This window comes from Burkholderia sp. YHN3-13 (genome assembly GCF_055810675.1).
In genome coordinates this window covers 1-56,391 of the sequence record NZ_JBVVNQ010000018.1, presented here as the reverse complement: position 1 = coordinate 56,391, position 56,391 = coordinate 1, and the positions used below count along the sequence as shown (strand labels likewise).

General features: G+C 67.6%; 53 protein-coding genes, 1 tRNA gene and 1 pseudogene (1 of these 55 only partly in view). 40 read left to right on the top strand and 15 right to left on the bottom strand.

Annotated features, from left to right (window positions below; translation table 11 throughout):
* Together AC0KUR_RS30100 and rpsU are read right to left on the bottom strand one after the other, a co-directional pair.
* Positions 1–945, bottom strand: the 5' portion of a protein-coding gene (locus AC0KUR_RS30100; protein ID WP_034188093.1) for a PepSY-associated TM helix domain-containing protein. The gene continues 291 nt to the left of window position 1, outside the view; the window shows 945 of its 1,236 coding nt (coding positions 1–945); it begins with the start codon at positions 943–945; its stop codon lies beyond the left edge, outside the window.
* 683 nt (positions 946–1,628) lie between these two features.
* A complete protein-coding gene (rpsU, locus tag AC0KUR_RS30095; RefSeq protein WP_006401410.1) occupies positions 1,629–1,841 on the bottom strand; it encodes a 30S ribosomal protein S21 in 213 nt (70 codons plus the stop codon).
* A 522-nt stretch (positions 1,842–2,363) separates the two neighbouring features.
* On the opposite strand from rpsU, the gene AC0KUR_RS30090 reads away from it, so the two are divergent.
* From AC0KUR_RS30090 to AC0KUR_RS30080, 3 genes are all read left to right on the top strand, one after another.
* Positions 2,364–3,188 carry a flagellin domain-containing protein gene (locus AC0KUR_RS30090; protein ID WP_034188094.1) on the top strand — a complete coding sequence of 275 codons (825 nt, stop codon included), beginning with the start codon at positions 2,364–2,366 and terminating at the stop codon, positions 3,186–3,188.
* A 188-nt stretch (positions 3,189–3,376) separates the two neighbouring features.
* Positions 3,377–4,786: a flagellar filament capping protein FliD gene (gene fliD, locus AC0KUR_RS30085; RefSeq protein WP_124671327.1), complete on the top strand. Its 1,410-nt coding sequence runs from the start codon at positions 3,377–3,379 to the stop codon at positions 4,784–4,786.
* A gap of 37 nt (positions 4,787–4,823) precedes the next feature.
* A complete protein-coding gene (locus AC0KUR_RS30080; RefSeq protein ID WP_059559395.1) occupies positions 4,824–5,120 on the top strand; it encodes a flagellar protein FliT in 297 nt (98 codons plus the stop codon).
* Positions 5,121–5,258: 138 nt separating this feature from the next.
* On the opposite strand, the gene AC0KUR_RS30075 is transcribed toward AC0KUR_RS30080, so the two are convergent.
* From AC0KUR_RS30075 to AC0KUR_RS30050, 6 genes are read right to left on the bottom strand one after another with little or no spacing between them, the layout of a single operon-like run.
* Positions 5,259–7,535: an O-linked N-acetylglucosamine transferase, SPINDLY family protein gene (locus AC0KUR_RS30075; RefSeq protein ID WP_473376788.1), complete on the bottom strand. Its 2,277-nt coding sequence runs from the start codon at positions 7,533–7,535 to the stop codon at positions 5,259–5,261.
* Positions 7,532–10,018, bottom strand: coding sequence for a tetratricopeptide repeat protein (locus AC0KUR_RS30070; RefSeq protein WP_473376787.1), 2,487 nt, complete (start codon positions 10,016–10,018; stop codon positions 7,532–7,534). Before AC0KUR_RS30070 ends, AC0KUR_RS30075 begins: the two co-directional genes overlap by 4 nt.
* Positions 10,015–12,519 carry a tetratricopeptide repeat protein gene (locus AC0KUR_RS30065; RefSeq protein WP_473376786.1) on the bottom strand — a complete coding sequence of 835 codons (2,505 nt, stop codon included), beginning with the start codon at positions 12,517–12,519 and terminating at the stop codon, positions 10,015–10,017. Before AC0KUR_RS30065 ends, AC0KUR_RS30070 begins: the two co-directional genes overlap by 4 nt.
* 12 nt (positions 12,520–12,531) lie before the next feature.
* The gene (locus AC0KUR_RS30060; RefSeq protein WP_034188099.1) at positions 12,532–13,737 is read right to left on the bottom strand and encodes a class I SAM-dependent methyltransferase; all 1,206 of its coding nucleotides are present in this window, start codon (positions 13,735–13,737) and stop codon (positions 12,532–12,534) included.
* Entirely contained in the window at positions 13,734–14,675 is a 942-nt protein-coding gene (locus AC0KUR_RS30055; protein WP_175028446.1) for a UDP-glucuronic acid decarboxylase family protein, read from the bottom strand. Before AC0KUR_RS30055 ends, AC0KUR_RS30060 begins: the two co-directional genes overlap by 4 nt.
* Complete coding sequence (locus AC0KUR_RS30050) at positions 14,672–16,471, bottom strand: O-linked N-acetylglucosamine transferase, SPINDLY family protein (protein ID WP_069705882.1); 1,800 nt, start codon at positions 16,469–16,471, stop codon at positions 14,672–14,674. Before AC0KUR_RS30050 ends, AC0KUR_RS30055 begins: the two co-directional genes overlap by 4 nt.
* 558 nt (positions 16,472–17,029) lie before the next feature.
* On the opposite strand from AC0KUR_RS30050, the gene AC0KUR_RS30045 reads away from it, so the two are divergent.
* The 6 genes from AC0KUR_RS30045 to AC0KUR_RS30020 are packed head-to-tail and all read left to right on the top strand — an operon-like array spanning position 17,030 to position 24,630.
* Positions 17,030–17,815 (top strand): class I SAM-dependent methyltransferase, encoded by a 786-nt coding sequence (locus AC0KUR_RS30045; RefSeq protein ID WP_473376785.1) that lies wholly within the window; start codon positions 17,030–17,032, stop codon positions 17,813–17,815.
* The gene (locus tag AC0KUR_RS30040) at positions 17,812–19,197 is read left to right on the top strand and encodes an NAD(P)/FAD-dependent oxidoreductase (protein ID WP_124670634.1); all 1,386 of its coding nucleotides are present in this window, start codon (positions 17,812–17,814) and stop codon (positions 19,195–19,197) included. Before AC0KUR_RS30045 ends, AC0KUR_RS30040 begins: the two co-directional genes overlap by 4 nt.
* Before the next feature lie 5 nt (positions 19,198–19,202).
* On the top strand, positions 19,203–19,910 hold the full coding sequence (locus AC0KUR_RS30035; RefSeq protein WP_049032510.1) for a WbqC family protein: 708 nt from the start codon (positions 19,203–19,205) through the stop codon (positions 19,908–19,910).
* 10 nt (positions 19,911–19,920) lie between these two features.
* Positions 19,921–20,571 carry a class I SAM-dependent methyltransferase gene (locus AC0KUR_RS30030; protein WP_049032513.1) on the top strand — a complete coding sequence of 217 codons (651 nt, stop codon included), beginning with the start codon at positions 19,921–19,923 and terminating at the stop codon, positions 20,569–20,571.
* Positions 20,572–20,629: 58 nt separating this feature from the next.
* Entirely contained in the window at positions 20,630–21,790 is a 1,161-nt protein-coding gene (gene rffA / locus AC0KUR_RS30025; protein WP_473376784.1) for a dTDP-4-amino-4,6-dideoxygalactose transaminase, read from the top strand.
* 44 nt (positions 21,791–21,834) lie between these two features.
* Entirely contained in the window at positions 21,835–24,630 is a 2,796-nt protein-coding gene (locus AC0KUR_RS30020) for a glycosyltransferase family protein (protein WP_473376783.1), read from the top strand.
* Positions 24,631–24,673: 43 nt separating this feature from the next.
* Here AC0KUR_RS30020 and AC0KUR_RS30015 read toward each other — a convergent pair.
* Positions 24,674–26,202, bottom strand: a pseudogene (locus tag AC0KUR_RS30015) (TIGR04222 domain-containing membrane protein).
* A gap of 563 nt (positions 26,203–26,765) precedes the next feature.
* On the opposite strand from AC0KUR_RS30015, the gene AC0KUR_RS30010 reads away from it, so the two are divergent.
* The 11 genes from AC0KUR_RS30010 (at position 26,766) to AC0KUR_RS29960 (ending at position 32,434) form a co-directional block, all read left to right on the top strand.
* Entirely contained in the window at positions 26,766–26,972 is a 207-nt protein-coding gene (locus tag AC0KUR_RS30010; protein ID WP_034188108.1) for a tail protein X, read from the top strand.
* Positions 26,973–26,988: 16 nt separating this feature from the next.
* On the top strand, positions 26,989–27,333 hold the full coding sequence (locus AC0KUR_RS30005) for a putative holin (protein ID WP_034188109.1): 345 nt from the start codon (positions 26,989–26,991) through the stop codon (positions 27,331–27,333).
* A 1-nt stretch (position 27,334) separates the two neighbouring features.
* Positions 27,335–27,601, top strand: a complete 267-nt coding sequence (locus AC0KUR_RS30000) for a phage holin family protein (protein ID WP_034188110.1) — start codon at positions 27,335–27,337, stop codon at positions 27,599–27,601.
* Between the two features lie 3 nt (positions 27,602–27,604).
* On the top strand, positions 27,605–28,447 hold the full coding sequence (locus AC0KUR_RS29995) for an N-acetylmuramidase domain-containing protein (protein ID WP_034188111.1): 843 nt from the start codon (positions 27,605–27,607) through the stop codon (positions 28,445–28,447).
* A complete protein-coding gene (lysB, locus tag AC0KUR_RS29990; protein WP_301742619.1) occupies positions 28,444–28,884 on the top strand; it encodes an Rz-like lysis system protein LysB in 441 nt (146 codons plus the stop codon). The genes AC0KUR_RS29995 and lysB overlap by 4 nt, the downstream gene beginning before the upstream one ends.
* On the top strand, positions 28,772–29,008 hold the full coding sequence (gene lysC, locus AC0KUR_RS29985) for an Rz1-like lysis system protein LysC (protein ID WP_226194209.1): 237 nt from the start codon (positions 28,772–28,774) through the stop codon (positions 29,006–29,008). Before lysB ends, lysC begins: the two co-directional genes overlap by 113 nt.
* On the top strand, positions 29,001–29,450 hold the full coding sequence (locus AC0KUR_RS29980) for a phage tail protein (RefSeq protein WP_034188242.1): 450 nt from the start codon (positions 29,001–29,003) through the stop codon (positions 29,448–29,450). Before lysC ends, AC0KUR_RS29980 begins: the two co-directional genes overlap by 8 nt.
* A 492-nt stretch (positions 29,451–29,942) precedes the next feature.
* Complete coding sequence (locus tag AC0KUR_RS29975; RefSeq protein WP_034188114.1) at positions 29,943–30,629, top strand: phage baseplate assembly protein V; 687 nt, start codon at positions 29,943–29,945, stop codon at positions 30,627–30,629.
* Positions 30,626–30,988 (top strand): GPW/gp25 family protein, encoded by a 363-nt coding sequence (locus AC0KUR_RS29970; RefSeq protein ID WP_034188115.1) that lies wholly within the window; start codon positions 30,626–30,628, stop codon positions 30,986–30,988. The genes AC0KUR_RS29975 and AC0KUR_RS29970 overlap by 4 nt, the downstream gene beginning before the upstream one ends.
* On the top strand, positions 30,985–31,899 hold the full coding sequence (locus AC0KUR_RS29965; RefSeq protein WP_034188116.1) for a baseplate J/gp47 family protein: 915 nt from the start codon (positions 30,985–30,987) through the stop codon (positions 31,897–31,899). The genes AC0KUR_RS29970 and AC0KUR_RS29965 overlap by 4 nt, the downstream gene beginning before the upstream one ends.
* Positions 31,892–32,434, top strand: a complete 543-nt coding sequence (locus AC0KUR_RS29960) for a phage tail protein I (RefSeq protein WP_034188117.1) — start codon at positions 31,892–31,894, stop codon at positions 32,432–32,434. The genes AC0KUR_RS29965 and AC0KUR_RS29960 overlap by 8 nt, the downstream gene beginning before the upstream one ends.
* Here the strand turns inward: AC0KUR_RS29960 and AC0KUR_RS29955 are convergent.
* Complete coding sequence (locus AC0KUR_RS29955) at positions 32,428–32,646, bottom strand: hypothetical protein (protein ID WP_473376782.1); 219 nt, start codon at positions 32,644–32,646, stop codon at positions 32,428–32,430. The two genes, AC0KUR_RS29960 and AC0KUR_RS29955, sit on opposite strands and share 7 nt — an antisense overlap.
* 103 nt (positions 32,647–32,749) lie before the next feature.
* Between AC0KUR_RS29955 and AC0KUR_RS29950 the strand changes: the two genes are divergently transcribed.
* From AC0KUR_RS29950 to AC0KUR_RS29910, 9 genes are all read left to right on the top strand, one after another.
* Positions 32,750–35,062 (top strand): phage tail protein, encoded by a 2,313-nt coding sequence (locus AC0KUR_RS29950; protein ID WP_473376781.1) that lies wholly within the window; start codon positions 32,750–32,752, stop codon positions 35,060–35,062.
* 16 nt (positions 35,063–35,078) lie between these two features.
* Positions 35,079–35,717, top strand: a complete 639-nt coding sequence (locus AC0KUR_RS29945; protein ID WP_034188119.1) for a tail fiber assembly protein — start codon at positions 35,079–35,081, stop codon at positions 35,715–35,717.
* A gap of 55 nt (positions 35,718–35,772) precedes the next feature.
* On the top strand, positions 35,773–36,945 hold the full coding sequence (locus AC0KUR_RS29940; protein ID WP_301742625.1) for a phage tail sheath protein: 1,173 nt from the start codon (positions 35,773–35,775) through the stop codon (positions 36,943–36,945).
* 28 nt (positions 36,946–36,973) lie between these two features.
* Positions 36,974–37,483 carry a phage major tail tube protein gene (locus AC0KUR_RS29935; RefSeq protein ID WP_034188121.1) on the top strand — a complete coding sequence of 170 codons (510 nt, stop codon included), beginning with the start codon at positions 36,974–36,976 and terminating at the stop codon, positions 37,481–37,483.
* A gap of 74 nt (positions 37,484–37,557) precedes the next feature.
* Complete coding sequence (locus AC0KUR_RS29930) at positions 37,558–37,938, top strand: phage tail assembly protein (RefSeq protein ID WP_473376780.1); 381 nt, start codon at positions 37,558–37,560, stop codon at positions 37,936–37,938.
* An 8-nt stretch (positions 37,939–37,946) separates the two neighbouring features.
* Positions 37,947–38,060, top strand: coding sequence for a GpE family phage tail protein (locus AC0KUR_RS29925; RefSeq protein ID WP_006484104.1), 114 nt, complete (start codon positions 37,947–37,949; stop codon positions 38,058–38,060).
* A 15-nt stretch (positions 38,061–38,075) separates the two neighbouring features.
* The gene (locus AC0KUR_RS29920; RefSeq protein WP_473376779.1) at positions 38,076–40,646 is read left to right on the top strand and encodes a phage tail tape measure protein; all 2,571 of its coding nucleotides are present in this window, start codon (positions 38,076–38,078) and stop codon (positions 40,644–40,646) included.
* A gap of 24 nt (positions 40,647–40,670) precedes the next feature.
* The gene (locus AC0KUR_RS29915; RefSeq protein WP_034188124.1) at positions 40,671–41,102 is read left to right on the top strand and encodes a phage tail protein; all 432 of its coding nucleotides are present in this window, start codon (positions 40,671–40,673) and stop codon (positions 41,100–41,102) included.
* The gene (locus AC0KUR_RS29910) at positions 41,099–42,169 is read left to right on the top strand and encodes a phage late control D family protein (protein ID WP_069705867.1); all 1,071 of its coding nucleotides are present in this window, start codon (positions 41,099–41,101) and stop codon (positions 42,167–42,169) included. The genes AC0KUR_RS29915 and AC0KUR_RS29910 overlap by 4 nt, the downstream gene beginning before the upstream one ends.
* 181 nt (positions 42,170–42,350) lie before the next feature.
* On the opposite strand, the gene AC0KUR_RS29905 is transcribed toward AC0KUR_RS29910, so the two are convergent.
* Entirely contained in the window at positions 42,351–42,647 is a 297-nt protein-coding gene (locus tag AC0KUR_RS29905) for a hypothetical protein (RefSeq protein WP_301742635.1), read from the bottom strand.
* Between the two features lie 309 nt (positions 42,648–42,956).
* Positions 42,957–43,448, bottom strand: coding sequence for a helix-turn-helix domain-containing protein (locus AC0KUR_RS29900; RefSeq protein ID WP_473376778.1), 492 nt, complete (start codon positions 43,446–43,448; stop codon positions 42,957–42,959).
* A 90-nt stretch (positions 43,449–43,538) separates the two neighbouring features.
* Here AC0KUR_RS29900 and AC0KUR_RS29895 point away from each other — a divergent pair, with 90 nt between their 5' ends.
* The 7 genes from AC0KUR_RS29895 to AC0KUR_RS29865 all read left to right on the top strand — a co-directional run bounded on the left by AC0KUR_RS29895 (position 43,539) and on the right by AC0KUR_RS29865 (position 49,163).
* Positions 43,539–43,754, top strand: a complete 216-nt coding sequence (locus tag AC0KUR_RS29895; protein ID WP_034188128.1) for a hypothetical protein — start codon at positions 43,539–43,541, stop codon at positions 43,752–43,754.
* Positions 43,755–43,921: 167 nt separating this feature from the next.
* The gene (locus AC0KUR_RS29890; protein ID WP_006485448.1) at positions 43,922–44,170 is read left to right on the top strand and encodes an Ogr/Delta-like zinc finger protein; all 249 of its coding nucleotides are present in this window, start codon (positions 43,922–43,924) and stop codon (positions 44,168–44,170) included.
* Positions 44,171–44,297: 127 nt separating this feature from the next.
* Complete coding sequence (locus AC0KUR_RS29885; RefSeq protein ID WP_473376777.1) at positions 44,298–44,555, top strand: hypothetical protein; 258 nt, start codon at positions 44,298–44,300, stop codon at positions 44,553–44,555.
* Positions 44,556–44,560: 5 nt separating this feature from the next.
* Positions 44,561–47,353 (top strand): toprim domain-containing protein, encoded by a 2,793-nt coding sequence (locus AC0KUR_RS29880; RefSeq protein ID WP_034188130.1) that lies wholly within the window; start codon positions 44,561–44,563, stop codon positions 47,351–47,353.
* Positions 47,350–47,721, top strand: coding sequence for a hypothetical protein (locus AC0KUR_RS29875; RefSeq protein ID WP_473376776.1), 372 nt, complete (start codon positions 47,350–47,352; stop codon positions 47,719–47,721). The genes AC0KUR_RS29880 and AC0KUR_RS29875 overlap by 4 nt, the downstream gene beginning before the upstream one ends.
* A gap of 9 nt (positions 47,722–47,730) precedes the next feature.
* Positions 47,731–48,180 (top strand): helix-turn-helix domain-containing protein, encoded by a 450-nt coding sequence (locus AC0KUR_RS29870; RefSeq protein WP_341773186.1) that lies wholly within the window; start codon positions 47,731–47,733, stop codon positions 48,178–48,180.
* Positions 48,093–49,163, top strand: a complete 1,071-nt coding sequence (locus AC0KUR_RS29865) for a tyrosine-type recombinase/integrase (protein ID WP_338152894.1) — start codon at positions 48,093–48,095, stop codon at positions 49,161–49,163. Before AC0KUR_RS29870 ends, AC0KUR_RS29865 begins: the two co-directional genes overlap by 88 nt.
* 15 nt (positions 49,164–49,178) lie before the next feature.
* Here the strand turns inward: AC0KUR_RS29865 and AC0KUR_RS29860 are convergent.
* Positions 49,179–49,274 (bottom strand) — tRNA-OTHER (locus AC0KUR_RS29860).
* A gap of 377 nt (positions 49,275–49,651) precedes the next feature.
* Here AC0KUR_RS29860 and AC0KUR_RS29855 point away from each other — a divergent pair.
* The 3 genes from AC0KUR_RS29855 (at position 49,652) to AC0KUR_RS29845 (ending at position 52,099) form a co-directional block, all read left to right on the top strand.
* On the top strand, positions 49,652–50,062 hold the full coding sequence (locus AC0KUR_RS29855) for a very short patch repair endonuclease (protein ID WP_473376775.1): 411 nt from the start codon (positions 49,652–49,654) through the stop codon (positions 50,060–50,062).
* Positions 50,063–50,198: 136 nt separating this feature from the next.
* Entirely contained in the window at positions 50,199–51,332 is a 1,134-nt protein-coding gene (locus tag AC0KUR_RS29850; protein ID WP_473376774.1) for a DNA cytosine methyltransferase, read from the top strand.
* The gene (locus AC0KUR_RS29845; protein WP_473376773.1) at positions 51,329–52,099 is read left to right on the top strand and encodes a hypothetical protein; all 771 of its coding nucleotides are present in this window, start codon (positions 51,329–51,331) and stop codon (positions 52,097–52,099) included. Before AC0KUR_RS29850 ends, AC0KUR_RS29845 begins: the two co-directional genes overlap by 4 nt.
* 512 nt (positions 52,100–52,611) lie before the next feature.
* Here the strand turns inward: AC0KUR_RS29845 and AC0KUR_RS29840 are convergent.
* Together AC0KUR_RS29840 and AC0KUR_RS29835 are read right to left on the bottom strand one after the other, a co-directional pair.
* The gene (locus AC0KUR_RS29840) at positions 52,612–53,676 is read right to left on the bottom strand and encodes a phage portal protein (protein ID WP_473376772.1); all 1,065 of its coding nucleotides are present in this window, start codon (positions 53,674–53,676) and stop codon (positions 52,612–52,614) included.
* On the bottom strand, positions 53,666–55,426 hold the full coding sequence (locus AC0KUR_RS29835; protein WP_473376771.1) for a terminase large subunit domain-containing protein: 1,761 nt from the start codon (positions 55,424–55,426) through the stop codon (positions 53,666–53,668). The genes AC0KUR_RS29840 and AC0KUR_RS29835 overlap by 11 nt, the downstream gene beginning before the upstream one ends.
* A gap of 144 nt (positions 55,427–55,570) precedes the next feature.
* On the opposite strand from AC0KUR_RS29835, the gene AC0KUR_RS29830 reads away from it, so the two are divergent.
* Positions 55,571–56,389 carry a GPO family capsid scaffolding protein gene (locus AC0KUR_RS29830; RefSeq protein WP_226158265.1) on the top strand — a complete coding sequence of 273 codons (819 nt, stop codon included), beginning with the start codon at positions 55,571–55,573 and terminating at the stop codon, positions 56,387–56,389.
* The last annotated feature ends 2 nt before the right edge of the window (positions 56,390–56,391 follow it).

Genomic DNA, 56,391 nt, shown 5'->3' with positions numbered 1-56,391 from the left:
GACGTCCCCGTGGTCGTTGCCGGGCGTGAAGAACCCGACCGCATAGACGTTCATCGCCGGCGCGAACAGCAGCGCACCGGGCGGCGCGGTGATTCCCGCGTCGCGCCCGGCCGGGCGCGCGATCTCGACGATTCGCTCGCGCGGCAGCACGGTACTGCCCGGTGGAGCCGGCGGGAAACGCTCGGGATTCGTGTATGGCGTCTGCGCGAGCGGCGACAGCCGCGACACCAGCGGGCGCACGACCGGAACCGCGAGGTTCATCGAGATCGATGTGACCGCAACGACCAGCAGCAGCCCCCATACCCATACGGCGCCGGAGCGGTGCAGGTCGAATACGAGCGGATAGCCGCCGCGCCGCACGCGGAACGCGAACGACTTGCGCCAGCTCTTCAGGTTCGGGAACGCGAGCACGAGCGCGATCAGGCTGTCGATTGCCCACACGATACCGACGACGCCCATCACCCAGAACCCGAAGTTGATCCCGCCGTACTCGGGGAGGAACAGCGAGTAGTGCAGCCGGTAGATGAACGGCATCAGGTCGAGCCGCGCGAGCGACGGCGCGCCCCATTCGCGGCGGCCCTGCACCGCGCCGGTCGCGGGATCGACGGCGATCTGGCTGAAATCGATCGCGTACGGCCGGCCGGTCGCCGGGTCGGTGCGCGGTATCACGCCCGCCTGCAGCGTGTGCCCCGGCTCGACCGCGAGCGGCAGATAGGTCACCTGCACGCGCGGGTCGGCAGCCTCGATGCGCGTCGCCAGTTCGAGCGGCGCAAGCGGCGCGGCGCCGCTGCGCGCGACGTAGAAGTCGGGGTTCAACGCCGCGTCGAGCTCGTGGTCCCATGCGATCAGCGCGCCGGTGAGCCCCGCGACGAACAGGAACAGCGCGATGGCGAGCCCGAACCAGCGATGCAGGCGGACGAGAAACGGTCGCAGGAACGCATTCATCGCGTGCGCGGCGACAGGAAAACGGGCCGGCACAGGCGGCGGCCCCGGGTCGACGGGAGGAAGGTCATCTGATGTCAAACGCCGCGCAAGCGCCGGCCGGCCGCGCCAGGCGAGGCCGGATGCCCTTGTGCGCGGCCTGGAAATATTGCGCGTTCGGCGGGTCTTGATACGATGCGCGACATTTTAGCGCGATGCGAATGATTCTTACTCTCATTTTTGCTCACCCGCCATGACCGTCGGCTTCGCGCGACCGCCCGTCCGTCCACGCCGCGAGGCCGCCGCCCCCGCCTGCTTCGCCGCCTCGCTCGCGCATGCCGACGATTCGCCGGCGCGACGCCGCTGCGCGCGACCGGCGGCCTCGATGCGCCGGGCTGGCTCGCCATCGATGCGGGCGCACTCCCCGACGCAGGTCGGCCGCCACGCCTTGACGCCGCGCGCGCCAATCGGCAGCGTGCAGAACCGCCGTTACCGGGAATATCAGTACGCGGATAACCTGAAGCCGGGCGACCCGCGCACGGCTGGCCTGACCGCAAAAATCGACTTCCGGACGCCGCACCGGCCGGCCGCCAACCGCGGCCGCCCCGCGGTGAGCCTCGGGATTTTCCCGGACCCCAAAAGCAAAACGGCGGAGCGGCCTCTTTCGAGGCACACTCCGCCGTTTCGCGGCGAACCGTCAGACGCTCTTAGTGGAGCTTCTTCGGCAGCATCTGGCTGCGCAGACGCTTGTGCAGGCGCTTGACGGCTGCTGCCTTCTTGCGCTTGCGGACTGCGGTCGGCTTTTCGTAAGACTGGCGCTCACGCAGTTCAGCGATCAGGCCATTTTTTTCGATAGCGCGACGAAAGCGGCGAATCGCCACTTCGAACGGCTCGTTTTCTTTCAGAAGAATCGTCGTCATGTCGTTCCTAAATTGCTTAAACGGTCAAAAACGTAGCGGCCAAGCGCCACGCACCGGCCATCCGAGCGTCCCCACGAACAGGCGAAACGAGCGGAAATACGGCCTCGGAGGCCGGAAAAGAGAGGCGGAAAGCACCGCGAGTACGCTTCACAGCCGCGTGCAGCGCCGCGTTTGACTGCCAGCAGACATGCCGAAAACGGCAGAGGCGTGACAGAAATCTCAATTCAGCCCGCCATCATAGCAGGGAATCACAGACAAAACCATCCTTTTGTCGATCGCGGGCAAACGTTCCACCCAACCGGGCGGTGTTCCGCGCCCTGGCCACCACGCTGTCCGCCATGCCGGGCGAGCCTTCCCGGCGAAATCCCCTCTTCCGTCCCGAATTTCCTCAAACATCCCTCTAAAGTTTTCGCCGGGTGCCGCCGTCAACCAGGAAAGGCGGGCAGCGCCAGACGCGAAAAAGCGCAACGCCGAAATCAGAACCTGTCTGTATCTCAGGCATTTTCCAAAACGAGGAAGCAAATGCTGAACATCAACACCAACATCCTTTCGCTGACGACGCAGACGAATCTGTCGGGCTCGCAAAACGCGCTGTCGCAAGCGATCAACCGCCTGTCGTCCGGCAAGCGCGTCAACACGGCAGCCGACGACGCGGCAGGTCTCGCGATCTCGACGTCGCAAACGGCAGCGATCAACGCGCTGACCCAAGGCGTGTCGAACGCGAACAACGGCATCTCGATGATCCAGACGGCAGCCGGCGCGCTGCAGTCGACCGTCGACAACCTGCAGCGTATCCGTACGCTGGCAGTCGAAGCAGGCGACGGCTCGCTGGATTCGAACGCACGTGCGAACCTGCAGGCTGAAGTCACGACGCGTCTCGGCGAAATCGACCGCGTGGCAACGCAAACGTCGTTCAACGGCCAGACCATCCTGAGCGCAGCGGGCAACGTCACGTTCCAGGTCGGCGCGGCAGCCAACCAGACCGTGGCCGTCAACTTCGGCGCGACGGTGTGGACGAGCACGGGCGGCGGCCTGAGCCTGAGCGGCCTGACGGTCAGCGACCAGACGAGCGCACAGTCGGCCATCACGTCGATCGACGCGGCACTGAAGAACGTGAACACGTTCCAGGCAACGCTGGGTGCGGCACAAAACACGTTCCAGGCCGCGATCACGACGACGCAAACCCAGGCAACGAACATGAGCGCGGCGCGTTCGCAGATCACCGACGCGGACTTCGCGACGGAAACGGCGAACCTGAGCAAGGCGCAAGTGCTGCAGCAAGCCGGCATCTCGGTGCTCGCGCAAGCGAACTCGCTGCCGCAGCAAGTCCTGAAGCTCCTGCAGTAATCGGGAACACCCCGCGCCGGGCGAGCCGCCCGCGCGCACGGCGTCGTCCGCGTTGCGGCGCGCGACGGCGCCGGTTCGATTCGTCGGACCCGACACTCCAGGGAGGCATGCCTCCCTGCTTGCATTGAAACCGAAGTACGGCGACCCGCCGAAACGCGCGTCATCGCGCAAACGACTGGAGCACCCGCATGGCCACGACGAGCACGACGGATATCGGCAGCATCCTGGCGCAGGCCGGACAATCGATCATCAGCGGCGCGACCAATTCGACGCTCGACGTCAATTCGCTCGTCACGTCGCTGGTGCAGGCCAAGACCATCGGCCAGCAGACCACCCTCACGAACAAGCAGACGGCCGACAACACCGAACTGTCGGCGGTCGGCAAACTGAAATCCGCGCTGTCGGCGCTGCAGACCGCGATCACGGGCCTGTCGAACGGCACGACGCTGAGCGGCCTCGCGGCAACCGCGAGCGGCAACGGCATCACCGCGTCGGTCAAGAGCGGCGGCGGCGCGGTGGCCGGCTCGTACGCGGTCAACGTCACGCAGCTCGCCACCGCGAACAAGCTGTCGTCGGCCGGCATCACGTCCACGGACACGATCTCCGCCGGTTCGCTGAGCATCACGCTCGGCACCGGCACGGCCTTCAACGTCAACGTCGCGGCCGGTGCATCGCTGTCGGACATCGCGAAGTCGATCAACACGACGGCCGGCAACCCGGGCGTCACCGCGTCGGTCATCACCGGCTCGGACGGCCAGCATCTCGTGATCCAGTCGAACAACACCGGCGCGGCCAACACTGTGTCGGTGAGCGGCACCGGCGTCAATTCGAAGCTGACCTCGGGCTACACGACCGTGACGGCGGCCGCCGACGCGAAACTGACCGTCGACGGCACGCCGGTGACGAGCGCGTCCAACAGCGTGTCGGGCGTGCTGACGGGCGTCACGCTGAACCTGACGACGCAGGCGCTGAACACGACCCAGACGGTCACGCTGTCGCCCGACACGACGGCCACGACGACCGCGATCAACGCGTTCGTCAGCGCGTACAACACCTACGTGACGACCGCGCAGTCGCTGTCGTCGTACGATCCGAACACGTCGACGGCCGGCCCGCTGCTCGGCGATTCGATGCTGAACACGATCTCGAACGGACTCGCGACCGCGATCAGCGGCGGCGTCACGACGGGCGGCTCGACCTATTCGCTGGCGGCCATCGGCATCAGCCTGCAGGCGGACGGCACGCTGCAGGTGGACTCGAGCGCGCTGAACACCGCGCTCACGTCGAACAACCCGGCGGTCGGCGCACTGTTCAACACGACGAACGGTGTCGGCCAGACGCTCAACAACCTGGTCAGCAACTACACGCAGACCAACGGCCTGATCGACCAGCGCACCACCGCGATCAACGCGGACCTGAAGAGCCTGTCGGACCAGGCGACGCAACTGCAGAACTACTCGGCCCAGCTGACCACGCAGTACAACGCGCAGTTCACCGCGCTGAACAACCTGATGGCGACGATGGCGAACAACACGAAGTACCTGACCCAGCTGTTCGGCGGCACCAACAGCGCGGGTGCGCTCGCCACCAACAAGTAACGCGCCCTTCGCACGACACCGGACGACGACCATGACCATGACGACCGATGCCCTGAACCATGCGCTGCACCTGACCCAGGCGATGCAGTCGGCGAGCGCGTTGCGCGACTGGGAGCGCGTCGCCGCGCTGGCCGACGCGCGCTCTCCGCTGCTGATGAGCCTGGCGCCGGAGCAGACGCCGGCCGCGCTCGACACGATCCGCCGGATCATGGACATCGACGCATCGATCACACAGGACGCGCAGGCCGATCGCGACCGGCTCGCGCAGCAGTTCACCGCATCGCGCGAGCGGATCCGCGCCGCGAGCGCCTACCAGACGACCGGCATGCTGTAAGCCTGCGAACAACAACGCGCGCCGCCATCGAGCGGGCGCCGACGTCGTATCGTCGAGCCGCATGCGTGCGGCTCTTTTTTCGCCGGTTGACGGGGGAGAAAGGAAGCGCCTCACGCGCCCCCGGGCATCGCGCCTGCGCTAGTGCGCGGCGCGCGCCGCCTGTTCGACCGCCGCCGCATGCATCTGCGCGAACGCCGCTTCGAGGTGCCGGGCAAAGCGCGGCGCATCGCACAGCGGCGAGCGCAGCAGCCGCTCGCGCAGCCCGGCCCGCACGGCGGCCAGGCGCGGCAGGTCGTTCGCGAACGCGGCCGCCTTCGCGACGTAAGCGTCGTCGCCGTCCGCGATCCATTCCGGCATGCCGAGCGTGTGCAGGATGCTTTCGCCGATATGCGACAGGAAACGGTCGCCGCGCCGCGTGACGAACGGCGCGCCCATCCACAGCCCCTCCATGCTCGTCGTGCCGCCCGGATACGGGAACGGATCGAGCACGATGTCGATGTCGTTGAACGTACCGATATGCGCGAGCCGCTTCGAGCCGCCGCGCAGCAGCAGCCGTTCGGCGGGAATGCCGTGCGCGGCGAAGCGCGCGGCGAGACTCGTGCGCAGCGCCGCCTCGTCGAGCTGCGCCGACTTCAGCAGTAGGCGCGAGCCCGGCACCGCATGCAGCACGCGCGACCACAGCGCGACGACCGGCTCGCCGATCTTGTTCGCGTTGTTCAGGCAACCGAACGTCACGCACCCGTTTCCCTCGGCCGGCAGCGGCCCGACGTCGAGCGGCAGCGCGGGCGGCGTGAAGCACAGATAGCTGTCCGGCAGCCGCCACGGCCGTTCGACGAAATGCGCCGCCTCGTTGGGTGGAAGCACGTGGCGATCGCCGATCACGTAGTCGATCGCGGCGACGCCCGTCGTCGCGAAATAGCCGAGCCAGGTCGCCTGCACCGGCGCCGGCTTCCACGCGAACAGCGGCAGCCGGTTCGACGCCGTGTGACCGCTCAGGTCGACCAGCACGTCGATGCGGTCGGCCGCGATCAGGTCGGCGGCCGCACGGTCGTCGAGCGGCGTGAGGTCGCGCCACAGCGCGAAGTGGCGCTTGAGCGCCGCGGTCGTGTCGTCCTCGACCGGTTGCGTCGCGTAGGCCACCAGTTCGACGCGCGACCGATCGAGCGCCGCGACGACGCTCAGCAGGAAGACCGCGACCGGATGCGATTTCAGGTCGCCGGATACGAAGCCGACCCGCAACGCGCGCCCGTTCGCCGGCCGCGGCGCGTGACGATGCGGCGATGCCAGCGCCGCCATCTGCGCGCCGAACGCGCAGGCGCGTTCGCGCAGTTGCGCCGCCGACAGCCGGTCGGTGCCGGCGCCGTGGAACATGCGGCCCGAGTGCGCGTTGCGAAACGCCGGATCGAGCTCGAGCGCGCGGTCGTAGCTCGCGAGCCCGGCATCGATATGCCACAGCGCACAGAGGATGTCGCCCATCACCGCGTGCATCTGCGCGGTCGGGTTCGGCAACGACAGCGCGACGCGGCAACTGTCGAGCGCCTCGCGCCGCTTGCCCTGCCGCACGAGCGTCTGTGCCAGATGGTGATGCAGTTCGGCGCGATCGGGCGCGACAGCCAGCGCGCGCCGCAGGCTCGCCACCGCACCGTCGAGATCGCCCGCATGATCGAGCGCGGCCGCGAGGCCGAACAACCGGTCGACGTCGCCCGACTCCGCCGCGCACGCGAGGCTCGCGATCGCGGCGTCGAGTTCGCCGCGCTCCAGCAGCAGCATGCCCAGCGCGTGATGCGCGGCGTGCAGGCCCGGCTGCAGCGCAATCGCACGGCGGTAGTGCGCGATCGCGTCGTCGTGCCGATGCTGCGCGCCGCACACGTTGCCCAGGTTGAAACACGCTTCCGCATAGGCGGGATCGAGCGCGAGCGCCTTCTCGTACGCGCGCGCCGCGGCATCCGCTTCGCCCTTGTCCCGCAGCGCGTTGCCGAGGTTGTTGTAGGCCGGCGCATAGTCGGGCCGCAGCGCGAGCGCCTGCGCGCAGCTCAGCATCGCGGCGTCGGCGTCGCCCGCCTCGTGCAGCGCGTTGCCGAGGTTGCTGTGCGCTTCCGCATAACCGGGCGCGAGCGCGATCGCGCGGCGATAGGCGCCGATCGCGTCGTCGAGCCGACCGTGCGCGCGCAGCATGTTGCCGAGGTTGTTCAGGTAGACGGGATCGGCACGCAGCGCGATCGCGCGCTCCATCAGCGCGAGGCCGGCCGGAAACTGGCCGAGCTGGCATGCGAGGAGCCCGAGGAAATGCGTCGCGTCCGGCTGGTCGGGCGCGTCGCGGCGAATCGCCTCGTACAGCACGCGCGCATCGTCGAGACGCCCGGCCTGATGGTGCGCGAGCGCCGCGTTCAACCGTTCCGCGACGAGGCCCGTCATGCGCGCGGCTCCGTCGTCTCGCCGGCCGCGTAGCGATCCCACATCCCGTGGAACGCGTCCTCGAGATTGCGCGCGAACCGCGCGGCATCGCACAGCGGCGACGCGAGCGTGCGTTCGCGCAACGTCGCGCGCAACGCAGCCAGCCCGTCGCGATCCTGCGCGAACGCGACGGCCTTGGCGAGATACGACGCTTCGCCGTCGGCGATCCAGTCGCCCATCCCGGCCGCATGCAGCAGACTCTCGCAGATGTGCGTGACGAAGCGCCCGCCCTTCATGCCGATCACCGGCACGCCCATCCACAGCGCTTCGGCCGTCGTCGTGCCGCCCGGATACGGGAACGGGCTCAGCGCGATGTCGATCCGGTTGTACGCGGCGAAGTATTCCGCGCGCGGCGACCCGCCTTCGAGGATCAGCCGGCTCGCGTCGATGCCGTGCCGCGCGAAGCGCGCGCGCGTCGCCGCATTCAGGTCGCCCGCGCCGAGTTCGTGCGCCTTCAGCAGCAGGCGTGCATCGGGAAGCGCCTGCAGCAGCCGCGACCACAGCGCGACGACGTCGTCGCTGATCTTGGTGAGCTTGCCGAAGCAGCCGAACGTCACGCCGCCGTTCGCGACCATCGGCAACGGGCCGACCGGCACGTCGTAGGCCGGCGGCGTGAAGCACAGGTAGCTGTCCGGCAGCCGCCACGGCGCCTCGACGAAGTGCTCGGCCTCGTCGGCCGGCAGCGTGTACGCATCGCCGACGAAATAGTCGACCGCGCGCACCCCCGTCGTCGCGAAGAAGCCGAGCCAGCTTGCCTGCACCGGCGCGGGCCGGTGCGCGAAGATCGGCAGCCCGCTCCAGTTCGTGTGCCCGGCGAGGTCGACGAGCACGTCGATGCCGTCGTCGCGAATCATCCGCGCTGCCTGGTCGCGGTTCATGCAGGTCAGTTTCTTCCAGCTCGCGAAGCCCGACTTCAGCCGCGCCGTCACGTCGTCCTCGACCACGAAGGTCACGTACGCATGCGGCTCGATGCGCGTGCGATCGAGATGCGCGAGCACGCTTTCGAGGAAGATGCCGACCGGATGCTGGCGCAGGTCGCCCGACACGAAGCCGACCCGCAGCGGGCGGCCGCGCGCGTCTCGCACGCGCCGGGCGCGATCGTGCTCGAACGGCTGCACGTCGCGCGCCAGGCGTTCGCCGTAGCGGTGCGCCTCGACCACCCAGTCCCGCGGCTCGAACGCCGCCGAGCTCGACATGTTGAACAGCAGGCGCGCATAGGCGCGATGCGGGTCGTGCTCGATCGCCTCGCGAAAGGCCGCGACGGCGCCCGCGAAGTCGCGCTTCGCCCAGCGGATGTCGCCGAGCGTCAGCTGGATTTTCACCGGATCGATGCCGAGCGCCTGTGCGATCCGGTATTCGTCCATCGCCTCGTCGAGCTTGTCGAGGCGGAACAGCGCGGCGGCGAGGTTGTGGTGCGCATCGGCGTCGTCCGGGTTCAGGTCGATCGCGTGGCGATGGCTCAACTCCGCGGCCGCCATCCGGTCGAGGTTGTGATACGCGAGGCCGAGAAAGTTGTACGCGTCCGCCAGCTCGGGATCGAGCTCGATCGCGCGCCGGCACAGGTGCACGGACGCCTCGTATTCGCCCTGCTGGCAACGCAGCTCGCCGAGCCGCGCCCAGGCCGGCGCGTAGCGCGGATCGATCTCGCGCGCGCGTTCGAACAACTGGGCGGCGCCGTCGAAATCGTTGATGCTGCGCAACGAGATGCCGAGCGCGCAATGGGCTTCGGCATCGTCCGGCTCGAGTCCCGCGCGTGCATGCGCGAGCGCGCCGTCGAAATCGCCGGTCGCCCGCAGCGCGGCACCCAACCCGCGTTGCGCGACGCGCAGCGCGGGATTCAGTTCGAGCGCGCGGCGGTAGTGCGCGATCGCTTCCGTGTGCTTGTCCTGCGCGCGCAGCACGTGGCCGAGGTTGCTGTGCGCTTCCGCATACGCGGTGTGGAACGCGATCGCCTTGCCGTAACTGGCCGCCGCCGCGTCGAGTTCACCAAGATCCTGCAAGACGTTGCCGAGGTTGTTGTACGCCTCCGCGTAACCGGGCCGCAGCTCGATCGCGCGCGAACAGCTCGCCATCGCCTCGGCCGGCACCCGCGCGTCGCGCAGCGCGTTGCCGAGGTTGTTGTGCGCTTCCGGAAACTCGGGGCGCAGCGCCACCGCGCGGCGGTAATGTGCGATCGCGTCGTCGAGCCGGCCGCATTCGCGCAGCATGTTGCCGAGGTTGTTGAAGTACGATGCGTCCGGTCGCGCCGCGAGCGAGCGCTCCATCAGCGCGAGGCCCGCATCGTACTGCTTCAGCTGGCAGGCAAGCAGGCCGAGGAAATGCATCGCGTCGGGCTGGCCCGGCTGCGCCGTGAGGATCGCGTCGTACAGCGTCTTCGCTTCCGCGAGACGGCCGGCCTGGTGATGCGCCAGCGCGCGTTGCAGGGTGTCGTTGATGTCGTTCATGCTGCGTGTGCCGTTTCCGTATAGCGTGCCCACATGCCGTGGAATGCGTCTTCGAGATGATGTGCGAAACGCGCCGCGTCGCACAGCGGCGACGCGAGCAGCGTGGCGCGCAAATCCGCGCGCAGCGCCGCCAGGCGCGCCCCGTCGGCGGCGGCCGCCACCGCCTTCGCGACATAGTCGTCTTCGTCGCCGGCGATCCAGTCGTTCATGCCGGCCGCGTGCAGCAGGCTCTCGCAGATGTGCGTGACGAAGCGCGTGCCCCGCATGCCGAGGACCGGCACGCCCATCCACAGCGCCTCGGCCGTCGTCGTGCCGCCCGGGTACGGGAACGGGCTCAGCGCGATGTCGATCCGGTTGTACGCGGCGAAATAGTCGGCACGCGGCGACGCGGGTTCGAACGCGAGCCGGCTCGCGTCGATCCCGTGCCGCGCGAACCGCGCGGCGGTCGCGTCGCGCACGGCCGCGTGCTCGAGTTCGCGCGCCTTCAGCAGCAGCCGGGCCGACGGCAGCGCGTGCAGCACGCGCGACCACACGCGCACGACGTCGTCGCCGAGCTTCACCAGCTTGCCGAAACAGCCGAACGTTACGCCGCCGTTCGCGGCCATCGGCAGCGGGCCGACCGGCACGTCGTCGGCCGGCGGCGTGAAGCACAGGTAGCTGTCCGGCAGCCGCCACGGCGCCTCGACGAAATGACGGGCTTCGCTTTCCGGCAACGTGTACGCGTCGCCGATGAAGTAGTCGATCGCATCGCACCCCGTCGACGCGAAGAAGCCGAGCCAGCTCGCTTGCACCGGCGCGGGCTTCCAGCCGAATACGGCCAGGCCGCTCGCCTGCGTGTGGCCCGCGAGGTCGACGAGCACGTCGATGCCGTCGTCGTGAATCGTGCGCGCGGCCGCCTGCGGATCGAGCGCGGCGATCGAGCGCCAGTCGGCCGCATGCGGCTTGAGCCGCGCGGTGACCGCGTCTTCCTCGTCCGACGTCGCATAGACGTGCGGTGCGACGCGCGTGCGATCGAGATGCGCGAACACGCTTTCGAGAAAGATCCCGACCGGATGCAGGCGCAGGTCGCCCGACACGAAGCCGACGCGCAGCGGGCGGTGCCGCGCGCGCGCCGCACGTTCGCTTACGTCGTGCGGATAACGCGTCGAACGGGCCGCCAGATGCCGGCCGTAGCGGCGCGCGTCGTTCAGGTAATCGGCGGGCGGCACGCTCGCCGACGCGGCCGACGCGAACAGCAGGCGGCTCAGTACGTCGGCCGCGCCGTCGTCCGCGTCGTCGCGCACCAGCGCCAGCGCGTCCCGGTACGCGGGCACGGCGGCGTCGACGTTACCCTGGCCGCGCAGGATGTCGCCCAGATTCACGTGCATCGCCGCGCTCGGGCGGCCAGCCGACAGCGCCTGCCGGCAATACGCGAGCGCGTCGTCGTGCCGCTCGCGCTTGAGCAGCACGACCGACAGGTTGTGGGCGGCGCCGGCATCGGCCGGGTTCAGCGCGAGCGCGGTGCGGTAGCTCGCGTCCGCCGCGTCGAGATCGTTCAGGCCGTGATACGCATTGCCGGCATGGTTGTGCGCATCGGCGAGACCGGGCGCCAGCCGGATCGCATGCCGCGCATGCCGCAACGCCTCCGCGTAACGCGCCTGGCGGCGCAACACGCCGCTCAGGTTCGCATGCGCGACCGCCATCGACGGATCGTGTTCCAGTGCGCGCCCATAGTGCGACGCGGCGCCGTCGAGGTCGCCCGCATCGCGCAGCACGCCGGCCAGGTTGTTGTGCAGGTCCGCATCGCCAGGTTCGGCCGCGACGGCGGCACGCAGCACCCGCGCGGCTTCGCCGAGTTCGCCGAGCGCCCACAGCGACAGGCCGAGGCCGTGACGCGCGGCCGGCAGCGCAGGGCTCAGTTCGAGTGCGCGGCGGTAGTGCGCGATCGCTTCCGTGTGCTTGTCCTGCGCGCGCAGCACGTTGCCGAGGTTGCTGTGCGCTTCCGCATACGCGGTGTGGAACGCGATCGCCTTGCCGTAACTGGCCGCCGCCGCGTCGAGTTCACCGAGATCCTGCAGCACGTTGCCGAGGTTGTTGTACGCCTCCGCGTAACCGGGCCGCAGCTCGATCGCGCGCGTACAGCTCGCCATCGCCTCGGCCGGCACCCGCGCGTCGCGCAGCGCGTTGCCGAGGTTGTTGTGCGCTTCCGGAAACTCGGGGCGCAGCGCCACCGCGCGGCGGTAATGCGCGATCGCGTCGTCGAGCCGGCCGCATTCGCGCAGCATGTTGCCGAGGTTGTTGAAGTACGACGCGTCCGGCCGCGCCGCGAGCGAGCGCTCCATCAGCGCGAGGCCCGCGTCGTACTGCTTCAGCTGGCAGGCGAGCAGGCCGAGGAAATGCATCGCGTCGGGCTGGCCCGGCTGCGCCGTGAGGATCGCGTCGTACAGCGTCTTCGCTTCCACGAGACGGCCGGCCTGGTGATGCGCGAGTGCCGCCTGCAGTTGCGGTCCGATCGACTCCATCGCGTGGGCCGCTCAATACGGATGCGGTTCGCGCCCGAAGTCGATCAGCCGGCCTTCGTGCTCGATCATCACGGCCGCGGCCGCGATCCCCTCGCGCGACATCTCGGCGACGATGTCGCGTGCGCGCCATTGCGTCGGGATGATGATCACGTCGGCCGGCGCCGCTTTCAGCGCGTCGCGGTATTCGATCTTCTGGCCCGTGCCCGGCACGTAGGTGCCGACCTTGTCGGGATCGGAATCGACGACGAGCGGAAAGCGCGCGGCGTCGGCATCGAAGTGATGGATGAACGCGGCGGCCTTGCCGGTACCGCCCCAGATCGCGACACGCCGCCCCGATTCGGCCAGCGCCGCGAGCTGCCCGGCGATCGCCGCGCGGTGCTCGACCGTGCGGGCCGCGAAATGCGTCGACGCATCGGCACGTTTGCGCGCCTGCTCGGGCACGCCGAGCCGCACCAGCGCATAGACGACTTCGCCGTCGTAGCCGTGCGCGAGCGTGACGACCTCGCCCGCGCGCGCCATCAGCGTGCGGAACGACTCCGTCGTGAACTGCGACACGTGCTCGTAGAAGAAATCGGCGAGGCGTTCGGTCTCGAACACGCGATCGATGCACGGCACTTCCGCGAACAGCCAGCAGGCGTTCGGCTGGCGCGCGGCGCCCCATGCGAGCTGCTCGACGAGCTTCGCGGGTTCGGTCAGGTGTTCGAGCACGTGGCGGATGACGATCGCATCGGGCCGGAAGGCCGGCATGTCGGCGAGCGGCTCGAACAGCCGCGCATGGAACTCGATGCCGTGGCCGGTGCCCGCGCTCGCGTTCGGATCGAAGCCGGCGAAGCGGCCGCCGCGGCTCGCTTCGGCGAGCCCGCGCACGAAATGCCCTTCGCCGCAGCCGATCTCGACGACGGCCGGTTCGGCCGGCAGCGCGCCGAGCAGCAGGTCGCGCGTGGCCGCGAGATGGCCCTTCCAGATCCCGCCGCTGTTGAACATCCGGTTCGGGTTGCTCTGATACGGAATCGCATCGTAGCTGAAGCGGTGGTTCCACACGTGCGAGCACCGCGGGCACTGGACGAAGTCGAGCACATGGCGCGGCAGCCGGCGGGCCGCTTCGGCGGACGCGGGCCAGGCAAGCGTCGCGAGCGTGTGCTCGCCGGCCGGGAAGAACGGCGCGGCAACGGTATGCGCGCAAACGGGGCAGGTGGCGTCGATCAGTTCGGGGGTCATGCATTCACCTGTTTGCGGAAATAGGCGATCGTTTCCTTCAGGCCGTCCTCGAGCGCGACGCCGGGCTGCCAGTCGAGGCGCTGACGCGCACGACCGATGTCGGGGCGGCGCTGCAGCGGATCGTCGGCGGGCAGCGGGCGATATTCGATGCGGCTTTTCGAACCCGTGAGCCGCAGCACGCATTCGGCCAGCTCGCGGATCGTGATCTCGCTCGGATTGCCGAGGTTCATCGGGCCGGTGTCGTCGTTCTGATCCATCATGCGCAGCAGGCCTTCGACGAGATCGTCGACGTAGCAGAACGAGCGCGTCTGGCTACCGTCGCCGTACAGCGTGATCGGTTCGCCGCGCAGCGCCTGCATGATGAAGTTCGACACGACGCGCCCGTCGTCGGCGCGCATGCGCGGGCCGTAGGTGTTGAAGATCCGCACCACGCGGATGTCGACGCCGTGCTGCCGGTGATAGTCGAAGAACAGCGTCTCGGCGCAGCGCTTGCCTTCGTCGTAGCACGCGCGCGGCCCGTTCGGATTGACGTTGCCCCAGTAGCTTTCCTGCTGAGGATGCTGCTGCGCGTCGCCGTACACCTCGCTCGTCGACGCCTGCAGGATGCGGGCGCCGCAGCGCTTCGCGAGGCCGAGCATGTTGATCGCGCCGAGCACGGCCGTCTTCACCGTCGACACGGGATCGCTCTGGTAGTGCACCGGGCTCGCCGGGCACGCCATGTTGAATACGCGGTCGGCTTCGACGTACAGCGGCAGCCACACGTCGTGGCGGATCAGCTCGAAATTGACGTGCCCGATCAGGTGCGCGACGTTGTGCTTGCTGCCCGTGTAGAAGTTGTCGACGCACATCACGTCGTAGCCGGCGCCGACGAGGCGCTCGCACAGGTGCGAGCCGAGAAAACCCGCACCGCCGGTGACGAGCACGGACCGGCCGTTCACGACGCGGCTCCCGGCGCGGCCTCGACGTGGCGCGCCCACATCGCGTGCAGCGCGTCCTCGAAATGGCGCGCGAAGCGGGGCGCGTCGCACAGCGGCGCGGCGAGCACCTGCGCGCGCAACGTCGTGCGCAGCACGGCCAGCTCGGCCGGATTGCGCGCGAACGCGACGGCTTTCGCGACGTACGCATCGTCATCGTCGTCGGCGATCCATTCCGGCAAGCGCGCCGCGTGCAGCAGGCTTTCGCAGATGTGCGACAGGAACCGCGCGCCGCGGCGGCCGAGCACCGGCACGCCCATCCACAGCGCTTCGGCCGTCGTCGTGCCGCCCGGGTACGGGAACGGACTCAGCATCAGGTCGACGCGCCGGTACGCGGCGAGGTATTCGTCGCGCGGCGAGCGGCCTTCGAACAGCAGGCGCGCCGCGCCGATGCCGTGCGCCGCGAAGCGGGCCGACAGCGCGTCCTGCTCGCGCGGGTCGTCCAGATGCGGCGCCTTCACGAACAGCTTCGCGTTCGGCACGTCGGCCAGCACGCGCGACCACACCGCGATCACGCGGTCGGTGAGCTTCGCGAGCTTGCCGAAATAGCCGAAGGTCGGATAACCGTTCGCGAGCATCGGCAGCGGGCCGGCGTCGAGCTCGACGGCCGGCGGCGTGAAGCACAGGTAGCTGTCGGGCAAATGCCATGCGCGCTCGACGAAATGCGCGGCCTCGTCGTCCGGCATCACGTGGCGGTCGCCGAGCACGTAGTCGATCGCGCGCATGCCGGTGCTCGCGAAATAGCCGGGCCAGCTCACCTGCAGCGGCGCGGGCTTCCACGCGAACAGCGGCAGGCGGTTGTGGATCGTGTGGCCCGACGCATCGATCAGCACGTCGATGCGGTCGTCGCGGATCCGGGCGGCCGCGGCGGCGTCGCCGAGGCCCGCGAGGCGGGTCCACGACGCGAAGCGCTGCTTGAGGCGCGCGGTGACGTCGTCCTCGACGTCGCGCGTCGGGTACGCATGCAGCTCGACACGCGCGCCGTTCAGGTGCGCGAGCATCCCTTCGATGAAATAGCCGACCGGATGCGACTTCAGGTCGCCCGATACGATGCCGACGCGCAGCGGCCGGCCGATGCGCGCGGTCAGGTCGACGAGCCAGGTCGACCACGGTTGCGCGCGGCCGGTGACGAGCGCGTCGAAGCGGGCCGCTTCGTCGAGATACGCCTGCTGGTCGAACGCATCGCTGTAGTGGTACGCGAACAGCAGGTTGCTGCGCGGCTCGGGCAGCTCGGGGCGCAGCGCGACCGCGTGCTGGTACGCCTCGAGCGCGGCCGGAATCTCGTTCAGGTCGAGCAGCGCATTGCCGAGATTGTTGTACGCCTGCCCGTGGTCGGGCTGCAGCGCGATCGCCTGGCAGAACGCGTCGACGGCCGCGCGCGCATTGCCCGCCAGCCGCTGCGCGTTGCCGAGGTTGTTGTGCGCGTCGACGTAGTCGGGCCGCAGCTCGATCGCGAGGCGGAAACACTCGGCGGCCGCGGCCGGGCGGTTGTGCGCCTGCATCACGTTGCCGAGGTTGTAGTAGTAGATCGCGTCGGGCTTGATCTCGATCGCCGCCATGATCAGTTCGGACGCCTCCTGATAGCGCCCGTACTGGTGACCGATCAGGCCAAGCAGGTGCAGCGCGTCCGCGTGCCGGGGGTCGGCGTCGAGGAGTTGCCGGTACAGCGTCTCGGCTTCTTCGAGGCGGTCGGCCTGGTGCAGCGCCAGCGCCGCTTCGATCGTGGCGACGGGGGAGTCGGGCAGCGTGAGATCAGTCATCGTGGTAAGCCAGCCTGGGTTCGATAGGGGCGCGCGCACCGGCGCGCGGGCCGGCACGTGATCGCGAAGGCACGCCCGGGCGGATACCGGTCGGCATGCGGGCGGACGGCCTTCGACATGCCAGCATTCTCGGCGCGCGCCTGTCGTTCCAATCGGCGGAGCAGGTGCCGGATTTGGTCGCTTTTCATGTGACCGCGCGGGTGCCGGCATGACGCCGGTCAAGGTTGCGGCTCGAGCGGCGCGGAACGCGGATCGTCGGCCGAGACGGCATGCCGCGCATGGGTGCCGAATCGCGCCGGGCCGCGCCGGATAACGGTTTTCGGCATTGCGGCGGCATGCGGCGGCTGCGCCCGCCCGGCCGCCGGTCGCGGCGGCATCCGTCGAAATGCGGGGTGAAACGGCCCGCTAATCCGCCGTTCGATCCGGGCGCGGATCGATAGACTCGGGCACAGACTTGGAGGCGTCCACCGCGCGGACGATCGCGCCGGGCGCAAGCCGCTTGCCGGCCCGCGGCTGGGGATGCCCTCGAATCCACCCTCAGCGCCTGGAGCCATGTGTATGCACGAGTCCTCAATCATCTCCAACTCGAACGACGATCAGCTCGCCGCGCGGCGCGAACTGTTCGACCTGATGCAGACCTATCCGGCGACGCAGGAGGAACTCGAACGCTCGCTCGGCCTGTTCGTGCGCGGCTCGCTGCTCGCGCGGATTCTCGCGACGTTCGAGGTCTACGAGCAGATCGTGCCGTTGCCCGGCTCGATCCTCGATCTCGGCACCTGGCGCGGGCAGACCGCCGTGCTGTGCGAGAACTTCCGCGCGATCCTCGAGCCGCTGAACTTCCAGCGCCGGATTCACGCGTTCGATACGTTCACCGGCTACGCGGGCTTCTCCGACACCGATTCGCGCGATCGCAAGCTGTTCTCCGACGGCACGTACTCGCTCGCCGGCGACTACGCGGACCTGCTGCGCAACCTGCTGTCGCTGCACGAACGCAACAACGCGATGGGCCACGTGAACGGCAAGCACTACGTGTGGGAAGGCGACTGCCGCGAAACGCTCGCCGCCTACGAGGAAGCGCATCCCGGCGAACCGGTCGCGCTCGCGTGGTTCGACCTGAACGTGCCGGGACCGACGCGCCACGCCTTCGAGACCGTGATGAAGCGGCTCGTGCCCGGCGGCGTGGTCGCGTTCTGGCAGCTCACGCGCGGCGGCCAGACGCCGGCCGAAGGGATCCACTACGTGCGCGAGCTGCTCGGCAAGCACCCGCACCGCATCCACAAGGCGAAATCGTATCCGTCGCTGTGCTATCTGACGTTCCCGGAAGGCGGCGGGGTGCGCCCATGAAGATCGCGATCCTCGGCAACGGCATCCTCGGGCTGATGACGGCCCGTGCCTGGCAGCGCGCCGAGCCGGGCATCGAGCTCGTCGTCGTCGGTCCCGCGCAGCGCCCAGGTTCCGCGACGCGCGCGGCCGCCGCGATGCTCAACTCGTTCACCGAACTGGAAGGCGATTCGCTCGGCACGCCGCTCGACCGCTTCAAGTTCGAGCTAAGCCGCGCGGCGACCGCCGCCTGGCCCGGCGTGTTCGCCGAGATCTGCACACCGGCGCACGCGGTCGCGCACGGCTTCGGCACCTACGTGCTCAACAACGCGGCCACCGACGCGCTCGACGACGAGAACTTCGCGGCGATGCGGCGCTTCTGCCGCGAATTCGAGGAGCCGTGCGAGGCCGTCGATCCCGCCGGCATCCCGAACTATCACCCGCATCCGCAGTTCCGCGCGCTGAACGCGGTGTATCTGAGGCGCGAAGGCTGGACGAACCCGAAACAGTTTCTCGATGCGCTCCAGGCCAGCGTGGCCGCGGCAGGCCCTGTCACCTTCGTTTCGGCCGAAGTCGAGCGCATCGACGTCGCGAGCGGGCGCGTGACCGGCGCCCGGCTGAGCGACGGCTCGACGGTCGAGGCCGACCGCTTCGTGCTCTGCAACGGCGCGAACCTGACGCGCGTGCTGCAGGCGAGCCTGCCGGAGCTGCCGGTGCAGCGGCTGTTCTACGGCATCGGCATGTCGATCGAACTGCAGAGCAGCGAGAACGTGCATACGCACTGCGTGCGCACGACCAACCGCGGCCTCGCGTGCGGCGTCTATTCGGCGCCGTACGGCCCGGACCGCACGCTCGTCGGCGCCAGCAACTACATCAGCCCGGTGCCGCACGAACACGGGCATGCCGGCAGCGCGTATACGCTGCTCAAATCGGCGATGGACCAGATCAATACGCGTTTCTCGCGCGCGAATCTCGTCAACGTCAACGTCGGCTGGCGCCCGACGACATCCGATCTCTATCCGCTGATCGGCGCGACCAGCGTGCGCGACCTGTGGATCCTCGGCGGCACCAAGCGCGACGGCTTTCATCTGTCGCCGGTGCTGTGCCGCGACCTCGTCGCGGCGATGCGCGGCGAGCCGATCGACCCGCGTTATGCGGACCTCGCGCCGGAGCGGCCGCTGATCCGCAACCTGTCGCGCGAAGCGGCGATCGCCAAGACGGTCCGCCACCAGATCAACGCGGCTTTCCAGCACGACTTCGTCCCGGCGCGCAACCGTATGGTCGAACAGCTCGAACGCGCGAGCCGCGCGGATCTCGAGGCACTGCACGACCGGCTCGGCGCGACGGACTGGGGCATTCCGCCCGAGCTCGTCGACATGTACCGGTACGGTCACATCCCCGCCTGATCGACATGAATCCGCAGCCGAAGCGCATCGCGATCGTCCAGTCGAACTACATCCCGTGGAAGGGGTACTTCGACCTGATCGCCGCGACCGATGAGTTCATCCTGTACGACGACGCGCAGTACACGCGGCGCGACTGGCGCAACCGCAACCAGATCAAGACGCCGCAAGGCGTGCAGTGGCTGACCGTGCCGGTCAAGGTGAAAGGCCGTTATCACCAGAGCATTCGCGAAACCGAGATCGACGGCACGCAATGGGCACAGCAGCACTGGACGCGGCTGCGGCAGAACTACGCGCGTGCGCCGCATTTCGCGCGCTACGCGGAGCAGCTCGAGGCGCTTTACCTGAACGGCCGGCACGACACGCTGAGCGCGCTGAACCTCGCGATGCTGGCCTGGATCAACCGGCAGCTGGGCATCGCCACGCGCATTTCTTCGTCGTCCGACTACACGCTGGAAGGCGACCGCACCGACAAGCTGCTGAACCTGTGCCTCCAGGCCGGCGCGACCGAATACCTGTCGGGCCCCGCCGCACGCGACTACCTCGACGAGAGCCGGTTCGCGGCCGAAGGCATCGCGGTGCGCTGGTTCGACTATCCGGCCTATCCGCCCTATGCGCAGCTGTGGGGCGAGTTCGTGCATGGCGTGACGGTGCTCGACGTGCTGTTTCATTGCGGCCCGGAGGCGCGCCGCCATGTCGTGACCGGCCGAACCTGAGGACCACGCGATGCACGATTCCCGACACTCGAGCCTGCTGGCGGACGTCGCCGCCTATTACGGCGCGCGCCTCGCCGAGCACGGACAGACCGCGCGCGGCGTGGACTGGAACGGCGAGGACGGCCAGCGGCTGCGATTCGCACAGCTGACGAAAATCGTCGCGCCCGATGCCGACGCCTTTTCGGTCAACGACATCGGCTGCGGTTATGGCGCGCTGGTGGATTTCCTCGACGAGCATGCGGCGGGACGCCGTCATGCCTACGCGGGCAACGACGTGTCGCCCGAGATGGTCGACGCGGCACGGCAGCGTTATCGCGACCGCGCCGACGTGTCGTTTCACGTCGGCGATACGCCGCTGGCGAGCGCCGACTACGGCATCGCGTCGGGGATCTTCAACGTCCATCGCGGCCACGACGACGCGACGTGGCTCGACTACATCCACACGACGCTCGACATGCTGCATGCGACGAGCCGACTCGGCTTCTCGTTCAACTGCCTGACGTCGTATTCCGATCCGCCGTTCATGCGCCCCGAACGGCTCTACTACGCCGATCCGTGCGCGCTGTTCGATCGCTGCAAGCGCCGCTACTCGCGGCACGTCGCGCTGCTGCACGACTACGGGCTGTACGAATTCACGCTGCTCGTCAGGAAGGACGGCTGAACGCGCCCCGCGCAAGCTGCCGCCCGTCGCCCCTCATATGCTCCCGCGGAGTCCCGTCATGTTCGCTCCTCCCAATCTCGACCGCATTCCGTTCGGCCGGCCGTTCATCGTCGGCAAGGAGCTCTACTACATCGCGAAAGCGGTGGAACAGGGCGGGCTCGCCGGCGACCAGGCCTTCACGAAGCTGTGTCACCAGTGGCTCGAAGCGCGCATCGGCTGTCATCGCGCGCTGCTCACGCATTCGTGCACGGCCGCGCTGGAGATGGCCGCGATCCTCACCGACGTCGGCCCGGGCGACGAGGTGATCATGCCGTCCTACACGTTCGTGTCGACCGCCAATGCATTCGCGTTGCGCGGCGCGACGCCCGTCTTCGTCGACATCCGGCCCGACACGCTGAACCTCGACGAGAAGCTCGTCGCGGCCGCGATCACCGAGCGCACGCGCGCGATCGTCCCGGTTCACTACGCGGGCGTGGCGTGCGACATGGACACGATCTCGCACCTCGCGGCCGATTACCGGCTGTGGGTCGTCGAGGACGCCGCGCAGGCGATCCAGTCGACCTGGAAGGGCAGGCCGCTCGGCAGCATCGGCCACCTCGCGTGCCTCAGCTTCCACGAGACCAAGAACGTGATCGCCGGCGAAGGCGGTGCGCTGCTCGTCAACGACGAACGCCTCGTCGAGCGTGCGGAAATCGTCCGCGAGAAGGGCACCAACCGCAGCCAGTTCTTCCGCGGCCACGTGGACAAGTACACGTGGGTCGACGTCGGTTCGTCGTACCTGCCGGGCGAGCTGATCGCCGCGTTCCTGTACGCGCAGTTCGAACACGCGGACGTGATCACCGCGCAGCGGCGCGCGACCGTGAAACGCTACGAAGACGCGCTGCGGCCGCTGCACGAAGCCGGTCACATCATGCTGCCCGCCACGCCGCTGAGCGAGCAGGGCAACGGCCACCTGTTCTATCTCCTCACGCGCAACCTCGCCGAACGCACGGCGCTGCTCGAACGGATCCGCGACGCGGGCGTATTCGCCGTGTTCCATTACGTGCCGCTGCACAGTTCGCCGGCGGGCCTGCGCTACGGCCGGTGCGGCTCCGGCATGCAGGTTACCGACGACGTCGCCGACCGGCTCGTGCGCCTGCCGCTGTACCACGCGATGAGCGAGGCGGAACAGGATCGCGTCATCGACGTGGTATCCGATTTCTACCGGGCCGGCACGTAACCGGCCGCCCGTCGCCCTTCATCGCGCCTTTCGCCATTCGTCCCATGAACGACTCGCCCCGCATCTTCGCGCCGCTCGACCATCCGTACTACCTCACCGCGCCCGGCTACAAGCAGACGTCGGGCGGCGTGCGCGCGATGCACTACCTGTGCCATGCGCTGAACCTGCTCGGCTGCGAGGCCTACCTCAAGACCACGGAAGTGCATCCCGCGCTGCGCACGCCGTTGCTGACGCAGGAGATCGCGCAGGCCCACTTCGAAGCGGGCCGCAGCCCGGTGGCCGTGTATCCCGAGATCGTCGAGGGCAATCCGTTCGGTTCACGCTGTGTCGCGCGCTATCTGCTCGCGGAACCCGGCCGCATCAACGGCAACCCGCTCGACCTGGCGCCGACCGATCTCGTGTTCGCGTTCGGGCCGACGATCGTGCCCGACGGATGGCAGGCCGACCTGCTGAGAATCCCGCTCGTCGATACGCGCATCTTCCACTGCGACGGCGTCGACGACGCGACCCGCAGCGGCACGGCCGTCTTCCTGAACCGCCACCTTCGCCGCGGCGGCAGCCTGCATCCGGCGACGGCCGAATCCATCGAGATCTCCGGCCGCGTGCCGGAGCGCTCCGCGCACGAGCTCGCCGAACTGTTGCGCCGGGTCGAATGCGTGTACCTGTACGAGTGGTCCACCATCGCCTTCGAAGCGCTGCTGTGCGGCTGCCCGGTCGTGTGCATCCTCAACGACGCGTCGATGCCGGACGCGGAGCGCTGGGTGATGGGCGGCAAGGGCATCGCATGGGGACTCGATCCGCGCGAAATCGCGCACGCGAAAGCGACCGTGCATGAAGCGCGCGACGTCTACCGGGAAGAAGAGGCAACGTTCTGGCGGCAATTGCGGCACTTCGTCGACAAGACCCAGGCCCATGCCAGCGCGCTCGATGCGCGGCCCGATTCGCGTGGCCCGGCAGGCGCGCGGGCGGCAGCGGCGCGCGCAGTGCGGCGCATGGCCGTCGTCTGCGCCGAACCGGCCACGCACCCGCACGTCGCGGCGCGGTTCGGCACCCCGTTCGGCCAGCTCGATCGCGAATGGGCGGTGGACTTTCCCGTCGGCAGCAACGGCATCGACCTCGACGCGCTCCAGCGGGCGGACATCGTCGTCCTGCACGGCGCGGTCGCAAGCCTGCTGTCGGGCCCCGCGCTCGAGCAGATGTTCGCGCTCGGCAAGCCGGTCGTCTGCGATCTCGACCGGCCGCTCGACGCGCTCTCGCTCGATGGCCCGGAAGTCGCCGGCAGCGCGCGCCGGCTGGCCGCGATGCACGACGCGATCCGGCGTGCCGATGCGCTGGTCGTGCCGTCGGACGCGATCGCGCGCACGTACCGTCACGTCAATGCGGCGGTACACGTGCTCCCCGGCGATGCCGACTGCATCCGCCACGGTACGCTGTACGCGTGGCTCGCCGAACAGGGCCGGCGGCCGGTTCGCGCACCGGCACCCGCGCCCGGCGGCGCGCACGTGCCGCGTGCCTGGCAGAAGAAGCGCCTCGTCGCCTATGCGCTCGATCCGGTCGACGGTGCGTCCGTGCAGCGCCGCGTCGCGCTGCCGTTCGCGCGGCTCGGCAACGACTGGGAATTCGTCTGGGGCATGGCCGACGGCACCGCGATCGCCACGGCGGACGCCGTGCTGCTCGATCGCCACGCGCCGGGCCGGCTGTCGCTCGACGGCCTGCGCGCGATCTTCAAATTCGACAAGCCGGTGATTTATGCAACCGACTGCCCGCCGCCGGCGGCGCCGGACGATCCGGCCTGGACGGGCATCGCGTATACGCTCGGCAACGCCTGCGCTGTCGTCGTCCCGACGCCGGATCTCGCGCACCGCTACCGGCCGTGGAACCCGCGCGTGTTCGTGCTGCCCGACGGCGTCGATCTCGACCTGTTCCTGCGGCCGGTGCCGGCCCATGCGGCGGATCGCGTGACCATCGGCGTCGCTGGCGACGCGCTGCGGCCGGCCAACTTCGCACGCGTGGACGCCGCGCTGCGCGCGGTCTGCGCGCGCCACGCCGGCCGCGTCGCCGTGCAGTTCTTCGGCACGCACGCGCCCGCCGGCTGGGCGGACCATCCGGCAGCCTCCTTCCTGCCCGCACCCGATGCGTATCGCGCGTATGCGCAGCAGTTACGCGTGCTGGACTGGGACATCGCGTTGATGCCGCTCGCCGATGCCGATGACAACGCGGCCAGCGCCATCCGGCGACAGGAATTCGCGGCCGCCGGCATCGCCGTGGTGGCGAGCGACCTGCCGGCGCTTCGCATCGGCCTGAACGACGGCGACGACGTACTGCTTGCCGGCGACGACCCGCACGCGTGGGACGACGCGATCGACCGCCTGGTCACGCAACCCGCACTGCGCCGGCGGCTGGCCCGCACCGCGCAGGCACGCGTGCGCAAGCGCGACGCGCTGCAGGCGCAACTGCCGCTGCATCGCGAACTTTACCGGTTGTGCGTCGAACGTCAGGGCACGGCCGTGCAGTTGCCGCCGCGCGAAGCGCCGATTCCGGGCGTGCTGATCCTCGACGCCGCCGGCGACGTCGAGCGTGTGCAGGCCGCGCTGCGGATCGTCGCGGCACGCGCCGAACAGGATCTGCTGAACGTGGTGCTGACGACGTCGCCCGACCCGCTGCCCGAGTGGACGGACCGGCTGCGTTACCTGCGGGCCACGCCGCACGAGTATGCGGCCACGGCCGACCAGCTCGCCGCGATGCCGGCGTTCGACTGGTTCACGATCATCGACGCCGCGGACACCGAAGCCGGAGACGATATTCAGGAGACGACCGCCGCGGATGCGGCGATCGATTGACGAAGGCGCCCGGTCCCCATCGTGCCTTCGTGACCGGGCGCGCTCAGTTGCTCGACGAGCATCCGCCGCAACTGCTCGAACTGCAGGAGCTGGAGTTGCACGAACTCGACGAACTGCAGCTCGACGACGAGTCGCTCGAACCGTAGGAGGAACCGGTCGATCCGCCCGCCCGCGCGGCGGCCGGCGCCAACGGCGGCGGCTCCATCAGCACCATCGAATGCGCGGCCATGCGGTGCCGGCCAGGGCGCCCGCGCCGAACAGCGCGGCGGTCCACAGCAATGCGTCCGGCCCGTCGTGATCGTCGCTGCGCACGGTCCGCCGCGCGGCGAGCGACGCCTGCCCGCCCACCGTCAGGCCAGGCCGCCCGAATCCGGTCAGCCGCCCCACGATGATGCGGTACGCAATCGCGAACGCCGCCATGCCGATGACGAGCAACAGGACCGGCCGCCCCCGGCTCAGCCCGACCGCCAGTTTCGCCGCGCCCGTGCCGAGCACCAGCAGCGCAATCGCGCGTGCGGCCATGCGCGCCGTCCGCAGGTCGCCCGGCGCCCAGAAGCAGCCACGCGCGCGCAACGATTTCGCGTGCTCGGCAGCGTGACGCGCCAGCAGCTGGCGGAATGCGCCGAAGCTGGCCTCCCCGTCAGGCTGCCCGGCCAGCCATTCGCATGCGTCCGCGTACGCACCCGCCCGAGTCGCGTCGATGAGCCGCACGCGCCCACCCAGCCGTCCGGCCATCGTCAGATCGATCGCGCCCGCATGGACGAGCGAAAGCGTCGCGACCTGCACGACCCGCGACGCGTCGCCGGCGAGGTACGCGGCCTCCTCGGCGGTCAGGTCCGATGGGAATGCGCGCCTGCGCCGGCATCGGTATTCGATCTGTTGCAGGAGCCCGATCAGCAGCAGCGCGGCGATGCAGACCGGAATGTAGAACGCGAGAAACCGCGGCCCCGTGTAATCCAGCACGTTGAAGTCCTGCGCCGATGCGCAGGTCGCGGCGACGCTTGCGGCGGCCGCCGGCCACGCGAGTTTCGGCAACCGGGTGCCCAACGTGCGGCGCGGCGCCGCGGCGGCCGGCTCGTCTGCCTGCGGCGCCGCCGCTTCGGCCGGCCGATCGACCGGGTGCGGCCAGATCGACTCCGGCGGCTCGTGACCGAACATCCGGCGATAGCTGTCGAGCGTGTCGCGATAGCGCCGCGCATACACGGCGCCCTCGTCCGGCGCGCCCGTACCGGGCATGTGATGCAGCCGCGCGCGCAGCACCCCGGCGCAGAAGACGTCCCAGTATTCGAGCGTGTACTGCAGGTGGAAATGCCATGCGGCATCGACCGCGACCGACGGTGTGACCGGATGCCCGGCCGCCTGCGCGAGAAACGCGAAGCGCTTGTATTCGTCGATCACGGCCAGCGCGTGGGCACGCGACCAGCCTTCGGCTTCGGCGAGGCGCCGGCTGTACGGCAGCGGCGCGCGTGGATCGTCGGGGGAATAGGCGTGCAGACGCGCGAGCAGCGCCTGTTGCGCATCGGTCAGCGCGCGCGCATCGACCGCGGTCGGGGTAGACGGAAGGGCTGCCATCGGGAGTCGGCGTGATGCGCGGACGGCCGCCGCGATCGACGCTTGAGTTGTCGTTGCAGGAGATTCTCGCACGGCGGTGAGGCGGCGCGGCACAGCCGCCCGGAGCCGTCAGGTAGCGACAGCGGCGGCGGCTGGGATCGAACCAGCAACTCCTGCCTTCGGAGTTTTACCTACGCCTGCCCGCCCCTTGCCCGGCAAGGCTCCGCGCGCCTCCCTCCAGGCAAAACCAAGGCTGCACAAGATCACTCAAGGCCAGCCCGGTTCACCCAGGCTGCAATTCCGCTGCAAGGCGCGCACGGCACCCGCCCGCGAACATCCCGCGCTAGTCCGTGAAGCGTAAAGCGCGATGCGCGCCGCGACACGCGCCGCGCTGCGTGTCCGGACGGATCACGCACGCATCTCGTTGAACCCCGCCCCGCGAAGCTCGACCATGACAACCATCTTCACTGCCTCACGGCTCGAGACCTCGCCATGGCAAGCAGCACGACATCGACTCCCCCGCGCAGCGCGCCGGCCGGCAGCGCCACCGACAGCCGGCCCCTTCAGCACCGGAGGGACCAGCCATGATCGCGCGCACCTTGCAGGGCGACACGGTCGACGCGCTGTGCTGGCGTCACTACGGTCGGACCGACGGCACCGTCGAGACCGTGCTGGAAGCGAACACCGGGCTCGCCAGCCTCGGCGTCGTCCTGCCCGCCGGCACGCCCGTCTACCTGCCGCCGCTCGACACCGTGACGAGCGCACGGCCGTTGCTGCAACTGTTTGACTGACCCTGGAATCGCCTTCATGGCCGAACCGAACCTCACCACCGCCGCCATGCTGTCCGCCGCGCTCGGCGTCGCCGGGCTCGCGCCCGGCATCGACGGCAACGCGCTGATCGGCGCGTTCACGGGCGCCGCGCTCGTGGTCGTCACATCGAAGGAGATCGGTGTCGCGCGGCGTGCCGCCTACCTGCTGATCTCGCTCGTGATGGGCTACCTCGCCGCACCCGAAATCGTCGGCGCCACGCCGATCCATTCGACGGGCGTCGCCGCGTTCTTCGCGGCCGCGCTCGTCATTACCGTCACGCTGCAACTGATCGAGCGGGTCAAGACGCTGGACCTGCTCTCGCTGTTCCGCAAAGGGGGATGACATGCCTCTCCCGCTCGCGCTGATCGCACTCTCCGCGCACGTCGCCGTGCTCGTACGCGTGCTCACCTATCGACGCAACGGCGCGCGGCACCGGCGCCACGCATCGTGGTTCGCATGGAGTCTCGTCGCCGTCGCCGGCGGCGCATCGATCGAACTGCTGCTGCATGCGGGCTCCGTCGGCTTCTTCGACGCGGCCACCTCGGTATTCCTCGCGACGTTCGTCTGCGGCACGCGCGGCAATGTCGCACGCCTCCTGAGGAGCGAATGAATCATGAAGACCCGCCGCCTCGGCGACCACGGCGACGACGTGGGCCTGCTGCAACGCAGACTGATTCGCGCCGGTTACGCGGTACAGGTCACGCACTGCTATGACGCGGCGACCGAAGCCGCCGTCATCGCGCTGCAACGCGGGACCGGCCTCGTCGACGACGGCATCGCCGGCCCGAAGACCCTTGCCGCATTGGCCACCGGCCAACGCGATCCGAAACATCTCGCGCTCGCCGACCTCGAACGCACCGCGCGCACGCTCGACGTGCCGCTTGCGTGCGTTCGGGCGGTCAACGAAGTCGAGTCGCGCGGCGCCGGCTTCCTGCCCGACGGCCGGCCCGTCATCCTGTTCGAGCGCCATGTGTTCTGGAAGCGGCTGCAGGCGCGCGGCATCGACCCGGCGCCGTTCGCTGCCCGTCAGCCAGACATCGTGTCGTGCACGCGCGGCGGCTATCGCGGCAGCGCCGCGGAATACACGCGCCTCGCCGCGGCCGAGGCGATCGATGCCGGCGCCGCGTGGGAATCCGCGAGCTGGGGCTCGTTCCAGGTGATGGGCTATCACTGGCTGCGCCTCGGCTACGCGTCCATCGACGAATTCGTCGCATGCATGGAAACCGGCGAAGCACAGCACCTCGACGCGTTCGTCCGTTACATCGCGGCCGACGACGCGCTGCGCCGCGCGCTCGGTGCACGCCAGTGGGCCGCTTTCGCCCGCGCGTACAACGGGCCCGACTACGCGACGAACCTCTACGACGTGAAGCTTGCGCGCGCCTACGACCGCTATGCGCCGATACGCCCCTCGGCCGGTGCGGCATCGGGTTCGGCCAACGCCACGACCGGCACATGAACGGACTCGTCGCGAAATTCGCCGCCTGCGCCGTCGCGCTGTCCGCATGCGTCGCGGCAGCGCTGTACCTGCATGCGCTGCGTGCCGACCTGGCCATCGCGCAGCAGCAGCGAGCCGATGCGCAACAGGCGCTTGCCGCGCGCGACGACGTCATTGCGCGCATGCGGCAGGACGCCGCCACGCACGCCCAACAGCAGGCACGGCTCGATCGCGCGCATACCGCGATCGCGTCGAAGCTCGACGCCATTCGACTTGAAAACCGGAGATTGACCGATGAAAACGCCACGCTTCGCGCTTGGGCTGACACTCCTCTGCCTGACGACGTTGTCCGCCTGCAAGCCAGTCCCGCTCTCACCGGCGCCGACGATTATGTCGAACACGTGCCAGACGGTGAAACCGTGCACGCTGCCGATGCTCGCGCCCCGCACCAACGGTGACCTCGACGGCGCGCTCACCCTCGTCAAGGCGGCCTGGGCGACATGCGCGGCCACCGTCGACATGATCGCGGCATGCCAGGCCGGCACGCCCACCCCCGACCATGGAGCCCATCCGCATGATTAAGCCGGACAGCCTGCGGCAGGCGCTCGCCGCCGCCATCCCGTCGCTCGCCGCCGAACCGGGCGCGCTGTCCGTACTCGTCGAGCAGGGGTCGATCGCGACGACCGGCACGCTGACGCCCTCGTTCGAATACCGGTACACGGCCCACGTGCTCGCGACGAATTTTTCCGGCGACACCGATCCCGTGTTCGTCGCACTGGTCGAATGGGTGCGTGCGAACCAGCCGGATCTCGTGACGAACCCGGCCGCGCGCGCGAGCGGCATCACCTTCGAGGTCGGCATCCGCGACCAGGCTGCCGTCGACCTGTCGATCCGGCTGGCGCTGACGGAAAGCGTCGCCGTGACGACCGGGCCTGACGGCCGGCACGAGATCACGCATGTCGACGACACCAAGGTCGATCCGGCCGATACCCTGACGTGGGTCGCGCTGCCGCAGATCCGCTGAGCCCGGCGGGCACCGGTCCGCCCTCCCGCACACCGCGTCGTTCGCCTCTCCCACGGCTGCGCGCCGCAGCCGGCCACCTCGTCTCGCCGCTAGGCGAAACCGCACCGCCCGATCGCACGCGGATCAGCTCGTCATCCCTTCCTGTCGAACCGGCCTTCGCCGGCGACGGCACGCCCATGCGCGGCCCGCGACAAGCACCCATGCGACATCCCTGCGGAGCGCGGGTCCCGCCATTCACGCGGCATCCGTTCAGACCACCTCGCCACACGCTCCATCGCATACCCAGCTCATCGCCCTGCTTCCCGACGTCGATCGGCACACACATTCAAACCTCGTGACGACGTCACGAAGGCGCACGACTCCATCCTCGCGCCGACCGGTGCAGCAATTGTCGATGCGCGTCTTCGTGCCGGCACCCGGTACGCGCTGTCGTCGTCGCGACGACACAGGCCATCACTCGCGCCGCGACCAGCCGACCGTCACCATGACTGCATGGACGCAAATGAAATTCAACGACAGGCACGCAACGCGGTGCGCAAGGGAACGATCCTCGCGGTCGACCATGCGGCGGCGTTGTGCCGTGTCTCGGTCGGCGACGCCGATGCCGACGGCAGCGGACTGCAAACCAACTGGATTCCGTGGGTCGCGGGCACCGCCGGCGGGACCCGCGAATGGCTGCCGCCGACGCCCGGCGAACAGGTCGTGCTGCTCTGCCCGATGGGTGACCCGGCGCAAGGCGTCGCGCTGCGCGGCGTCTATTCGAATGCCGCGCCTGCGCCGGCTTCGAGCCCGGATACCCATGCGCGCGTCTATCCCGACGGCGCAAGCATCACGTACGACCACGCGGCGCATGCGCTCACGGCCGAGCTGCCGGCCGGCGCGACCCTTCGTGTCGTCGCACCGGGATCGGTCGTCGTACAGACCCGGGACGCGACCGTGCAGGCCGAGCGCATCACGTTCGACGCGCAGCAGACGACCTGCACCGGCGCGATGACGGTCAAGGGGCCGTTCGCGTTCGAATCCGGTATGACCGGCACGGGCGGCGCCGGCGGCGGCGCCACGATGCAGATCGACGGCGCGGCCACCTTCACGCGCGAAGTGAAATCCCAGGGCATCAGCCTCCCGCATCACACGCATCGCGAACAAGGCGATGGACAACTCGTGAGCGCACCGCAATGAAAGGCATGAACGCGAACACTGGCCGCTCGATCTCGGGCCTGGACCATTTCTACCAGTCGATCGGCAGAATCGTCACGACGCCGCTCGCGTCGTGCGTGAAGCGCCGTACGTTCGGCTCCGAATTGCCGGACCTGATCGACGCGCCTGGCAACGGCACCGTGCGCACGCGGCTCTATGCGGCCGTCGCGACGGCGCTCATGCGCTGGGAACCGCGCCTGACGCTCACCCGCGTCGTGCTCGCCGCGGACGACGCGAACGCGGCTGCCGGCTCGCTCTATCTCGACATCGAAGGCTGGACCAACGAAAGCGGCACCGCCGTATCGACTCGCGTGCCGGTCACGCACGGAGGCACGGCATGAGCGTGACGCCGATCGACCTCTCGCAACTGCCGTCGCCCGACGTCGTCGACACGATCGACTACGAGACGCTGCTTGCCGTGCGCAAGGCACGGCTCGTGTCGCTCTACCCGGCTGCCGAGCAGGCCGAGATCGCCGCGACGCTGGCGCTCGAATCGGAGCCACTCGTGAAGCTGCTGCAGGAAAACACCTACCGCGAAATCGTGCTGCGGCAGCGCGTGAACGACGCTGCGCGCGCCGTGATGCTCGCCTATGCGGTCGGCGCGGACCTCGACAACCTCGCGGCGCTGTTCGGCATCCGGCGCCTGACGATCTCGCCCGCCGATCCGGAACACGGCGTCGCGCCGGTCATGGAAAGCGATACCGACCTGCGCGCCCGTACGCAGCTCGCACCGCAAAGCTTCTCCGTCGCGGGCCCCGAAGGCGCGTACGTCTCGCACGCACGCAATGCGGACGGCCGCGTGCTCGACGCGTCGGCGATCAGCCCGGCACCGTGCGAAGTGCTCGTCACGGTGCTGGCGCGCGACGGCGACGGCACCGCCGACAAGGCGCTGATCGACGCCGTGGCCGCTGCGCTGCAGGCCGACGACGTGCGGCCGCTCACCGACCAGGTCACCGTGCGCGGCGCGGACATCCTGCGCTACCAGGTGCGCGCGCGGCTGGTGTTCTTCGCCGGCCCGGATCGCGCGGTGGCGCTCGCCGAAGCCAACCGCGCGATGAAGAAGTACACCGAATCGATGCACCGCCTCGGGATGGAAGTCACGCTCGACGGGATCTACGCGGCCGCCCGCGCGGCCGGCGTGCAGAAGGTGATCCTCGAAAGCCCGCTCGCCGGCCTGCCGGCGACGAAACAGCAGGCGCCCTATTGCACCGGGATCGAGCTGATCGACGGCGGGGTGTACAGCAATGATTGACATCCTGCCGCCGAATGCGTCGCGGCTCGAACGCCGGCTTGCCGCGACGAATGCCCGCATCGACGACGTGCCGACGCCGCTCGCGACGCTGATGAATCCGGACACGATCCGCTCCGACCTGCTGCCGTGGCTCGCCTGGCACCTCGGCGTCGACGCATGGAAGGACTACTGGCCCGAGTACGTGAAGCGCGCCCGCGCCGGCCAGGCGATTCCGATCGCCCGTCGCAAGGGCACCGCCGCGTCGGTGCGCGAGGTCGTCGCGGCCTTCGGCGGAAACATCGTCCTGCGCGAATGGTTCGAGCAGCGCCCGCCGGGCCGGCCCGGCACGTTCGACCTCGTGATGACGGTCAGCGGCCAGGAAGGCCAGCCGCCGACCGCCGAATACGTGGCCGACATCCTCGCGGAAATCGATCGCACCAAACCCGTGCGGGCGCATTACACGTTCACGCAGGGCTTCGAGATGCGGGGCCGACAACTGATCGGCGCCGCCGCGCGCGTGGCGGCCTATCGCCGCCTGAACCTCACCGACTACTGATCGCACATGGCAACCCAGATCATCATCACCGACGCCGGCCGTGCCGCACTCGTCGCCGCCGGCAACGGCGGCACGAACGCCCACCAGGTCGTGGAAATCGGCCTGGCGAACGCGCCGTTCGTCGCCGACAAGGGGCTCACGAAACTGCCGAACGAGCTGAAACGGATTAAGTCCTTCGGCGGCGCCAACGTCGCGCCGGACACGATCCACACGACGCTGAAGGACGACTCGGCGGACCAGTATTCCCTCTACGGATTCGGCCTCTACCTCGAGAACGGCGTGCTCCTGGCCGCATACGGCCAGACGACGCCGATCATGGAGAAGTCGCCGGCCGCGTTGCTGCTGCTGTCGACCGACATGCAGTTCGCGACGATCGACGCGACGAAGCTCGTGTTCGGCGACGCATCGTTCCTGAATCCGCCGGCGACGACGGAGCGGCAGGGCGTGGTCGAGCTGGCGACGCAGGGAGAAGTGAACACCGGCACCGACGATACGCGCGTGCTGACGCCGAAGACCGCCGCGTCGCGATACGCGGCGCTGACCGGCGCGAAGTTCACCGGCCCGGTCATTACCGAGTTCGATGCGGGTGCTGACGCCGCGCATGTCTCGATCCGGCCGCCGACGGGCAAGAACGGCCGCGAGAGCCGCATGCGCCTGTACGGCACGTTCAGCGGCGCCAACGCCGATAGCGGATCGCGCCTGGTCGCCACGATGCGCTCGGGTTTCGACAACGGCGCCTGGGGGCGCGAGTACGTCGATCTGTGGCTCAATCGAGCCGTCAACGACGCCGAGACCGACGCGAACCAGGCGCGCGCCCTGCGCATCGGCTACGGCGGCCGCGTGCTGGTTGGCGACGTCAAGAGCGACGACGGGAATTCGCGACTGCGTGTCGGCGGCGACACCGTTGCGGAAGGTACGAGCTATGCGAAGGCTGCCTCGATCGACGGTGGCGCCGGCAATTTCTCGACGCTGTTCTTCACTGACGGCGGCAAGATCCGCTGGTCGATGTTCAAGCGGGACGGCGCGGCAACCGGAGGCAACGGCGGCAACGATTTCGGCGTGAATGCGTTCGCGGACGACGGTGTCACGCAGTTCCCCGCGTTTCGTGTCAGCCGCGGCACGCAGGCGTTCTCGGTGGCGAAGCGCCTGCTCGTCGGTGATGTCGGTGATGACGGTCGCAATGCGGTTCAGGCAGGGGGGAGCGCCACGTTCAAGGGTGGCGTGACCTCGCGTGAACTGGACACCGGTGGCGCGAATTTCCGAACGGTCTACGGCGACTACGGTGCGTTCTGGCGCAACGACGGCGTGAACGTCTATCTGCTGTCGACGAAGAAAGGTGATCCGGAGGGCACGTTCAACGACTACCGGCCGTTCACGCTGAACCTCGCGACCGGTCGCGTCACTATCGACGATCAGGGAGCCGGCACATCGATCGGCGGCAACACCAGCATTCGTGGTGAGTTGGCTCTCGGCAATGGCCCATACGAAGGACGCCTGCGCATCGGCCCCATCGATGGCTACCTCTTTGGCAACGACAAGGCGGTTGGCTGGTGGGGCGCAAACAACGGCTCGTTCGCGTATCACACCGATGACCACACCTTCCGCATCGATGGCAAGCCGGCATGGCACACCGGAAACCTGACGCCGCTCGATCGCACGAAGGGCGGCACGATGACAGGTGATCTCTGGTTCGATCCGGGCAAGCGGATTTACCTGTCGGAAGGCAGCGCGCAAGCACCGTCCCTCACGTTCATCAACGACGGCGCACCGGACACCGGCCTGTACCACATCAACGATGGGTCGTTCGGCGTCACGTGCAACTCGGTCGCGCAGGCATCGTTCACGCCCGGAGGCACTGTCTTCAAAACGCCCGTGCAGGGCCCTACACCCGCGGCAGGCGACCGGTCAACGGCGCTCGCTACTACCGAATGGGTGCTGGCCGCTCTATCGACGAACTCCATCGGCCAGATCGTCTTCGAACCTCGTACGTCGGTACGCACGGGGTTCCTCAAGGCCAACGGCGCGCTCGTCAATCGCGCCGACTATCCCGCATTGTGGGCGTACGCACAGGCCAGCGGCGCACTGGTGACGGAGGATGAATGGCAGAAAGCCCTGTGGGGCAGCTTCTCGCACGGTAACGGCACGACGACATTCCGCCTCCCCGAACTGCGCGGCGAGCACATCCGCTGCTGGGACGACGCGCGCGGCATCGATACCAATCGAATACTCGGCTCGTGGCAGGACAGCGCGAACCGATGGCACGGCCACGGCGCAAGCGCGGGCGAAGTCGGCGATCACGCGCACTCGGCCTGGACCGACGGGCAGGGACAGCACGGCCACGGCGTCAATGATCCTGGCCACGCGCACGGTGTCCGGATGGGGCGCGTCGGCGTCGTCGCCACCTCCTACGGCCAAGGCTGGGGCCCGTACAACTGGGACCGGCAGGACATGCACGGCACCGAGGGTGCCGGCACCGGCATCTGGCTCAGCGAAGCCGGCAACCACGGCCACAACGTCGGCATCGGCGGCGCCGGTCGCCACAGCCACGCCATCACCGTCAACGGTGACGGCAGCAACGAAGCACGGCCGCGCAACATCGCGCTGCTCGCCATGATCCGCGCCTACTAACTCTGGATAACGAAACATGCTGATCCACCACTACAGCCAATCCAACGGCGAATACCTGAGCAGCGGCCAGCCCGACGCCGACCCGCGCAACCCCGACCGCTGGCTCGTGCCGTCATGGGCAACGTTCGACCAACCGCCGGCGCGCACGCCGACGACCTGGCCGTTCTACCGCGACGGCGCGTGGGCCCTGTTGCCGGACTTCCGCGGCCGCCTTTGCTATCGCACCGATACCGGCGAAGCCGTCGAAATCGCGACCGCCGGCAAGACGCCCGACGAACTCGGCCTGACGACCGAGCCGCAACCGTCACCGCGCCACGCATGGATCAACGGCGCGTGGGCCGTCCCGGCGGCGCTGCTCGAACAGGAAAAGCGCGACGCCGCGATGACCGAGTTCGAGCGCCGGCTGGAAGCCGCGCGCAAGGCCAATGCCGGCAAGGCCGATGCCTATGCGGCGGGGCTGCTCGATGACGAAGGCGTCTACTACTTCAAGGCCTGGTCGGCCTACCAGATGGCGCTCGTGTCGGTCATCCAGGCGGACACGTTCCCCGATGCGGTGACGTGGCCGGCAACGCCGGCGCCGTATGTACCGCCGCCGCCCCCGCCTCCGGCCGAGCCGAGCGCACCCGCAGCTCCGGTCGCGGACCCCGCGGCCTGATCCGCACGGGATTCCTCCCGTTCTCTTTCATCTGCACACACAGGAGCCACACACCATGCCGCAGGATTACCACCACGGCGTACGCGTCATCGAAATCAACGAGGGCTCGCGCCCGATCCGCACCGTGTCGACGGCCGTCGTCGGCATCGTCTGCACGGCGTCCGACGCCGACGCCACCGCCTTCCCGCTCGACACGCCGGTCCTGCTGACCAACGTCGTCGCCGCACTCGGCAAGGCCGGCACCAAAGGCACGCTGCGCCGCACGCTCGATGCGATCGGCCGGCAGACCAAGCCCGTCACGATCGTCGTGCGCGTCGCCGAAGGCAAGGACGCCGCCGAGACGGCAACCAACGTGATCGGCAGCGTCACCGCCGACGGCAAGTACACCGGCATGAAGGCGCTGCTCGGCGCGCAGGCGCGCTTCGGCGTGAAGCCGCGCATCCTCGCGACGCCGGGCCTCGACACGCAACCCGTCGCCGCCGCGCTCGCGTCGGTCGCGCAATCGCTGCGCGCGTTCGCCTACGTCTCGGCCAACGGCTGCAAGACGAAGGAAGAAGCCGTCACGTACCGCAAGCAGTTCAGCCAGCGCGAGCTGATGGTGGTCTGGCCGGACTTCCTCGCGTGGGACGACACGACCAACACGACCGTCGTCGTGCCGGCCACCGCGTATGCGGCCGGCCTGCGCGCGAAGATCGACAACGACACGGGCTGGCACAAGACGCTGTCGAACGTCGGCGTGAACGGCGTCACCGGCATCAGCGCCGACGTGTCGTGGGACCTGCAGGATCCGGCGACGGACGCGGGGTTCCTGAACGAACAGGACGTGACGACGCTCGTGAACCGCAACGGCTTCCGCTTCTGGGGTTCGCGCACGTGCTCGGACGATCCGCTGTTCGCGTTCGAGAACTACACGCGCACCGCGCAGGTCATCGCCGATTCGATCGCGGAAGCGCAGATGGCCATCATCGACGGCCCGCTCAACCCGTCGCTGCCGCGCGACATCATCGAAACGATCAACGCCAAGTTCCGCGAATGGATCTCGCAGGGCTACCTGATCGGCGGCTCGGCCTGGTACGACCCGGAGCCGAACACGACCGACGTGCTGAAGTCCGGCAAGGCGTATCTCGACTACGAATACACGCCGGTTCCGCCGCTCGAAAACCTGATGCTGCGCCAGCGCATCACCGACCGTTATCTCGCCGATTTCGCCGCGCGCGTGAGCGCGTAACGACCGGCCTCACCAGGAGTCACACACGATGGGTATGCCTCGCAAACTCAAGGGATTCAACCTGTTCCAGAACGGCGAGAACTTCGTCGGCCAGGTTGTCGAAGTCACGCTGCCGAAGCTCACGCGCAAGATGGAGGACTACCAGGGCGGCGGCATGAGCGGTCCGATCAAGGTCGACTTCGGGCAGGAAGGGATCCAGCTCGAATGGACCTGCGGCGGCTTCATGCGCTCCGTGCTCGGCCAGTACGCGATCACGAAGCACGACGGCGTGCTGCTGCGCTTCGCCGGCGGCTATCAATCCGAGGATTCGACCAGCGTCGACGCGATCGAGATCGTGATCCGCGGCCGCCACAGCGAAATCGACCCGGGCACCGCGAAGTCGAAGGAAGACACCGCGTTCAAGGTCACGACGGTCGCCAGCTACTACAAGCTGTCCGTGAACGGCCAGGACGTGATCGAGATCGACTTCGTCAACATGATCGAGAAGGTCAACGGCAACGACCTGTTCGCCGCGCTGCGCAACGCGATCGGCCTGTAATCCGCCACCCGGCCGGTTACGCCGGCCGGGCCTGCCTCCGCCTTTCCTCCCGACAGATCAACGACAGGACCACCATGAATCCGATCCAATCCGAACCGGCCGCGAACGACCTGCACGCCGACGCGCCCGCCGTGGCCGCCATCGCAACGCCCGAACAGGACGATCCGGCCACCCACACGCTCGACACGCCGATCGTGCGCGGCAACCAGACGATCACGTCGATCACGCTGCGCAAACCGAAATCGGGCGAGCTGCGCGGCGTATCGCTGTCCGACCTCGTCAGCCTCGATGTCGTCGCGCTGTCGAAGGTGCTGCCGCGCATCAGCTCGCCGATGCTGACGGAAGCCGACGTCGCCGGCATCGACCCGGCCGACCTCGTGCAACTGGGGGGCATCTTCGCCGGTTTTTTGATGCCGAAGGCCGTGAAATCCCGACTGGCCTCCCAGACCGCATAGAAGACCCGATGGCGGACATCGCGACGGTGTTCGGCTGGACACCGCCCGTGATGGACGCTTTCAGCCTGGCCGAGCTGATGGACTGGCGCGAGCGCGCGCGAGTGCGCGCCGGCGCCCAATGAGCGAAACGATCGACGATGGACAACACCACGAAACTGCGCGTCATGGTCGACATGGTCGACAACATGACGAAGCCCCTGCAAATGATGCTGACCGGCAACAAGGGGCTGGCCGACTCGCTGCGAGCCACCCGCCGCGAGCTGGACGACATGGCGAAGACGCAGAAGCGCATCGGCGAGTTTCGCGACTTGCGCGGCGGTGTGACGAAAACCGCGACCGACCTCAAGACAGCGAAGCTGCGTGCCGGCGAGCTGCGCGTGGCGCTGCGCGCGTCCGGTCCGCCGTCGCGCCAGATGGTCGACGACCTCGCCAAGCTGGAACGCACGGCCACGGATTTGACGGCCGCGCAAGGCAGGCAGGTCGCGCGCATCCGCGAACTGCGCACGCAGCTCGTCGGCGCGGGCATCGACACGCGCCACCTCGACCAGCATGAATTCGCGCTGGCCACGAACAGCGCGCGACGCAAGGCGAAGATGACCGCCGACGTGCTCGCGTTCGACGACACGCGCCGCCAGCGCGCCGACGCCAGGCGCGCGAAGATCGACGCACTGAGCGGCGTGGGCAAGCAATGGGCGGAGCGCGGCAAGACGATCACGGGCGCCGGCAAGAGCATGTTCGGCATGCTGTCCGAACCGCTCGACGTCGCGAAGCAGGCCGAGAGCGAAACGCTGCGCCTGCGTGCGCAGGGCGCATCGGCCGACGCCGTGAAATTCGCACGCGCGCAGCAGATCGGCGGCCAGTCGCTCGTCGACAACCTGGCCCTGATGCGCGAATCACTGTCGGCACTGGGCGGCGACGAGCAACGCGCGCGCGTCGTGATGCCGATGCTCGCGAACATGAGATCGGCGAACGAGGCGCTGTTCGGCAAGGACGATGCCAAGGCGAACGTCGACAAGTTCATGGGCATGCTGAAGGTCATCGACCTGCGCGGCGGCACGAAGAACGAAGCCGCGTTCGGCGCCGAAGCGAACATCGTGCAGAAGATGCAGACGGCAACCGGCGGCAAGGTCAGCGGCGATGAATGGAACAACTTCACCGAATCGGGGGGCGGCGCAGCCAGGAAGTTGCGCACGGACGCGTTCTATTACCAGATGCAGCCACTCGTCGAGAAGCTCGGCGGCAAGGCGGCCGGCGAAGGCCTCGCCGCGCTGTCCGGCAGCCTCTTCGACGGCAAGATGACCGCGCCCGCCGCACGGCAGTGGACGGCGCTCGGCCTGGTCGATCCGAAGCAGGTCATGCATGCGAAGAACGGCGCGATCCGCGGGCTCAAGCCGGGTGCGCTGGCGGGCAGCGACATGCTGCAGGCGTCGCCGCTCGAATGGCTCGAAAAGGTGCTGCTGCCGAAGCTCGCCGCGAAAGGCATCACCCAGCCCGACAAGGTGAAAGCCGCGCTGGCGAAGCTGGTCCCCGACAAGGCCGCAGTAACCCTGCTCACGACGATGTACGAACAACGCGAGCAGATCCACGACACCGAAAGACAGAGCACCGCCGCCGACGGCATCACCGGAATGCGGGCGAAGGCTGCGGATTCGACCGGGGGCCGCGAGCTCGCCGTGCTCGCGCAATTGCGCGACCTGAAGCTCGAAATCGGCGAGAAAATCACGCCGGTCTACAACGCGGCGCTGGACGTCACGGCCACGATGCTCGAGAAGATCGTCCGGTTCGTGCGCGAACACGGCACGGCCACCCGGATTCTCGTCACGACCTTCGCGGCGCTGGGCGGCATACTCACCGTCGTCGGCACGCTGGCAAGCGTTTTCGGCAACATCCTTGGATCGGTCAATGTGCTGCGCTTCGCGACGTCGATGGCCGGCGCGTTCAGGCTCGTCGGGCAGGCATTGATGATGCTCGGCCGGCTCGCAATGGCGCATCCGCTGCTGCTCGTCATCGGGTTGATCGCCGCGGCCGCTGTCTACGTCTGGCAGAACTGGGACACGCTCGGCCCGAAATTCATCGCGCTGTGGGAAACCGTCAAGGGCGCATTCGGCGCGGCCGGCGACTGGATCGCCGCTAAATGGGACGCCACCGTCGAGTGGGTGAAAGCCGCACTCGGCGGCATCGGCGACTGGTTCGGCGATCTCGGCCCGCGTTTCCAGGAAATCGGCGCCGGCATGGTGTCCGGCCTGGTCGGCGGCATCACGAATCGCCTCGGCGCGCTGAAGGAGACGATCGGCGGCCTGGGCAGCTCGGCGGTCGGCTGGCTCAAGGAAAAACTCGGCATGCAGGCATCCCCCCCATCCGACGGCACCGCGGCAGGCGGCACCACCGGCACCCCGGCCCGCATGACGCGAACCGCCGCCGCGCTCACGACCGCCGCCGCCCTGGTCGGGCCGCCCGCGTTTGCCGCAAGCCCCGCGCTCGCCGCCGCCGCGCCGCTCGAACGCTACAACCTGTCGCTCGACTACCGCCCGCCGCTCACGGCGCCGGCCGCCGTGGCGAGCACCGCGCCGCCGGCCGGCCCCGTCACCATCAACATCGCGCCGCCGCCGGGCGTCGATGCGGCCGAGATCGCCCGCATGGTGCGCGCCGAACTCGAACGCACCGAACGCGCGAAGGCGTCGCGCACCGCGTCGCGCCTGTCCGATTGATTGTCCGCTGGAGGAAACCCGCCCATGATGATGTCGCTCGACCAGTTCGTTTTCAGCCTGGCGACCACGCCTTACCAGGAACTCCAGCGCCAGCGCAACTGGAAGCATCGCACCAGCTCGCGCATTGGCGTGCGCGATGCAAGCCAGTTCACCGGCGCCGGCGACGACACGATCACGCTCACCGGCATCGTCGCGCCCGACAACGGCATCGGCGAGATCGCCTCGATCGAGGCGCTCGCACGAATGGGCGACGCCGGCGATGCCTACGTGCTCGTCGACGGCAACGGTAACGTGTACGGCGCATATGTCATCGACAGCCTCAACGAGACGGCCACATATCACACGAAAGAAGGCATTCCACGCAAGATCGCATTCACGCTGACGCTGAAGCGCGTCGATGATGGCGTGTTGGCCGAAGCGCCGCAGGACGACGAAAGCGGAGCGGCCGAGCAATGAGCACGCAGGAACGCACGCCGGCTGACGCGCAGGTCCGCACGGGACGTACGCAGCCGCAGGCCGACTACCGCATCACGCTCGACGGCCGCGACCTGTCGCGCCTGATCGCGCCCAACCTCATCAGCCTGTCGCTGTCGGAATCGCGCGCGGACGAGGCGGACATGCTCGACCTGGTGCTCGACGATGCCAAGGGGACGTTCGCCATTCCGAAGCGCGGCGCCAGCATCAAGCTGTCGATCGGATGGGTCGGCGAACCGCTCGTCGACAAGGGTACGTTCACGGTCGACGAAGTCGAGCACAGCGGCGCGCCGGACGTCATCACGATCCGCGCACGCTCGGCGTCGATGACCAACGACATGCACGAACGCCGGGAGAAAAGCTGGCACCGGCAGACGATCGGCGCAATCGTGCGAACCATCGCCGCGCGCTACGGGCTCACGGCAGCCGTCGACGCGACGCTTGCCGCGACGCGGATCGATCATGTCGACCAGACGCAGGAGTCCGACATGTCGTTCCTGACGCGTCTCGCGAAGCGCTACGACGCGGTGATGACCGTCAAGGACAAGCACCTGTTGTTCACGCCGATCGGTACGGGCAAAACGATCAGCGGCAAGACGCTCGACGTGCTGGCCGTCACGCGCGCGAGCGGTGACCAGCATCGTTATCACGTCGCGCAGCGCGACAGCTACACGTCGGTGCGCGCGCACTATCACTCGAACGGCAGTGCGCGGCGGCTGTCGGTGGTCGTCGGCGATGCGAAGGGCAAGAACGCCAAGGTGCTGCCCGACGATTACGCGACGGAGGCCGAGGCCCGCGCGGCCGCGCAAGCCGAATATGCGCGCACCCAGCGCGGCCAGTCCACGCTGAGCTACACGCTCGCACTCGGCCGGCCCGAGCTGTTTCCCGAGATGCCCGTCACGGTGACCGGGTTCAAGCCGGACATCGACGACACACCGTGGCTCGTGAAGAAAGCAACGCATACGATCGGCGACGGCGGGTTCACGACCGCGCTCGAACTCGAGGTGCGCGACACGCCGAAGAAGACGCCTCGCTCCGGCAAGCACTGACCGGCGGCCCGGCGGCCGACGGGCCGCCATGCCCGATACGCGATCGCAAGGTGTCGATCGCGGCGGCGAATTCAGGATTTCGGTGGGATGGGGCGCGAGGCGAGACGCAGGATGCGCAACTCGGATTCGCTGCGGCGGCCGGAGCGAATGCCGGCCTGCGGGGATCAGACTGGGTAGCGGATCAGCTCGATTGCTGACGGCCGCCGAGCGTCATGCGCAGGTCACGCGTGTCGCCGCATTGCTGCAAGGTGGCACGCGCATCACGCAGATTGGCCATCGCCTGCAGCGCGGCCTCGAGCACCTGCCCGACCGACAGCATCGCGTTGTCGATCGCCGCGTGCGCATCAGCCCGCTCGTCGTCGGTCAGGTCCGAACGATACCGCGGCGGCCCCATCGTCAATCCACGCGCATCCGCGCGATGGTCGGTGTGTGCTGGCGCGCCGATCGTCCCGTTGTCGTGCTTCCTGTTGGTGTCCATTTTTCCGGTCTCCGCAAACTCAGTCATCAACCGGGGGCCGCCTGACACGACGGGGCGCCTCGGAACGCCCCGCCGCCAGCTCACCGGCTTTCAGAATGCTAAACCAATACTGTATGGATATACAGTGTTTCATCCGATTTTATCCGATGCCCTTGTGCGGCGCGCCGAGGGCGCCGGCACGACACGGAAAACGAGGAGAGGGATCGCCCCGACTGTCGCACACGCAACGGATCGAATCGGGCAACGGTTGGCCACGCGTGCTGCGCACACGTGCCTGATGGCGGCGTGGGGCACCGCCCCGCCAGACGCTTACTTCTTCGACGGCTTCGTCGCGCGTTCGGCCTTCAGCCGTTCGATCTCGGCCATCGCGCGATCGACGTTTTCGGCCGTGCGCTGATCGAGCGCCGCGCGACGCTTCTCCGGCAGGCGTTTCGCGCGCCGCGGCGTCGCGACCTGCACCATCGCCCCCGAATTGATGCAACTGGCGAGGAACGCATGCAGCGATGCCTTGCCGGTGTCGTTGAGCTGCCGGTACATCGCGAGCACGTCGGCTTCGTCCGCGTCGCGGGTGCCCGCCTCCGGCGCCGCCCCGCCGGCGGCGAACCGCTCGCCGGTCAGCACGTAACCGATATCGACGCCGATCGCGCGAATGGCCAGCAGATAAGCCGCGTCGGGAGCGCGCTCGTCCGACTCGTATGCCGACTGCGAGCGTCTCGCGACGCCACCCACGGTCGCAAACTCGTCCTGGCTGAGCCCGATCCGCAAGCGCTCGTCCCGCAAGCGACTCCCGATTTGTGTCATAAATTACCCATTAACAATTGACGCGTCGTTTTTTGCTCATTACACTAGCCTCATCGTAACGCAAGACTATCTCCTCAAAGTATACCGACCATGACTACTCCCAAAGGACCGCGCCGTTCGCCGCGCGGCACGATGTCGGACAAACCCGTCTACGTGGGGCTGACGCCTGTCGAGCGCGGCGAACTCGAACAGCTCGCCGCGCAGCGCAACCGCTCGATCTCGAGCATGGCGCGCGAGCTGATCCGCCTCGGCGCGAGCCATCTGCGCGCGATCACGGCGCCCCGCTCCCGGAGCGCGCGTCATTGAGCCGGAACGCCTCCATGTCCCCCGCTTTCGAATGTGCCCGAAGCCCCGATTGTGAGCCGTGCGCGTGCCCGTGCCCATCCGCCGATCGGCCGGTGCTGCAGCCGAATCGCACGCACGCTCCCCGCCCGGCCCGGCCGCTCGAAGTCTTCAGCCCGGAGTGAGCCCTCATGCGAATCCTGAACCGCTGCCCGCACTGCCGCACGCGCGCCACCGCGCGCAGCAGCCGTGAAATGTCGCTGACCTTCCGCGAAATCACGTTCCAGTGCTCGAATCCGGAATGCGGCCACACGTACGTCGTCAACATGGAATTCGCGCGCACGCTGTCGCCGTCCGCGATCCCGAACCTGTCGTTGCAGCTGCCGCTCTCGCCGCACGTGCGCGAACGCCTCGCCGCGCAGCTCGAGCTGCCCGTCTGACGCCCTAACCCGTCACCTTCTCCCGTTTCCCTCGCATCGTGCCTGAACGGCGCGAGGGATTGTTTTTGCCATTGAAAGGATTCCTCATGATCTCGAACCGTGCGAGCCGCGGCCCGGAGGCACGCGCATGAACCGCTACGCCGATCCCGCACCGCACGACGTCGCGCTCCGGGCGGCCATCGCGGCGGCCGCCGACATGCCGTGTTTCGACCACGCGCCCGACCACGTTGCACGGCAACTCGCGCTCGGCTGCTTCGTGTCGGCGCTCGCCGACCGCCTTGCGCTCAGCTTCCCGCAATCCGCCGCCGCGCTGCGCGCGCTCGTCGCGTCACCGGCCACGGCGGCCACTTCCGCGCAGTCCGCACAACCTGAACGACAGCAATAACGACGATGGCCTCGATCGACGAACTGAAACGACACATCGACCTGCACGACCTGGCGGACCGTCTCGGCCTGAAGCGCGGCCGCGGCGGCGACCGTGCGCTCTATCACTCGCCGCAGCACGCGGATCGCAACCCGTCGCTGTCGATCTACGCGAACCACCCGAAATACGGCACCGGCTGGCGCGATCACAGCGCCGACGCCGGCGGCTCCTGCATCGATCTCGTGATCCACGCGCGCGGCGGCACCGTCGCCGATGCCGTGCGCTATCTGCACGACGCGTACGGCCTCCCGTCCGAGCGGCCGGCGCCGGCGGAGCGCCGCGAGAAATCGACCGTCGAGTACATCGCGGACCGGTGCCTGGCCGAGCGCGAGCGCGTGCGCGACTACCTCGGCGGCCGCGGCATTGCCGCTGCGGCAATCGACGCGGCGATCGCCGCGCGCACCCTCGGCTTCAATACGTGGACGAGCCCGAAGATCGCCGCCGGCGAGGTCGGCCACGGCGGCCCGGCCGCCGCGTTCGTGGTGCGCGCGCCGGGCGATGCGCGTGTCGTCGCGGTCGACATGCGCTACGTCGATCCCGCGCTCAACGGCGGCGTCAAGACGCAGACGCAGGGCGACAAGGCCGGCTATGCGTGGACCGCCGACGCGCGCCGGCTCGACCGCGCGAAGCGCGTGGTCATCGTCGAGAGCGCGATCAACGCGCTGTCGATCGATACCTGCGCGTTGCCCGGCACGGCCGCGCTCGCGCTGCGCGGCCTCGCGAACGCCGAGCGCATCGACTTCGCGTTCCTGCGCGGCAAGCAGGTCACGATCTGCCTGGACAACGACGAGCCGTTCGCGGACGGCCATCCGCGCGCCGGGCAGCGCCCCGGCCCGGAGGCCGCATGGACGCTCCACGAACGGCTGACGGCACTCGACATCAGCGCCGTGCTGGTCGACCAGTCGGACTGGCTCGCGGATCTGGCGGACGGCGACACCGCGCGCACACCGATCAACGACGTGAACGACTACCTGCAACTGCGCGGCCCGACCGACCTGGCGCGCGCGCTCGACCAGCTCGAACCCTGGCTGGTCGCCGGCCTGCCCGGCGACGCGTCACGCCGCGGCCGGCCGCGCATCTTCCTGCCGCCGCACGATTTCGCGCAGTACTGGCGGTTTCGCGTGCGGCCGGATTTCACGAGCTACATCACCAAGATGGATCGCAACGAGGAATCGGGCGTCGACACGCCCGTGATGACGGATCTGTGCGGCTTTCGCATCGCCGGCATCAGCCGCGTGGCCGTCGCGAGCGCGACGTCGACGATGACGGGCGACGCCGACCAGGCGCCCACCGTCTACTTCGCGGTGTCGGTGCAGGCGCCGCGGCACGGTGCGCAGCTGATCCGCCGCGTGATGCTCGACGACCAGCTGCACAACGTCGACCAATGGGGCAAGTTCGGCCCGATCTGGGCGCCGGCGCCGTTCAAGCGGATGGTGAACATCCTCGAGCGCGGCGCCGACCTGGGTGCGCGCCGCGCCGCGAACTTCGTCGGGCTCGCGTGGCGCGACGGCCGGCTGATCGTCAACGAAGGCCCCGACTGCTACTTCACCGAAGCGGACAAGCAGTGCCCGTATCACAACCTGACGTTCCCCGGCGGCCCGGTGAGCGACGCGCGCCGCGTGATCTCGGCCTACCAGACGACGTTCCGGCAGAACGCCGCGACGATCCCGCTCGTGTGGGCGCTCGGCGGCCATCTGAAAGCGCTGCTCGGCTTCTGGCCGCACCTGACGATCCAGGCGAACAAGGGCGCGGGCAAGTCGACGCTCATCAAGCGCCTCGAGCGCTCGCTCGCGTTCACGATGTTCTCGGGGCAGTCGCTGCAGACCGAATTCCGGCTGCTGACCAGCATCAGTCACACGAGCCACCCGGTCGGTTGGGAAGAACTGTCGGCGCGCCGGCAGGATGTGATCGACAAGGCGGTCGGGTTGCTGCAGGAGAACTATCAATACACGGTGACGCGGCGCGGCACCGACATGACCGAATACCTGCTGTGCGCCCCCGTGATGCTCGCCGGCGAGGACGTGCCGGTGCGCAGCCTGCTCGGCAAGCTCGTGCGCACGACACTGACCGGCAAGCGCGGGCCGCTCCTGCCTGACGACCTGCCGCGCTTCCCGCTGCGGCAATGGCTCGAATTCCTGACCGGGCTCGACCGGCGCGCGGCACTGGACCAGTACGCAACGTTGCGCGACAAGGCACTTGCCGGCTGCCGCGCCAGCGGCGAGGACGACGGTGCACGGCGCATGGCTGGCAACTACGCGGCGGTCGGGCTGGCCTGGCGCTACCTGTGCGAGTTCGCCGGCATGGACCCGAGCGAAGGCGATTTCCCGCGCGACCTGCTCGCCGAGATGAACGGCCACGTCGCCGAAACGAGCGCCGACCGCGAGCCGTGGGTCTGGATCATGGAGACGGTGCTGTCGGAAATCGACGGTGGCAACTACAAGCATCCGTACACGTTCGACACCGTCGACGGCGAATTCTGCCTGCTGCTGCGCACCGGGCACGTGATGGATCACCTCGCGCACACGAGCGCGCTGCGCGACAAGTGGAACGGCCTGCCCGTGAAGTCCGATCGCGTGTTCAAGGCGCAGCTCAAGCACGCCGGTGTCGTGGTCGGCGAGAAGGAGGTCGAGCGCCGCATCTACATGCGCCGCGTGCCGTATCTCACGCCGGTGTCGCTCGAGCGCCTGGCGGCATTCGGCCTGCACGTGTCGGTGCGCGAGGACCTGGCGACCGACGCGCTGCACGGAGGCCGCGCATGAGCCGCGATTCAGCATACCGGCTGGCGCGCGGCGCGGGTCGCGGGAAGCGGTCACGCAGCGCACGCGAGTCGCGGTTGCCAGGGGTGCCGGCTCTCAAGTCCTTGATTCTTGAAGAAACTGCCGCCGCGCATCTGCCCGGATTCGCCACGTGTCGTGCCGTTTTTGCCACGAGTCCGGTTTGCCCGCCAACCGCCACACCCTCCTCTTTCTCTCTCTTCAACTCATTGAAGAGAAAGAAGAAAGAGCACCGGGAAGGCGCAACGGCCGGCCGCAATCGCGCGCCACGAGTCGGGCACGCGATGCCATCGGTCGCGATCGACGGCGCAATTTCGTGCCACGGGTTCCGTGCCGCCGCCACGCGTGAATGATGGCGACCGATGGCAAACCAAACCCTTGAATATCAACGTGTTATGCACCGTTCACACGCGACCCATCACTCCACGAGTTGCGCTGCATGCCCACCCGGCGCGCGGCCTGCCGACGACGCGAATCCGGCGACCGTCGACCTGTCCGGCGCGGCGGCCTTGCTCGGCGCGCATCCCGAAACGGTGCGTCTGAAGGCCAAGGCCGGCGCGCTACCCGGCCGCAAGGTCGGCAAGCGCTGGATCTTTTCCATCGTTGCGCTGCAGCGCTACCTCGCCGGGGAATGGCTCCCGCGCGTCACGCAAAACAATCAGCAAGAGGAAGCGAACCCATGTCGCTCTACAAGCGGAAAACCAGCCCGAACTGGCAATACAAGCTGTACCCCCCTGGCGGCGGAACGCCGATACAGGGAAGCACTGGCACCCGCGACAAAGCGCAGGCCCAGGAATTCCACGACCGGTTGAAGGTCGACCTGTGGAACCAGGCTCGGCTCGGGACGAAGCCACGCCATTCGTGGAACGACGCGGTCATCCGCTATGTCGGCGAGCGATCGGGCCTCGCGAGCCTGGAAACGTCGAAGATCCATCTGCGCTGGCTCGACCGGCACCTGTCCGGCGTCGCACTCGCCGATATCGACCGCGGCCGCATCGATGCGATCGCGCTCGCCAAACGTCAGGAGCCGCGTACGGTGCGCACGCGGCACGGTGTCGTCGAAACAGGCCGGGCCGTCAGCGACGCCACCGTGCGCCGCGTGATCGGCGTGCTGAAAGCCGTGCTGAACGCGGCCGTCGAATGGGAATGGCTGGCGCGTGCCCCCGTCACGAAGCGCGCGAAGGTCGTCTCGAAGCGCATCCGCTGGCTGACGCCGGTCGAGGCCGAGCGATTGCTCGCCGAGTTGCCCGCGCATCTCGCCGACATGGCGCGCTTCAGTCTCGAGACCGGCTTGCGCCGTTCCAATGTGACGGGGCTCCAATGGTCACAAATCGACCTCGCGCGTCGCGTCGCCTGGATCCATCCGGATCAGGCGAAGGCGCGAAAGGCGATCACCGTGCCGCTGTCGGACACCGCGATCGCCGTGCTGCGCCGCCAGCGCGCGAACCCGCGGTTGCCGGAATGCGTGGACAGCGTGTTCGTCTATCACGGCAAACCGGTCTACCAGACGGCCACGGCGGCATGGGCCAAGGCGTTGCAGCGCGCCGGTCTGTGCGACTTCCGCTGGCACGACCTGCGCCACACCTGGGCAAGCTGGCACGTGCAGCGCGGCACGCCGCTTCAGGTACTCAAGGAACTGGGCGGATGGGAAACGATGGAAATGGTGCAGCGGTATGCACACCTGTCGGCCGACCACCTGGCGCAATGGGTCGCGCCGTTGACGTCTGAACCGACGCCGGTGCCCGCTGCAATTCAGCTGCAACGCGGCTGCACGACAAAGGGGGAAAACCGCTGAGAGCCTGAACAGGCTTGGCGCGCCCGGCTGGGATCGAACCAGCAACCCCTGCCTTCGGAGTTTTATCAGCGCAGCATAAGTCTTTATAAATCAATGCCTTGCGCAACTCGCAACTTACAAAACCAAGGCTAATCAAGGCCAATCAGGGCTACCCAAGCTCGTTCGAACTGCAATTTCACTGTAGTCCGCTCAACGCTTAGCTAAGCAGTTTGCGTAGCTTCATCCTCGCTGCGACCCTTCCCGCAACTTTGGCCTGATAGCTCTTACACGACAGTTTAGCGTCGCGAGCACATGTTACAGTCGCCGCAGATGGCCTTGGAGTCGGAGCGAGTTCAGCATGCATTCGCGAAGGCGACTCAACAAACCACGGCGGCCGCGTACCAGATCGAACTGCACCCGACCCCGAAACGACACTACGGTAACAAGCAGCTCCGCCGAGGACCAACACCCGGTAAAAATTGGCACCCCATTTTGCGGACAGTTCTCCAGTGGACAGGCTCTCTCCAGAACAGCGCAGCCAGCTCATGGCGAGGATTCGTGCCAAAGACACTAAACCAGAGTGGATCGTACGAAGATTGGTACACAGCATGGGATACCGGTACGTCTTGCACGATCGCCGATTGCCGGGCCGGCCTGACCTCGTATTCCCCTCGCGACGAAAGGTCATCTTCGTACATGGGTGCTTCTGGCACGGCCACGATTGTGGCCGCGGCTTTCTGCCAAAGACGAACACTGATTTCTGGGCAGAAAAAATCTCTCGGAACCGCGCAAGAGACCGCTCTCAAGTGACGGAGTTGCGAAAGCTTGGCTGGCAGGTCCTAACAGTCTGGGAATGCGCAACAAGTTCTAATGCATTGGCGCGCCTACAGCGCAGTCTCGAGCGCTTCCTAGAGTCGTAGTGTTACAGGGCTCGACCACGCGTATACTTCGTGGCGCGTGTGCGACGGGCCAGTCTCAAGCAAGCATGTTTAGACCCTAGATGACCGAATTGCTGTTTAAATGTACAGTGTCGCCGCCCCCTTCGAGAGAGATGAGATGCCATACGAGCTGACAGAAGAACAACGCGACAGATACCGTGCGACAGCGACCCGTTCCAGGCTAAGAAAGGAAACCTTGCTTCGCCGCCATCTGAACAAGCCGCCAAAATCGCCGCTGGGAAACGAGCGATTAGACCCTCTGGACCTCATGCCGCAGCTCGAGCTGAATGGGCTTACATGCCTTTCGCTTTTTTCCGGCGGTGGGGGCCTAGATTTCGGCTTCGAGCGGGCGGGGTTCGAGCATGTTGCGAGCTTCGAACTGCTCGATGTGTGCGGCGAGACGCTTCGCGGGAACCGTCCCAATTGGGATGTTAGATCCGGCTCCGACAACGGCGACGTGACCACCGCACGATTCACGCCATTCCGGGGTGTCGACGTAGTGCACGGGGGCCCTCCATGCCAACCATTCTCTATTGCCGGCAAGCAAGCTGGGGCCGATGATCCCCGGAACATGTGGGGCGACTTTGTGCGCTGTGTGCTTCAGACACGTCCTCGCGCCTTCATCGCCGAGAATGTTCCCGGTCTCTTGGACAAGAAGTTCGAGTCGTTCGTGCAGCGAGTGATCATCGACCCGCTTGCCGAGAACTACACGATTTTCAAGTTCCGGCTTGCAGCGCACGATTTCGGAGTGCCTCAGGCGCGTCGCCGGGTTTTTTTCGTGGGCTTCCGAGCAGCGCGTGATGCAGCGCGCTTCCAGGAACCTCAGCCGACACATGGCGATGTCGAAGGGCTTTTCGGTCCGATGCTACCTAGGAATACCGCACGGAAAAGCCTAGGGTTGCCGAATATTGGCTACGACGTGGTCGCGCCCACGCTAAGGTCCGGGTTCACCGGACCGCGCAATACAACTGGCGTACTTAATAGCAAAGCTGCCTTAAAGGTCTGGAACGATCTGAAGATTTGGCCCAATGGCGTGCAGCAGTCTCACGCAATGGCATGTGCGTATCCTCCGGAAAACGGACATTTCCGACTCTCTGTTGCCGACTGTGCAATCCTCCAAGGCTTTCCTGAGCAGTGGAAATTTGCCGGTGCTGTCTATCAAGCCTTGGGGCAAATCGGCAATAGCGTATGTCCACCTGTCGCATTTGCGGTCGCCAAAGAAGTTGCGAAAGCTTTGGGGGCTGGGCAATGACCGTACAAGACGACGAACGGGAGCGCGAACTTTCGGCGCTGTTTGGCCTCGACTGGGATCCTGCTCACGAACGCCACGGCGTCGATGCGCTTCTAACAGACGTCAATGTCGACGGCCAAACTTACAACTTCGAAGTGGAGGTGAAGTCGTCTACCGACCTCGACATTGGCACTGCACGAGATTTTGGCATGGCCCATATTGAACGGTGGAGAAGGATGCTATTTGTATTCGGCTTCTACTCCAAGGACCGGGGGCGGCCGGAACTGCAGCGCTGTCTGTGCCTCACGCCAATAGACATGAAACCGTGGCTCGATGGAAAAGAGGCCCAAATTCAAATCGACTTTAAACTGGCAGCACGCATTCCGAGAAACTTGGACCTGGACGACCTCTTTGCTGTGTGTGGCGAGCAGTCGTCGTACTCAGTTGACGATGCAAAGAAACTGCACAAAAAGCAATACACCGCAGCACAGTACCAGGCAGCGCCAGACATCGTTGAAAATGGAGTGCACCGAATCTCGCAAACAAAAATGCTGGAGATTCTGAAAGAGCGCGCGCGCTACATTTCAGAACGCGGCGCTACGGTGAACAATCCTCACCTCACCGGATCTTTCCTGCGTACATTTCTGGCGACGCCACGGGAGATCATCGGGAGGACAAACTGCGCGCCCAGTATTCGAGCTTTAGCAACGAACTTTGTTCGCGAGCATCCCGGGCATCCCGCCGCCATCTTGGTGGGGCCCACCGTTACATCTACGGGCCTTACGTGAACTGACGCTGTACCAATCATAGAAAAGCCCGCGTCGAGCGGGCTTTTTTTTCGATCACAATATTTCTTCTACCGCTCGCCCAGACTACCGAACGAAAGCCACAGGATGTCGATAAACGCGCCGGGACTGCATAACCAAGGCGCATAAAACTGCATAGAAGAATCGGCCGGCCGACCGCCGCGCGGCCCGCGCCAGGAGGCCCCGAGCGCCGGGCGCATGAGTGCATAAAAACCGTTCGCTTTTGCGGGCAGGTGGGGCGGGGTCACAACTGCGCGCGCCGGATCTTGATCGTCATCCCAGGGGCAGGGTCCGGCCCTTGGAACGGCGCCTCCGACGCGTCACGCGGCCCGCCACGGCCCTGCGGCGGGCTCGCCAGACCCTTGGGTACGTCCAGGCGGCAGCCGCTCTGAGGCGCCTTAATCCGCCCCGACCTCGCACGATCGACAGACGCAAAAAAGCCGCCGGCACCGAAGTGCCCGGCGGCTTTGCTTTGCCTGGTGTGCGCTCGGGCGTCAGCCCTTCGGCATCTCGAAATCTCTGAACCGCACGACCTCGGTCCCGATCCAGTCGTTCAGCTCCCGGAGCCGCGCCTTCAGCGGCTCGATCTCGAGGCCATTGAATACCCCGGCCGCCTTCTCCACGTCACCGAAGCCGCCCGCGTTCGACGGGATGATCCCCATCAGTTGCGGCGGCACGCGGTGCGCCGCGAGCTGATCCTCGACAGTCACCTTTTTGATGTTCCAGAACTCGTCCTTCGCCGCGACCTCGCCGATCGGCAGGAGCTGGATGCCGTCCTTCTTCCCTTTCGGCGCGTACATGAACAGGTTCCGGAAGTTGCCCGGCCCCTTCGCGTTCTTCAGCGCCGTACGCAGATTGTCGACGTCCTCTTGCTTCTCAGCCGCGTCGGTCATGTACAGGATGAAACCAGCGTGGCTACCGTTTTTGTAGTAGCGCCGGCGGAACAGCGTCGCGCTTTCGTTCAGCCAGGTCGAGTTCAACGCCGACAGGTATTCGGGTAGCCCGTAGATCTCCTGGTTCAGGTCCGGCTCGTACAGGTGATAGACCGCGCCCTTCGGGAACGCATACGGCTCGCGCACGTTCGTCACGAACCAGTATTGATCCGGCTCGACGCCGACCCGCGTGTACTTCGCAAGCGACGACTTCAGCGCCATCGGCTTGCCCAGCTGGTTCGTGCGCAACTCGAGGTAGCTGTTCGCGAACACCAGGTACTCGAGCACGAACCGACTGAAGTCGGCCCGCGACAGCAGCGGATGCTCGATGTACGACTGCACGAGGATGTTGCGCTTCACGTAGATGGCCGAGCTGTGGTGCGGCGCGGCCCGGAACGAGCGCGCGAGCCCGTCCAGGGGCAGCGGCGGCTCGTACCAGTTTCCCATCCGCATGCACTCGACGTAGTCGAGCAGCTCGCGCCGATCCATCACCTCTATCGGATCGCCAAACGAAAAAGCCTCTGCGCGCGGCGCCGGCGCGGGCGCCGACGTCGACGTCGAATCGGCTGCCGGCTCGGCGCGGCTATGCGTGCGGCGCCCGGCGCCGCGTCGATACTTACCTGCCATCAAAAAGCTCCATAAATCCAGTATTGGTGCTCGTCGCGCCCTCGAGCGGCTCGTTCGCGAGCGCGTGCATGCACGCCCAGGCCAGGTCGCCGTGGCTCGCCTCTTCGGATCGGCTCGCCTTGTACGTGACCTGCAGCCCGCTGGGCGTGATCGTTTTCTTGATCGCCATGAACGCGGCGGCGAGATCCTTCCAGCTCGTGTCGAACTCGAGCCGGCCTTTGCGGATCACGTTCTGCGCCTTCATCACGAGCGCGGTCTTGATCTCGACCGAGTAGTGGAACGGCGTCGCGGCCGGGAAAAACTTCGTGACGAGCTGATAGACGCCCTGACCGATCCCCGTCGTATCGATGCCGATGTACGTCACGCGGTAGCGCTGGGTCAGCGCCTCGATCTGCGCGGCCTGCGCTTCGAAGTCGAGGCCGTGCCACTGGAACCGCTCGAGCACGCGGAACTTGCCGCCGGGATACTTCGGCGGTGCCAGGACCACGCAGCCCGCACTGTCGCCCGTGTGCGACGGGTCGTAGCCGATCCACACCTCTTCATCGCCAAACGGGCGCATGTACAGCGGCTTGAAGTCGTCCCATACCTCCCACGTGTCGACCATGCACGTCTGCAAAGTCGCGAGAGGAAAGACCGACAACGAATCGTCAATGAACTGGCACAGCAGCAGATTCGCGTATTCGTCCGCGCTGTATTCGAGCTTCAGGCGCTCGAGATCGAACAGGTTGCAGCCGCCACGCACGGCGTCCTCGACGGTCACGATCTGTCGATACTGTCCGTCCGCGCACGCGCGGCCGGCCGCGAGCGCCGCGTTCGAAATGTCGATCGAAACGCGCTGATCCTTCGGTCGACCGCGGTTGAACAGCGTACCGGACCAGAATGGGTATGCGTCATGCGCAAGGCTCGACGGCGTCGAGAAATACGTCTGCCGCCACTGCGAATGAATCGCCATGCCGGACGCAACCTTGCGCAGGTCCTGGAAGCGCGGAACCCAGAAGTACTCGTCGAAATACAGGTTGCCGTGATAGCTCTGTGCGGTGCGCGCATTGGTGCCGAGGAAGTACAACGTCGCACCGTTCGGCAGCACCATCGGATCGCCCTTCAGCTCGACGCCGACCGCGTCCTTCGCGAACTGGACGATGTACTGGCGGAATACGTGCGCCTGGGCCTTGCTGGCCGACAGGAAGATCTGATTGCGGCCCGTGTTCAGCGCGTCGAGCAGCGCTTCGCGCGCGAAGTACCAGGTCGCGCCGATCTGCCGGCTCTTCAGGATGTTGCGAATCCGCTCTTTGAAGCCTGCCCGATACCAGGTGCGCTGATAGTCGAAGATCGATTCGAGGAACGCATCGTTCAACTTCTCGATCTGCTCTTCGCTGAACGCGTTGCGGTCGTCCGAGCTGCGCGATCGGCGCGTGCCGCCACCGCCCCCGGATTCGCTCACCTTTGCATCGTTCGCTGGTCGCGATCGCAACCGGTCGAGCTGACGCGTCAGCAGGTCGATCTCCTTGAAGTCGCGCCCTTCCTTCGCCTCCTTCGTGACGAGCTTTATCAACTGCGCCTCGATCGTCATATTGACGCGATCGACCGGCTCCGTCTCGTCCCATCCATCGCGCTTTTTCCAGCTATAGAGCGTGGCCGGCTTCACGCCGAGCAGCTCGGCGATACGCGCGATGCGATACCCCTGCCAGTACAGGTCGCGTGCGCGTCGACGTGGATCAACGTCGGATGAATCAATGGGAAGTGCAGTCATGCAGCAAGGCTACCGACGCGCGCGCGTAGGCCCTACTGCATACGGTTGTATCAGTTGCGTACACAACCAACATGCGTTGCGGCTCCGGTTCGAACTGCCGAAACTGGAATCCCTGAACACAGCCCCCTCTCAGCGGATTCGCACATGGCACAGGACGCAAAGAAGACGAAATTTTTCCGGATCGCAACCGAAGGCGCGACGACGGACGGCCGCACGATCGATCGCGCGATGCTCGAACAGATGGCGAGCAGCTACGACCCGAAAACGTACGGCGCACGCATCAACATGGAACACATTCGCGGCTACACCCCGGATAGCACGTTCCGCGCGTATGGCGACGTGATCGCACTCAAGGCAGAAGAGCAGGACGGAAAAATGCGCCTGCTCGCTCAACTGTCGCCAACCAAAGACCTGGTCGCGCTGACCACCGAGCAGCGGCAGAAGGTCTACACGTCGATGGAAGTCGATCCCGATTTCGCCGGCACGGGAGAGGCTTATCTGGTCGGGCTCGCCGTCACCGACAACCCGGCAAGCCTCGGCACGGAAATGTTGCAGTTCAGTGCGAAGCACAAAGCGTACGACGCACGGAAGCAGCGCCCGGAAAACCTCTTCAGCGCTGCGGTCGAAGCCGACATCGAGTTCGAGGACGACGTCCCGCGCACCGGCGACGCCGGCAAGTCGCTGTTCTCGAAGGTTCGCGATCTGCTGAATCGCAAGGGTGCGACCGACGACCAGCGCTTTTCCGACCTTTCGCAGTCGGTCGTCGCGCTCGCAGAAAACCAGAGCCAGGTGCTCGAGCAGCTCGAGAAGTTCAACTCGAACGTCGACGAGCTGAAGCGCGCGCAGCAGGACAGCGACAAGCGCCACAGCGAGCTGGTCCAGAAGCTTTCGCGCACCGACAGCAGCTCGCAACAGCGGCCGACGTCGACGGGCAGCGACAACGGGGCGCAGACCGACTGCTAACC

Excerpts from the sequence above, each read along its gene's own strand:
- AC0KUR_RS29875 (WP_473376776.1), top strand. The coding sequence starts at position 47,350 with ATGAGCCGCGATTCAGCATACCGGCTGGCGCGCGGCGCGGGTCGCGGG.
- AC0KUR_RS29850 (WP_473376774.1), top strand. The coding sequence starts at position 50,199 with ATGCCATACGAGCTGACAGAAGAACAACGCGACAGATACCGTGCGACA.
- AC0KUR_RS29960 (WP_034188117.1), top strand. The coding sequence starts at position 31,892 with ATGATTGACATCCTGCCGCCGAATGCGTCGCGGCTCGAACGCCGGCTT.
- AC0KUR_RS29995 (WP_034188111.1), top strand. The coding sequence starts at position 27,605 with ATGAAGACCCGCCGCCTCGGCGACCACGGCGACGACGTGGGCCTGCTG.
- AC0KUR_RS29910 (WP_069705867.1), top strand. The coding sequence starts at position 41,099 with ATGAGCACGCAGGAACGCACGCCGGCTGACGCGCAGGTCCGCACGGGA.
- AC0KUR_RS29920 (WP_473376779.1), top strand. The coding sequence starts at position 38,076 with ATGGACAACACCACGAAACTGCGCGTCATGGTCGACATGGTCGACAAC.
- AC0KUR_RS29965 (WP_034188116.1), top strand. The coding sequence starts at position 30,985 with ATGAGCGTGACGCCGATCGACCTCTCGCAACTGCCGTCGCCCGACGTC.
- AC0KUR_RS30075 (WP_473376788.1), bottom strand. The coding sequence starts at position 7,535 with ATGACGGGCCTCGTCGCGGAACGGTTGAACGCGGCGCTCGCGCACCAT.
- AC0KUR_RS29900 (WP_473376778.1), bottom strand. The coding sequence starts at position 43,448 with ATGACACAAATCGGGAGTCGCTTGCGGGACGAGCGCTTGCGGATCGGG.
- AC0KUR_RS30065 (WP_473376786.1), bottom strand. The coding sequence starts at position 12,519 with ATGGAGTCGATCGGACCGCAACTGCAGGCGGCACTCGCGCATCACCAG.
- AC0KUR_RS29835 (WP_473376771.1), bottom strand. The coding sequence starts at position 55,426 with ATGACTGCACTTCCCATTGATTCATCCGACGTTGATCCACGTCGACGC.
- AC0KUR_RS29935 (WP_034188121.1), top strand. The coding sequence starts at position 36,974 with ATGGGTATGCCTCGCAAACTCAAGGGATTCAACCTGTTCCAGAACGGC.
- AC0KUR_RS30050 (WP_069705882.1), bottom strand. The coding sequence starts at position 16,471 with ATGACTGATCTCACGCTGCCCGACTCCCCCGTCGCCACGATCGAAGCG.
- AC0KUR_RS30030 (WP_049032513.1), top strand. The coding sequence starts at position 19,921 with ATGCACGATTCCCGACACTCGAGCCTGCTGGCGGACGTCGCCGCCTAT.
- AC0KUR_RS30070 (WP_473376787.1), bottom strand. The coding sequence starts at position 10,018 with ATGAACGACATCAACGACACCCTGCAACGCGCGCTGGCGCATCACCAG.
- AC0KUR_RS30040 (WP_124670634.1), top strand. The coding sequence starts at position 17,812 with ATGAAGATCGCGATCCTCGGCAACGGCATCCTCGGGCTGATGACGGCC.
- AC0KUR_RS29945 (WP_034188119.1), top strand. The coding sequence starts at position 35,079 with ATGCTGATCCACCACTACAGCCAATCCAACGGCGAATACCTGAGCAGC.
- AC0KUR_RS30090 (WP_034188094.1), top strand. The coding sequence starts at position 2,364 with ATGCTGAACATCAACACCAACATCCTTTCGCTGACGACGCAGACGAAT.
- AC0KUR_RS29980 (WP_034188242.1), top strand. The coding sequence starts at position 29,001 with ATGATTAAGCCGGACAGCCTGCGGCAGGCGCTCGCCGCCGCCATCCCG.
- AC0KUR_RS29840 (WP_473376772.1), bottom strand. The coding sequence starts at position 53,676 with ATGGCAGGTAAGTATCGACGCGGCGCCGGGCGCCGCACGCATAGCCGC.
- AC0KUR_RS30080 (WP_059559395.1), top strand. The coding sequence starts at position 4,824 with ATGACGACCGATGCCCTGAACCATGCGCTGCACCTGACCCAGGCGATG.
- AC0KUR_RS30060 (WP_034188099.1), bottom strand. The coding sequence starts at position 13,737 with ATGACCCCCGAACTGATCGACGCCACCTGCCCCGTTTGCGCGCATACC.
- AC0KUR_RS29915 (WP_034188124.1), top strand. The coding sequence starts at position 40,671 with ATGATGATGTCGCTCGACCAGTTCGTTTTCAGCCTGGCGACCACGCCT.
- AC0KUR_RS29950 (WP_473376781.1), top strand. The coding sequence starts at position 32,750 with ATGGAGAAGTCGCCGGCCGCGTTGCTGCTGCTGTCGACCGACATGCAG.
- rffA (WP_473376784.1), top strand. The coding sequence starts at position 20,630 with ATGTTCGCTCCTCCCAATCTCGACCGCATTCCGTTCGGCCGGCCGTTC.
- fliD (WP_124671327.1), top strand. The coding sequence starts at position 3,377 with ATGGCCACGACGAGCACGACGGATATCGGCAGCATCCTGGCGCAGGCC.
- AC0KUR_RS29970 (WP_034188115.1), top strand. The coding sequence starts at position 30,626 with ATGAAAGGCATGAACGCGAACACTGGCCGCTCGATCTCGGGCCTGGAC.
- AC0KUR_RS29845 (WP_473376773.1), top strand. The coding sequence starts at position 51,329 with ATGACCGTACAAGACGACGAACGGGAGCGCGAACTTTCGGCGCTGTTT.
- AC0KUR_RS29925 (WP_006484104.1), top strand. The coding sequence starts at position 37,947 with ATGGCGGACATCGCGACGGTGTTCGGCTGGACACCGCCCGTGATGGAC.
- AC0KUR_RS29890 (WP_006485448.1), top strand. The coding sequence starts at position 43,922 with ATGCGAATCCTGAACCGCTGCCCGCACTGCCGCACGCGCGCCACCGCG.
- AC0KUR_RS29870 (WP_341773186.1), top strand. The coding sequence starts at position 47,731 with ATGGCAAACCAAACCCTTGAATATCAACGTGTTATGCACCGTTCACAC.
- AC0KUR_RS30045 (WP_473376785.1), top strand. The coding sequence starts at position 17,030 with ATGCACGAGTCCTCAATCATCTCCAACTCGAACGACGATCAGCTCGCC.
- AC0KUR_RS29905 (WP_301742635.1), bottom strand. The coding sequence starts at position 42,647 with ATGGACACCAACAGGAAGCACGACAACGGGACGATCGGCGCGCCAGCA.
- lysB (WP_301742619.1), top strand. The coding sequence starts at position 28,444 with ATGAACGGACTCGTCGCGAAATTCGCCGCCTGCGCCGTCGCGCTGTCC.
- AC0KUR_RS29940 (WP_301742625.1), top strand. The coding sequence starts at position 35,773 with ATGCCGCAGGATTACCACCACGGCGTACGCGTCATCGAAATCAACGAG.
- AC0KUR_RS29975 (WP_034188114.1), top strand. The coding sequence starts at position 29,943 with ATGGACGCAAATGAAATTCAACGACAGGCACGCAACGCGGTGCGCAAG.
- AC0KUR_RS30035 (WP_049032510.1), top strand. The coding sequence starts at position 19,203 with ATGAATCCGCAGCCGAAGCGCATCGCGATCGTCCAGTCGAACTACATC.
- AC0KUR_RS29930 (WP_473376780.1), top strand. The coding sequence starts at position 37,558 with ATGAATCCGATCCAATCCGAACCGGCCGCGAACGACCTGCACGCCGAC.
- rpsU (WP_006401410.1), bottom strand. The coding sequence starts at position 1,841 with ATGACGACGATTCTTCTGAAAGAAAACGAGCCGTTCGAAGTGGCGATT.
- AC0KUR_RS29830 (WP_226158265.1), top strand. The coding sequence starts at position 55,571 with ATGGCACAGGACGCAAAGAAGACGAAATTTTTCCGGATCGCAACCGAA.
- AC0KUR_RS30000 (WP_034188110.1), top strand. The coding sequence starts at position 27,335 with ATGCCTCTCCCGCTCGCGCTGATCGCACTCTCCGCGCACGTCGCCGTG.
- AC0KUR_RS29895 (WP_034188128.1), top strand. The coding sequence starts at position 43,539 with ATGACTACTCCCAAAGGACCGCGCCGTTCGCCGCGCGGCACGATGTCG.
- AC0KUR_RS29880 (WP_034188130.1), top strand. The coding sequence starts at position 44,561 with ATGGCCTCGATCGACGAACTGAAACGACACATCGACCTGCACGACCTG.
- AC0KUR_RS30020 (WP_473376783.1), top strand. The coding sequence starts at position 21,835 with ATGAACGACTCGCCCCGCATCTTCGCGCCGCTCGACCATCCGTACTAC.
- AC0KUR_RS30010 (WP_034188108.1), top strand. The coding sequence starts at position 26,766 with ATGATCGCGCGCACCTTGCAGGGCGACACGGTCGACGCGCTGTGCTGG.
- AC0KUR_RS29885 (WP_473376777.1), top strand. The coding sequence starts at position 44,298 with ATGAACCGCTACGCCGATCCCGCACCGCACGACGTCGCGCTCCGGGCG.
- AC0KUR_RS30005 (WP_034188109.1), top strand. The coding sequence starts at position 26,989 with ATGGCCGAACCGAACCTCACCACCGCCGCCATGCTGTCCGCCGCGCTC.